49 protein-coding genes (2 of these 49 cut by a window edge) are annotated in these 57259 nt (G+C 63.6%); 17 read left to right on the top strand and 32 right to left on the bottom strand.

The genetic code is table 11. The features are described 5' to 3' along the window. The 3 genes in view from OGR47_RS03630 to OGR47_RS03640 are tightly spaced (at most 10 nt apart) and all read left to right on the top strand, a layout consistent with a single transcriptional unit that may run on beyond the window. Nucleotides 1-1952, top strand: the 3' portion of a protein-coding gene (locus tag OGR47_RS03630; RefSeq protein ID WP_165051149.1) for a transglycosylase domain-containing protein. 271 nt of this gene lie to the left of the window's left edge; only the last 1952 of its 2223 coding nucleotides appear in the window; its start codon lies beyond the left edge, outside the window; the stop codon is at nucleotides 1950-1952. Between the two features lie 10 nt (nucleotides 1953-1962). Beyond that, complete coding sequence (locus OGR47_RS03635; RefSeq protein WP_253948087.1) at nucleotides 1963-2601, top strand: DUF1214 domain-containing protein; 639 nt, start codon at nucleotides 1963-1965, stop codon at nucleotides 2599-2601. Then, nucleotides 2592-3182, top strand: coding sequence for a DUF1254 domain-containing protein (locus OGR47_RS03640; protein ID WP_165051146.1), 591 nt, complete (start codon nucleotides 2592-2594; stop codon nucleotides 3180-3182). The genes OGR47_RS03635 and OGR47_RS03640 overlap by 10 nt, the downstream gene beginning before the upstream one ends. A gap of 185 nt (nucleotides 3183-3367) precedes the next feature. Here the strand turns inward: OGR47_RS03640 and OGR47_RS03645 are convergent, their stop codons facing one another. The 5 genes from OGR47_RS03645 to OGR47_RS03665 all read right to left on the bottom strand — a co-directional run bounded on the left by OGR47_RS03645 (nucleotide 3368) and on the right by OGR47_RS03665 (nucleotide 7722). Next, on the bottom strand, nucleotides 3368-3766 hold the full coding sequence (locus OGR47_RS03645; RefSeq protein ID WP_165051144.1) for a DUF1178 family protein: 399 nt from the start codon (nucleotides 3764-3766) through the stop codon (nucleotides 3368-3370). After that, on the bottom strand, nucleotides 3763-4032 hold the full coding sequence (gene grxC, locus OGR47_RS03650; RefSeq protein ID WP_165051142.1) for a glutaredoxin 3: 270 nt from the start codon (nucleotides 4030-4032) through the stop codon (nucleotides 3763-3765). Before grxC ends, OGR47_RS03645 begins: the two co-directional genes overlap by 4 nt. 54 nt (nucleotides 4033-4086) lie before the next feature. Continuing rightward, entirely contained in the window at nucleotides 4087-4860 is a 774-nt protein-coding gene (locus OGR47_RS03655; protein ID WP_165051181.1) for a ComF family protein, read from the bottom strand. 178 nt (nucleotides 4861-5038) lie between these two features. Further along, on the bottom strand, nucleotides 5039-6220 hold the full coding sequence (locus tag OGR47_RS03660) for a CobW family GTP-binding protein (protein WP_371824413.1): 1182 nt from the start codon (nucleotides 6218-6220) through the stop codon (nucleotides 5039-5041). After that, nucleotides 6217-7722 (bottom strand): D-alanyl-D-alanine carboxypeptidase family protein, encoded by a 1506-nt coding sequence (locus OGR47_RS03665; RefSeq protein ID WP_165051140.1) that lies wholly within the window; start codon nucleotides 7720-7722, stop codon nucleotides 6217-6219. The genes OGR47_RS03660 and OGR47_RS03665 overlap by 4 nt, the downstream gene beginning before the upstream one ends. Nucleotides 7723-8032: 310 nt before the next feature. Between OGR47_RS03665 and OGR47_RS03670 the strand changes: the two genes are divergently transcribed. From OGR47_RS03670 to OGR47_RS03700, 7 genes are all read left to right on the top strand, one after another. Further along, the gene (locus tag OGR47_RS03670; RefSeq protein ID WP_165051138.1) at nucleotides 8033-8932 is read left to right on the top strand and encodes a LysR family transcriptional regulator; all 900 of its coding nucleotides are present in this window, start codon (nucleotides 8033-8035) and stop codon (nucleotides 8930-8932) included. 129 nt (nucleotides 8933-9061) lie between these two features. Next, nucleotides 9062-9538 (top strand): formate dehydrogenase subunit gamma, encoded by a 477-nt coding sequence (locus OGR47_RS03675; RefSeq protein ID WP_165051135.1) that lies wholly within the window; start codon nucleotides 9062-9064, stop codon nucleotides 9536-9538. Next, entirely contained in the window at nucleotides 9535-11085 is a 1551-nt protein-coding gene (locus tag OGR47_RS03680; RefSeq protein ID WP_165051133.1) for a formate dehydrogenase beta subunit, read from the top strand. The genes OGR47_RS03675 and OGR47_RS03680 overlap by 4 nt, the downstream gene beginning before the upstream one ends. 10 nt (nucleotides 11086-11095) lie before the next feature. Continuing rightward, nucleotides 11096-13975 (top strand): formate dehydrogenase subunit alpha, encoded by a 2880-nt coding sequence (gene fdhF / locus OGR47_RS03685; RefSeq protein ID WP_165051131.1) that lies wholly within the window; start codon nucleotides 11096-11098, stop codon nucleotides 13973-13975. Continuing rightward, nucleotides 13972-14799 carry a formate dehydrogenase accessory sulfurtransferase FdhD gene (gene fdhD / locus OGR47_RS03690; RefSeq protein ID WP_165051129.1) on the top strand — a complete coding sequence of 276 codons (828 nt, stop codon included), beginning with the start codon at nucleotides 13972-13974 and terminating at the stop codon, nucleotides 14797-14799. The genes fdhF and fdhD overlap by 4 nt, the downstream gene beginning before the upstream one ends. Next, on the top strand, nucleotides 14789-15013 hold the full coding sequence (locus tag OGR47_RS03695; RefSeq protein ID WP_165051127.1) for a formate dehydrogenase subunit delta: 225 nt from the start codon (nucleotides 14789-14791) through the stop codon (nucleotides 15011-15013). The genes fdhD and OGR47_RS03695 overlap by 11 nt, the downstream gene beginning before the upstream one ends. 150 nt (nucleotides 15014-15163) lie before the next feature. Then, nucleotides 15164-15673 carry a YchJ family protein gene (locus OGR47_RS03700; protein ID WP_165051124.1) on the top strand — a complete coding sequence of 170 codons (510 nt, stop codon included), beginning with the start codon at nucleotides 15164-15166 and terminating at the stop codon, nucleotides 15671-15673. A gap of 67 nt (nucleotides 15674-15740) precedes the next feature. On the opposite strand, the gene OGR47_RS03705 is transcribed toward OGR47_RS03700, so the two are convergent. The 5 genes from OGR47_RS03705 to rph all read right to left on the bottom strand — a co-directional run bounded on the left by OGR47_RS03705 (nucleotide 15741) and on the right by rph (nucleotide 20123). Continuing rightward, nucleotides 15741-16307, bottom strand: coding sequence for a methylated-DNA--[protein]-cysteine S-methyltransferase (locus OGR47_RS03705; RefSeq protein ID WP_246729647.1), 567 nt, complete (start codon nucleotides 16305-16307; stop codon nucleotides 15741-15743). Continuing rightward, nucleotides 16294-16662, bottom strand: coding sequence for a DUF779 domain-containing protein (locus tag OGR47_RS03710; RefSeq protein WP_165051177.1), 369 nt, complete (start codon nucleotides 16660-16662; stop codon nucleotides 16294-16296). Before OGR47_RS03710 ends, OGR47_RS03705 begins: the two co-directional genes overlap by 14 nt. Nucleotides 16663-16782: 120 nt before the next feature. Then, a complete protein-coding gene (adh, locus tag OGR47_RS03715; protein WP_165051120.1) occupies nucleotides 16783-18300 on the bottom strand; it encodes an aldehyde dehydrogenase in 1518 nt (505 codons plus the stop codon). 298 nt (nucleotides 18301-18598) lie between these two features. Beyond that, nucleotides 18599-19228 carry an RdgB/HAM1 family non-canonical purine NTP pyrophosphatase gene (gene rdgB / locus OGR47_RS03720; RefSeq protein ID WP_165051118.1) on the bottom strand — a complete coding sequence of 210 codons (630 nt, stop codon included), beginning with the start codon at nucleotides 19226-19228 and terminating at the stop codon, nucleotides 18599-18601. Between the two features lie 181 nt (nucleotides 19229-19409). Further along, nucleotides 19410-20123 (bottom strand): ribonuclease PH, encoded by a 714-nt coding sequence (gene rph, locus OGR47_RS03725; protein WP_165051116.1) that lies wholly within the window; start codon nucleotides 20121-20123, stop codon nucleotides 19410-19412. Between the two features lie 161 nt (nucleotides 20124-20284). Between rph and OGR47_RS03730 the strand changes: the two genes are divergently transcribed. Continuing rightward, on the top strand, nucleotides 20285-22363 hold the full coding sequence (locus tag OGR47_RS03730) for an elongation factor G (protein ID WP_165051113.1): 2079 nt from the start codon (nucleotides 20285-20287) through the stop codon (nucleotides 22361-22363). A gap of 3 nt (nucleotides 22364-22366) precedes the next feature. Here OGR47_RS03730 and OGR47_RS03735 read toward each other — a convergent pair whose 3' ends face one another. Together OGR47_RS03735 and OGR47_RS03740 are read right to left on the bottom strand one after the other, a co-directional pair. After that, nucleotides 22367-23659, bottom strand: a complete 1293-nt coding sequence (locus OGR47_RS03735) for an SCP2 sterol-binding domain-containing protein (protein ID WP_165051111.1) — start codon at nucleotides 23657-23659, stop codon at nucleotides 22367-22369. 34 nt (nucleotides 23660-23693) lie between these two features. Then, nucleotides 23694-24170: a MarR family winged helix-turn-helix transcriptional regulator gene (locus OGR47_RS03740; RefSeq protein ID WP_246729646.1), complete on the bottom strand. Its 477-nt coding sequence runs from the start codon at nucleotides 24168-24170 to the stop codon at nucleotides 23694-23696. 118 nt (nucleotides 24171-24288) lie between these two features. Between OGR47_RS03740 and OGR47_RS03745 the strand changes: the two genes are divergently transcribed. Then, on the top strand, nucleotides 24289-24495 hold the full coding sequence (locus tag OGR47_RS03745) for a hypothetical protein (protein WP_165051109.1): 207 nt from the start codon (nucleotides 24289-24291) through the stop codon (nucleotides 24493-24495). A 230-nt stretch (nucleotides 24496-24725) separates the two neighbouring features. On the opposite strand, the gene OGR47_RS03750 is transcribed toward OGR47_RS03745, so the two are convergent. Beyond that, entirely contained in the window at nucleotides 24726-26003 is a 1278-nt protein-coding gene (locus OGR47_RS03750; protein ID WP_165051107.1) for a DUF2235 domain-containing protein, read from the bottom strand. A 151-nt stretch (nucleotides 26004-26154) separates the two neighbouring features. On the opposite strand from OGR47_RS03750, the gene OGR47_RS03755 reads away from it, so the two are divergent. Next, nucleotides 26155-27162 (top strand): sulfate ABC transporter substrate-binding protein, encoded by a 1008-nt coding sequence (locus OGR47_RS03755; protein ID WP_165051105.1) that lies wholly within the window; start codon nucleotides 26155-26157, stop codon nucleotides 27160-27162. A gap of 58 nt (nucleotides 27163-27220) precedes the next feature. Here the strand turns inward: OGR47_RS03755 and OGR47_RS03760 are convergent, their stop codons facing one another. From OGR47_RS03760 to OGR47_RS03770, 3 genes are all read right to left on the bottom strand, one after another. Further along, nucleotides 27221-28258 carry a lysylphosphatidylglycerol synthase transmembrane domain-containing protein gene (locus tag OGR47_RS03760; protein WP_165051102.1) on the bottom strand — a complete coding sequence of 346 codons (1038 nt, stop codon included), beginning with the start codon at nucleotides 28256-28258 and terminating at the stop codon, nucleotides 27221-27223. A 111-nt stretch (nucleotides 28259-28369) separates the two neighbouring features. Continuing rightward, a complete protein-coding gene (phbB, locus tag OGR47_RS03765; RefSeq protein WP_165051100.1) occupies nucleotides 28370-29095 on the bottom strand; it encodes an acetoacetyl-CoA reductase in 726 nt (241 codons plus the stop codon). 118 nt (nucleotides 29096-29213) lie between these two features. Beyond that, nucleotides 29214-30389, bottom strand: coding sequence for an acetyl-CoA C-acetyltransferase (locus OGR47_RS03770; protein WP_165051098.1), 1176 nt, complete (start codon nucleotides 30387-30389; stop codon nucleotides 29214-29216). A gap of 245 nt (nucleotides 30390-30634) precedes the next feature. Between OGR47_RS03770 and phaR the strand changes: the two genes are divergently transcribed. After that, entirely contained in the window at nucleotides 30635-31264 is a 630-nt protein-coding gene (gene phaR, locus OGR47_RS03775) for a polyhydroxyalkanoate synthesis repressor PhaR (protein WP_165051096.1), read from the top strand. 106 nt (nucleotides 31265-31370) lie between these two features. Beyond that, complete coding sequence (locus tag OGR47_RS03780; protein WP_165051094.1) at nucleotides 31371-32402, top strand: GGDEF domain-containing protein; 1032 nt, start codon at nucleotides 31371-31373, stop codon at nucleotides 32400-32402. A gap of 273 nt (nucleotides 32403-32675) precedes the next feature. On the opposite strand, the gene ychF is transcribed toward OGR47_RS03780, so the two are convergent. Further along, nucleotides 32676-33773, bottom strand: a complete 1098-nt coding sequence (ychF, locus tag OGR47_RS03785; RefSeq protein WP_165051091.1) for a redox-regulated ATPase YchF — start codon at nucleotides 33771-33773, stop codon at nucleotides 32676-32678. 120 nt (nucleotides 33774-33893) lie between these two features. Next, a complete protein-coding gene (locus OGR47_RS03790) occupies nucleotides 33894-35618 on the bottom strand; it encodes a di-heme-cytochrome C peroxidase (protein WP_206527430.1) in 1725 nt (574 codons plus the stop codon). 234 nt (nucleotides 35619-35852) lie between these two features. Between OGR47_RS03790 and OGR47_RS03795 the strand changes: the two genes are divergently transcribed. Next, a complete protein-coding gene (locus OGR47_RS03795; RefSeq protein ID WP_165051087.1) occupies nucleotides 35853-37223 on the top strand; it encodes a L,D-transpeptidase family protein in 1371 nt (456 codons plus the stop codon). Between the two features lie 396 nt (nucleotides 37224-37619). Here OGR47_RS03795 and OGR47_RS03800 read toward each other — a convergent pair whose 3' ends face one another. The 9 genes from OGR47_RS03800 to OGR47_RS03840 form a co-directional block, all read right to left on the bottom strand. Next, on the bottom strand, nucleotides 37620-38060 hold the full coding sequence (locus OGR47_RS03800) for a GNAT family N-acetyltransferase (RefSeq protein ID WP_165051085.1): 441 nt from the start codon (nucleotides 38058-38060) through the stop codon (nucleotides 37620-37622). After that, complete coding sequence (locus OGR47_RS03805; RefSeq protein ID WP_246729645.1) at nucleotides 38057-38833, bottom strand: ABC transporter permease; 777 nt, start codon at nucleotides 38831-38833, stop codon at nucleotides 38057-38059. Before OGR47_RS03805 ends, OGR47_RS03800 begins: the two co-directional genes overlap by 4 nt. Further along, entirely contained in the window at nucleotides 38830-39591 is a 762-nt protein-coding gene (locus OGR47_RS03810) for an ABC transporter ATP-binding protein (protein WP_165051083.1), read from the bottom strand. The genes OGR47_RS03805 and OGR47_RS03810 overlap by 4 nt, the downstream gene beginning before the upstream one ends. Nucleotides 39592-39741: 150 nt before the next feature. Next, entirely contained in the window at nucleotides 39742-40731 is a 990-nt protein-coding gene (locus OGR47_RS03815; RefSeq protein WP_165051080.1) for an ABC transporter substrate-binding protein, read from the bottom strand. A gap of 48 nt (nucleotides 40732-40779) precedes the next feature. After that, the gene (locus OGR47_RS03820) at nucleotides 40780-42114 is read right to left on the bottom strand and encodes a TldD/PmbA family protein (protein ID WP_165051078.1); all 1335 of its coding nucleotides are present in this window, start codon (nucleotides 42112-42114) and stop codon (nucleotides 40780-40782) included. Nucleotides 42115-42117: 3 nt separating this feature from the next. Next, nucleotides 42118-43659, bottom strand: coding sequence for a TldD/PmbA family protein (locus tag OGR47_RS03825; RefSeq protein ID WP_165051076.1), 1542 nt, complete (start codon nucleotides 43657-43659; stop codon nucleotides 42118-42120). Nucleotides 43660-43677: 18 nt separating this feature from the next. Next, nucleotides 43678-44424, bottom strand: coding sequence for an RluA family pseudouridine synthase (locus OGR47_RS03830; RefSeq protein ID WP_165051074.1), 747 nt, complete (start codon nucleotides 44422-44424; stop codon nucleotides 43678-43680). A 24-nt stretch (nucleotides 44425-44448) separates the two neighbouring features. After that, nucleotides 44449-45240 (bottom strand): SGNH/GDSL hydrolase family protein, encoded by a 792-nt coding sequence (locus tag OGR47_RS03835; protein WP_165051072.1) that lies wholly within the window; start codon nucleotides 45238-45240, stop codon nucleotides 44449-44451. A 118-nt stretch (nucleotides 45241-45358) separates the two neighbouring features. Continuing rightward, nucleotides 45359-46384 (bottom strand): acyltransferase family protein, encoded by a 1026-nt coding sequence (locus OGR47_RS03840; protein ID WP_165051069.1) that lies wholly within the window; start codon nucleotides 46382-46384, stop codon nucleotides 45359-45361. Nucleotides 46385-46556: 172 nt separating this feature from the next. Between OGR47_RS03840 and OGR47_RS03845 the strand changes: the two genes are divergently transcribed. Further along, nucleotides 46557-47357 carry an enoyl-CoA hydratase gene (locus OGR47_RS03845; protein WP_165051067.1) on the top strand — a complete coding sequence of 267 codons (801 nt, stop codon included), beginning with the start codon at nucleotides 46557-46559 and terminating at the stop codon, nucleotides 47355-47357. Between the two features lie 109 nt (nucleotides 47358-47466). Here the strand turns inward: OGR47_RS03845 and OGR47_RS03850 are convergent, their stop codons facing one another. The 5 genes from OGR47_RS03850 to rplJ all read right to left on the bottom strand — a co-directional run. Beyond that, nucleotides 47467-47961 (bottom strand): AAA family ATPase, encoded by a 495-nt coding sequence (locus OGR47_RS03850; RefSeq protein ID WP_165051065.1) that lies wholly within the window; start codon nucleotides 47959-47961, stop codon nucleotides 47467-47469. A gap of 84 nt (nucleotides 47962-48045) precedes the next feature. Further along, on the bottom strand, nucleotides 48046-52221 hold the full coding sequence (rpoC, locus tag OGR47_RS03855) for a DNA-directed RNA polymerase subunit beta' (protein ID WP_165051063.1): 4176 nt from the start codon (nucleotides 52219-52221) through the stop codon (nucleotides 48046-48048). Between the two features lie 172 nt (nucleotides 52222-52393). Beyond that, nucleotides 52394-56536 carry a DNA-directed RNA polymerase subunit beta gene (gene rpoB, locus OGR47_RS03860; protein ID WP_165051060.1) on the bottom strand — a complete coding sequence of 1381 codons (4143 nt, stop codon included), beginning with the start codon at nucleotides 56534-56536 and terminating at the stop codon, nucleotides 52394-52396. A gap of 156 nt (nucleotides 56537-56692) precedes the next feature. After that, a complete protein-coding gene (rplL, locus tag OGR47_RS03865; protein ID WP_165051058.1) occupies nucleotides 56693-57067 on the bottom strand; it encodes a 50S ribosomal protein L7/L12 in 375 nt (124 codons plus the stop codon). Nucleotides 57068-57112: 45 nt separating this feature from the next. Next, nucleotides 57113-57259, bottom strand: the 3' portion of a protein-coding gene (gene rplJ, locus OGR47_RS03870) for a 50S ribosomal protein L10 (RefSeq protein WP_165051056.1). Its footprint extends 369 nt past the window's final position; the window shows 147 of its 516 coding nt (coding positions 370-516); its start codon lies off the right edge, out of view; the stop codon is at nucleotides 57113-57115.

Genomic DNA, 57259 nt, shown 5'->3' on the forward strand with positions numbered 1-57259 from the left:
GCGACTGGCTGAAGCAGACCGATCTCGCCGTCACCTTCCTGGACCGCTACGGCAATGAAGTCGGCCAGCGCGGCATCAAGCACGACGACGCCGTGCCGCTCGAGGAATATCCCGACTATCTCATCAAGGCCGTGCTCGCGACGGAGGATCGCCGCTTCTACGAGCATTTCGGCATAGACGTGATCGGCACGGCGCGCGCGCTGACGGTCAATGCGCGCTCCTCCGGCGTGGTGCAGGGCGGCTCCTCCATCACGCAGCAGCTCGCAAAGAATCTCTTTCTCTCCAACGAGCGCACATTCACCCGCAAGATCAACGAGGCCTTTCTCGCCTTGTGGCTGGAGCACCACCTCACCAAGCGCGAGATCCTCAAGCTTTACCTCGATCGCGTCTATATGGGCGGCGGCGCTTTCGGCATTCAGGCGGCGGCGGAGTTTTACTTCGGCAAGTCGGTCAAGGACGTCACGCTCGCGGAGGCGGCGATGCTCGCCGGCCTGTTCAAGGCCCCGACAAAATACGCCCCGCACAATAATCTTCCCGCGGCCCGCGCACGCGCCAATGACGTGCTCAACAATCTGGTCGACGCTGGCTTCATGACCGAGAGCCAGGTCATCGCGGCGCAAAAGAGCCCGGCCACGCCCGTTGATCGCCAGCGGCAGGATAGTCCCGACTGGTATCTCGACTTTGCCTATGGCGAGATTCGCAAGCTCGCTTCCGCCGGCAAGCTTGGCGAAAATCGCGTGCTCGCGGTTCGCACGGCGCTCGATTCGAATGTGCAAAAGCGCGCGGACGAGGTCATCGAGAAAAATCTACGCGAGCAAGGCCGCTCTTATCATGTCAAGCAGGCGGCGATGGTCGTGATGGAGCCGGACGGCGCCGTGCGCGCCATTATCGGCGGCCGCGACTACGGCGCGAGCCAGTTCAATCGCGCCACCGACGGCTCGCGTCAGCCGGGCTCTTCATTCAAGCCTTATGTCTATCTCACGGCGCTGATGACGGGTCGCTTCAAGCCCACGACCATCGTCACCGACCGGCCGACCTGCATCGGCAATTACTGCGTTCACAACTATAGCGGCGGCTACGCCGGCTCGCTGCCGCTCTATATGGCGCTGGCGAAATCGCTTAATACCGTCGCAATCCAGCTCTCGCAGGCGATCGGCAACGGAGACTCGCGCGTCGGCCGCGCCAAGATTATCGAGACTTGCCGCAAGCTCGGCATCACGACGCCGCTCGAGGACACGCCATCCCTGCCGGTCGGTCAGAGCGACGTCATCCTCATCGAACATTCCTCCGCCTACGCCGCCTTCGTGAACGGCGGCAAGCGCGTCATTCCTTTCGCCGCCGTCGAAATCCGCAATCGCCAAGGGGATCTGCTCTATCGCCGCGACCGTGACGCGCCGCCGCAAAAGCAGGTATTGCCTTACGAGAAAGTCGTGGACCTGGCCGGCATGATGAAGAAGGTGGTGGAAGAGGGCACTGGCAAACGGGCGCAGCTTGGCGAGGGCATCGACGTCATCGGCAAAACCGGCACGACCAATGGTTATAAGGACGCTTGGTTCTGTGGCTATTCCGGCACGATGGGCGGTTGCGTCTGGTATGGCAACGACGACAATGAGCCCATGAACAACATGACCGGCGGCACGCTGCCGGCCGGCACCTGGCACGACGTCATGGCCTATGCGCATCAGGGCGTGGCGCTCAAGCCCATCGTCGGGCTGACGCCGCAAGCCAAACCGGAGGCCGCCACAGTCAGCGCGAACGGCGCGAAGCCGCTGGAGCTCGGCGGCGCCCCGCAACGGCCGGCGACCCTCTCCAAGGGCGCTGCGCAGGCCCTGGAATCGATCGAGAAGAAGGCGCGGAGCGCGACGGCGGGCAAGCAGAGCTCGCTTTACGCGCCGGCGACGATCGCGCAGACGCGCGGGCACGACTTCCCCACGGTCGGCGCCGTCGAATAGCGAGGGCCAAGTGTTGCTGCACGTGGAACGGCAAGTAAGACGCCCAGCGAAACGCCGCGCGATCGACCGCCCTTATGCAAAATATTTCCAGGCGGCTACGGTCATGATGGTCGGGCTCGCGCTCGGGCTGCTGGCGACGATCGTTTCGCTCAATTCCGGCCATGGCTTCAACGCGCTGCGGGCCGGCCCGTGGACAGCCTGGCCCTCCGTGGGCGGCGGCAATGCCGATCCTTACGCCCGCGCCGTGGTCGCGCGTTCGGGAGAAGCGCCACTCGGACGCGACCAGGGCTTGGCCTTCATCGCCACGGCGGATTCGACCGGCGCGCCGCTCGACGGCGCATGCGAATATGCCGTGGCCGATCCGCTGCCGCCGGCGCGTTTCTGGACGCTTTCGCTTGCGACGCCGACCGGCGGGCTCATCGATAATCCGACGGGTCGCTACGGCTTTTCGTCCGTCGATATCTTGCGGCGTGAGGGCGGCGGCCTCGAGGTCGTGATCGCCCGCAACGCCCGCGCCGGCAATTGGTTGTCGCCAGGAGAGGCGCGTAAATTCGTGCTCATGCTGCGGCTCTATGATACCCCGCTGGACGTCGAAGCCCGGCCCGATCCCAACAACTTTCCTGCAATCGTGAAGCTGAAGTGCGCCTAGCTCTCCCCGACCGCTTTTTCGATTATTTGCCCTGGGCCGCAGCCACGCTGCTCGTCGCAGGCATCGTGCATATCGTTTCCGTGCTGCTGATGCCGACGCTCGCGCCGCGCGACGCCTATGCGCGCACGCTCGCGGCTGTCGGGGACGCGCCGACGGGGCTCGTCGCCCTGCCGCCCATGGCCCCGGACGCCGAGCCTTTGCCCTTCGAAGACCCGGCCTTCGCCGAGGGGGTCTGCGTCTATGACTTGTCCAAAGGAATGCTGCGGGTGACGGCGCCGGCGGATGGTGAGGATTATCTGGCGCTCTCTTTCCACGCCCGCGGCAGCCGCATCTATCACGCCATCACCGACCGCGCGGCGATCAAGGGCAAGATCGATATCGTGATCGGAGACGAGAGGCAGATGGACGCTTTACAAAGCGCCAGCGACGAAGCGCCGCAGCAGGAGGTGCGTCTCACCGCGCCGTCGAAGCGCGGCTTTGTGCTGGTGCGCTCTCTGGCGAAGCGCCCATCCGATATGGCGCGCGCGCGCGAGCGGCTTGCCTCGGTGATCTGCGAGCGCGTTGATCCGCCGAAGGATTAGCGGCGCGTCCAGTGGCGCGCGTTGCACGCGTGCGATTGGTTTGGTTGTCATTCCCGGCGCTCGCAAAGTGAGCGATCGAGAATCAATAGCAAAACCAGTGTGTTGTGGCTATGGATTCCCGGTCGGGATTTCAGCCCGCCGGGAATGACTTGGCCCGGCGAGAGCTATTCAAACGTTCAACGGCGTCAGTTGTCTTGCGGCAAATCCGGCAGCGGTAGAATCTCGATCCCCTCTTCGAGCAGCGCCTTGGCCTCCTCGAAGGTGGCGCGACCCCGGATCGGGCGGCGCTCCGCATCGCCCTCTTCGATGGCGCGGGCCTCGTCAGGGAAACGGTCGCCGACATCCTCCGTCCCCGCGACGGCTTGCTCCCGCAATTCCTTGATCATCTGGCGCAGGCGAGCGGGGGCGTCTTCACGCCGGCTTCGCGCTACATGCGGCGCCATCACGCCGCGCGTGACTTTCTCCGAAGCGCAGAAAGGGCAGGAGACGAGATGCCGTTCGGCCTGTTTCTCGAAGGTTTCGCTGTCGCGAAACCAACCGTCAAATCGGTGCCCTTCGTCGCAAACGAGCGTGTAACGGATCATTCTTTCGCTCCTGCGGCGAGGAGAGGATCAAGTCCGCCCTCGCTGTCGAGCGCATAGAGGTCGTCGCAGCCGCCGATATGTTTGTCGCCGATGAAAATCTGCGGGACGGAGGTGCGGCCGTTGGCGCGTTCGCTCATCGCCCGACGGCCGGCGGGATCTCCAGCGACGCTGATTTCCTCGAACGCCGCGCCCTTCTGAGTCAGCAGCCGCTTGGCCGCGATGCAATAGGGGCAGGTCGGGGTCGTGTAGATTTCGATACGCGCCATTTTGGGGGAAGGCCTGGACCTATGGTTTCGTTGGCCCCGCTTATAGCCCTGATGTCACGCGCTTGTCACCGCCCGCGCAAAGACGACCAAATCGACCTGCTCGGCGCCGGCTTTGATCAGCGCGCGGGCGGCGGCGTTGGCGGTGGCGCCGGTGGTGAGCACGTCGTCGACGAGCACGATTTTGGCGCCCTCGATCAGGACGGCGCGCTCGGGATCGACGCGGAAGGCGCCAGATAGGTTCACCGCGCGTTGGGCGCGGGAGAGGCCGACTTGCGGCGCGGTCGCCTTCACGCGCAACAGCGCTTGCGTCTCCACCGACGCGCCGCATTCGCGGGAAATAGCCCGCGCCAGCTCAGCCGATTGATTGAAGCGCCGCGCGGCGAGGCGCAGGCGGTGGAGCGGGATGGGAACGAGCAGATCGGCGTCGGCGAGAAGATCGGCGCCGGCGCGCGCCATCCAGCGGCCCATCGGAGAGGCGAGCTCCAGCCGATCGTAATATTTGAGGCGATGCGCGAGCGAGCGCGCCTTGTCGCTGTCGTAGCGCGCAACCGCGCGGGCGCGACGGAAGACGGGTGGGTTGGCGGCGGCCTCCGGCGAGATAAGCCCAGGCTGATCGAGATCGAGGGCGAAGGGCGTGCCGAGCCGCTCACAGAAAGGCCGCTCGATGAAGGCGATCTCGCGCCAACACGCCGCGCATAGCGCCCCGTGTTCCGCGACCGCCTTGCGGCAGACGAGGCAGGAGGGCGGATAGACGAGGTTGAGCAGCGCGGCGCCGGCGCGGCGGGCGGCTGTGGTTAGGTGGTCAAGCGGGAGGCGATCGAACGGCATCTTGGGAGTATGGCGCAAGACCCTCTCCCTGTCCCTCCCTCGCTATAGGGCGTCTGGAAGACGCCCGCCTTTCGACGGGCTATGCGCGGGAGAGGGGACGCTCGCGATCAGCGTTGTTGATGCAGGCGGCAATCTGCTCCCTCTCCCGCGTTAGCGGGGGAGGGTTGGGGAGGGGGCCTCAGCCCAATAACCCACCCTTCGCCGGCGCCAGAGGATTATTGGTCAGAGCCTCGGCGTCGGGCGTATCTACTGCCGGCCGATGAATCAGCGCCGCATAAAGCCCCTCGACGAATTTGCGGTCGAGATCCTTCACGATGAAGACGATGCGCGTGCGCCGGTCGTCGTCCGGCCAAGCCTCCAGCCGGTGCGGCGGGTGGAAGACATGCTGCACGCCATGGATGACGACGGGACGTTCCGGCTCATCAGATAACGCGACGATCCCCTTCACCCGCAACAGGCGCGGCCCGTGCGTATGGCGCAGCAGGTCGATGAAAATGTCGAAGGACGGGGGCGTGAAGGGCTCGTCGCCCGTCAGGCAAAACGCCTGGATGTGCGCGTCGTGCCGATTAATGTCGTGATGGCCGTGGTCGTGGTGATGATGCGCGTGGCCGTGATCGTGATGGTGGCCATGCTCATGCGCGTCCTCCACCGCCTCGGCGTTCAGCCAGTCGCGCACGCGCGGCGTCTTGGTCGCAGGGTCGTAGAGGCCGCAGTCGAGCAAAGCGGCCGGCGTCGCCTCGTCCGCGTCGAGGATGCGGGCGCCCGGGTTCAGCGCCGCCAACCGGGCCTTCAGGCTTGCCGCCTTTGCGGCGCCCTCGGGCAGGTCCGTCTTCGTCACGACCAGACGGTCCGCGACGGCGGCCTGCTTCACCGCCTCTTCATGCGCGTCGAGCGTCGCTTCGCCATTCGCCGCGTCGATCACGGTCACAACCCCGTCGAGCCGGAAGCGCAGCACGAGATAGGGGTGGTTCATGATCGTGTGGAGGATGGGGGCCGGATCGGCGAGGCCCGTCGTCTCCAGCACGACGCGCCGGAACGGCTTGATCCGCCCGTTATCGAGCCGCCGCAGCAAATGCTCGAGCGTGTTCACGAGATCGCCGCGGATCGTGCAGCAGATGCAGCCCGAACTCATCATGACCATGTCGCCCTCGACCCTCTCGATGAAGAGATGATCGAGGCCGATCTCGCCGAACTCGTTGATGAGGACGAGCGTGTCGGAAAGCTCCGGCGCGGCGAGCAGGCGGTTGAGCAAAGTCGTTTTGCCGGCGCCGAGAAAGCCGGTCAGCACGGTCAATGGAATCGGCGGCGGCGGCCGGCGGGCTGCGGCCTTTTGGCTGTCGCTCACGGCGTCGTCACTCACTGAACTTTGCCGTGCGGCTTGGCCCCCGCGTGGACTTTGCCTTGCGTCTTCGCCTTTTCGGCGGCGGGCTTCTCAGCAGTTTTCTCTGCGGGCTTGGCGGCGAGCTTCGTCGGCGCAGCCTTCTCCGCCTGCGCCTTGCCGTTCTTGGCCGCGTGTTTAGCCGATTTGCCCTTCGCGGGCTTGTCGTTGGAGGCGGCCTTGTCTTCCTTGATGATGTCCGCGACAGGCGCCGTTGCGACGGCGTGGGCGTGAGCGCCGTGTCTGGCGGCTTTGCTCTTGCCCTTGCGCATCGCGACGGCGTCGGGCGCGGCGCGGCTGATCGGCGAGGCTTCCCCGCCCGTGGGCTCGACATTGGCGTAGGCGGCGAGATCGGGCTGCTCGCCAATCGGTGCGCCGGGCGCGCGGGCGCGGGCCACCGGGCCGGCATAGCCCGGCGTGCGTCCGACAAAGACCGGCACAGGCTCAAAATGCGGACGCGGCAGGCGGGCGATGTCCTTCACGCTGATATGCTGCTGGCCGACGCCGACCGCGTCGAGCAGCGGAATGCCCGTCGGCGCGGAGCCGACCGGAATGCTCATATCCTCGACTTCGTTCATGAATTCGGCGGTGGCTGCGCCGCGGTGATGGCAGACGCTGTCGCGCATGTCGGGCGCCGCCGTGGGGCCGGCGCTGGGCAATGACGCGAGCGAGCCGATCGAGCCGCCCGTCTGGAAGGCGCGGTCGAGCAGCGCCGCCGCCTTGGCCGTGCGCGCCGAGGCGGAAGGCGCACCGAGCACGACCGCAATGAGCCGCTGGCCGCCATGGGTGGCCGAGGCGACGAGATTGAAGCCGGCGGGGCAGGTGAAGCCCGTCTTCATGCCGTCGGCGCCGGGGTAGCGGCCGAGCAGGCCGTTATGGGTGGGGTGCACGCTGGCGCCGAGCTTCATGGCGCCGATGTTCCAAAGGTTCGAATATTCGGGAAACTGCACGTAAAGGGCGCGGCCGAGAATGGCGAGGTCGCGCGCCGAGGTGACCTGGCGCGTGTCCGGCAGCCCGTTGGGATTGACCCACATCGATTGCGTCATGCCGAGCTTTTGCGAGGCGGCGTTCATGTCCTCGGCGAAGGCCTCGACCGAGCCTGATACGCCTTCCGCAATGGTGACGGCGATGTCATTCGCCGATTTCACCATCAGCATGATGAGCGCATTCTGCAGCGTCACCTCGGAGCCGGGCCTAAAGCCCATCTTGGACGGCGCCATGCGCGTTGCGCGCGGCGACACCATCAAGGGCGTGTCCATGGTCATGCGTCCGGCGCGCACGGCGTCTAACGCGACATAGGCGGTCATCAGCTTGGTCAGTGAGGCCGGGTACCAGGAGGCTGTCGCCTGGTCCTGAGCGAGAACCGAGCCGGACGCCACGTCGATGACGAGCGAGGGAGTGGCTTGCGCAGCCGGGGCTGCGAGAGCGACGGCAAGGCATGATGCAAATGCCCCGAGACGGGAAATTCCCTTTATCTTGGCCATTGGCAAACGTCTCCCGTTGTCGCCGCTCGTAGGAGCGCTGCAAAAAACATACAGACCTTTCGAGACGGTTCAAATATGGGCAAATTGTGACAGGCGCCAGTCAAAGCTTTGCAAGCGCGAGTTGCACGCCCGCTTATCCACGGACTCGGAGCGACTCATTTTCTCTCGATTTCGCGGGCGTTTGCGTCGCCGGTATGGTATGGCACGGCCAGCGCGAGGCAGAGGCGCCTGGGGGAGCCGCCGCCCGAGTCGTCGGGCATGCCGCGATTGAACCCAAGGGACGGCGCCATCGGCGCCGACACGCTCCGAAGTGATCGACAAACTCGAATTTCTCATCGCGGTGGCCAGCGAGAAAAGCTTCTCTCGCGCGGCGGAGATTTGCGGCGTCACCCAGCCCACGCTCTCCGCCGGCGTCAAGCAGCTCGAGGACTCGCTCGGCGTGCTGCTGGTCAACCGCTCGTCCCGCTTCCATGGGCTGACGGCCGAGGGCGAGCGGGTGCTGGAATGGGCCAAGCGCATCGTGGGCGACGCCCGCGCCATGCGCCAGGAGGTCCGCACGCTGCGCGAAGGTCTGAGCGGGCAGCTCAAGATCGCCGTCATTCCCACGGCGGAGGGAATCGTCTCGGCGCTGACCACGCCCTATCGCGCCAAGCATCCGCATGTGCGCTTCAAGGTGATCTCGGCGTCGTCCACCGAGGTGCTCGCTATGCTCGACAATCTCGAGATCGACGCGGGCATCACCTATCTCGACAATGAACCGCTTGGCCGTGTCAGAACCGTGCCGCTTTGTTCGGAACGTTACCGGCTGCTGACAGCCGAGGGAAATCCGCTAAGCGACCGCGATCGCGTCACCTGGGCCGAGGTCGGCCGCATCGATTTGTGCCTGTTGACCCCCGACATGCAGAACCGCCGCATTGTCGAGCGGTTGCTCGGCGCGGGCGGCGCCGAGCTCGCGCCGATTCTCGAGTCGAACTCGGTTATTCTGCTCTACGACCATGTGAAGTCGGGCCGCTGGGCGACGATCATGCCTGAAAAGCTAGCGAAAACAATGGGAACGCAGCCGCCGTTGCGGTCCATCCCGATTGTCGAGCCTGAGGCGGGCCATGAGATCGGGCTCGTTGCGCCGCTGCGCGATCCGGTCATTCCGCTTGTTGGCGCGCTCGTTGCTGAGGCAAAAGCGCTCGCCGAAAGCGGCAGTCTGGCCGATTGATAGGCAAGCCCTATGGCGCGACGGCCGGGACGGTATTGATCGGCGCCGGGAATTCCGGCAGTGTCACCGGAATAATATAAATGAAGGGCGCCTTGTCTCGAAGGTCGACGCCCCAAAGCGAGGGAAGAAATGGCTGGCGCTGCTCAGTATAGCGACGAGCGGGCGCGGGAGATCATTGCGGCCCATATGGGCCTCGAAGGACCTGCACTGCCCATATTGCATGCGCTTCAGGCAGAATTCGGCTATGTGCCGGATTCTGCGGTGAAGGAAATGGCGACGGCGCTGAACATCAGCCGCGCCGAAATGCATGGCGTCGTTACCTTCTATCACGACTTCCACAGCGCCCCGCACGGCCGTCACACGCTGAAAATCTGCCGCGCCGAATCATGCCAGTCGATGGGCGCCGAGAAGCAGGCCAACGACTTTCTCGCCCGCCAAAAGCTCGAATGGCATCAGACGACCCCCGACGGCTCCCTCACGGTCGAGCCGGTTTATTGTCTGGGCCTGTGCGCCCATAGCCCGGCCGCCCTGTACGACGGCGAGCCGATTGGACAGGTCGATGCCGCGACGCTCGACGAGATCGTAGCGGAGGCGAAAGGCGAATGACCAAGATCTACATTCCGCTGGATATGGCCGCCGTGGCGATGGGGGCCGATCGCCTCGCCGCCGCCGTCGCCAAAGAGGCCGCCGCACGCGGCCAGCAAGTCGAGATCGTGAGAAACGGCTCGCGTGGCATGCTCTGGCTCGAGCCCCTGATCGAGGTGGAGACGCCCGCGGGCCGTGTCGGTTATGGCCCCGCCAAGGTGAAGGACGTCGCCTCGCTGTTCGACGCGGGCTTCCTGACCGGCGGCGCGCATGCGCTGAGCATCGGGGTGGTCGAAGAGCACCCCTGGATGAAGCGCCAGAATCGCGTCACCTTCGTGCGCTGCGGCGTGATCGATCCGCTGTCGGTCGCCGACTATGAAGCGCATGACGGTTTCAAGGGTCTGAAGCGCGCTTTCGAGATCGGCTCGGCCGCGATTATCGAGGAAGTCGCCAAGTCCGGCCTGCGCGGCCGCGGCGGCGCGGGCTTCCCGACCGGCATCAAATGGAAAACGGTCGCTGATTGCGCGCCCGGCCAGAAATATGTGGTCGTCAACGCCGACGAAGGCGACTCCGGCACTTTCGCCGACCGCATGATCATGGAAGGCGATCCGCTCTCCCTCATCGAGGGCATGGCCATCTGCGGATATGCGATCGGCGCCTCCAAAGGCTACGTCTATCTGCGCTCGGAATATCCGGTCGTCGCGAAGGTCTTCCAGGCGGCGATCGAGAAGGCGCGCGACGCCGGCTGGCTCGGCCAGAACATCAAGGGCTCAGGCTTCGACTTCGACGTCGAGCTGCGCATCGGGGCCGGCGCCTATGTCTGCGGCGAGGAGACCTCGCTGCTGGAAAGCCTCGAGGGCAAGCGCGGCATCGTGCGGGCCAAGCCGCCGCTGCCGGCCCATGTCGGTCTCTTCGGCAAGCCCACGGTCGTCAACAACGTCCTCTCCATGGCCACCGTGCCGATGATTCTGGAGAAGGGCGCGAAGCATTACGCCGATCTCGGCGTCGGCCGCTCGCGCGGCACCATGCCGTTGCAGATCGCCGGCAATGTGAAATTTGGCGGCCTGTTCGAAACCGACTTCGGCATTCCGCTCGGCACGATCGTCAATGACATCGCCGGCGGCACGCGCACCGGCCGTCCGGTGAAAGCCGTTCAGGTCGGCGGTCCGCTCGGCGCCTATGTGCCTGTGTCGCTTTTCGACCTACCTTTCGACTACGAAGCTTTTGCGGCGAAAGACAGCCTGATCGGCCATGGCGGGCTCGTCGTGTTCGACGACACCATCGACATGCTGTGGATGGCGCGTTTCGGCATGGAGTTCTGCTCGATCGAAAGCTGCGGAAAATGCACGCCTTGCCGTATCGGATCGACTCGCGGCGTCGAGACGATCGATAAAATTCGCAATGGTCAGGATGTCGAGAAGAATATCGAGCTTCTCAAGGACCTCTGCCACACCATGAAGTTTGGCTCATTGTGTGCATTGGGCGGCTTCGCGCCGTATCCCGTCGAGAGCGCTCTACGCCATTTCCCAGAGGACTTCCGCAAGTCGGCCCTTGAAGCCGCTGAGTGAGGTAGCCGCCATGACGCTTATCAAAGAGACAGATTACGGGACGCCAGAGTCCAAATCCGCCAACATGGTCACGCTGACCATCGACGGCAAGAGCGTCACTGTTCCCGAGGGAACCTCGATCATGCGTGCTGCGATGGAGGCCGGGACCGAGATCCCGAAGCTCTGCGCCACGGACAGCATCAAGGCCTTCGGCTCCTGCCGCCTCTGCGTGATCGAGGTCGAGGGCCGCAACGGCACGCCTGCCTCCTGCACCACGCCGGTCGCGCCGGGCATCTCCGTCAAGACCCAGACGCCGCGCCTGTCGGCGATCCGCCGCGGCGTGATGGAGCTCTATATCTCCGACCATCCGCTCGACTGCCTGACCTGCGCCGCCAATGGCGATTGCGAGCTGCAGGACATGGCCGGCGCCGTCGGCTTGCGTGACGTGCGCTATGGCTATGACGGCTCCAACCATGTCTTCGCGCGCAACGATGGCGAAGCCAATTTCAACTGGAAGCCGAAGGACGAGTCGAACCCGTACTTCACCTATGATCCGGCGAAGTGCATCGTCTGTAACCGCTGCGTGCGCGCCTGCGAGGAAGTGCAGGGCACTTTCGCGCTGACGATCTCCGGCCGCGGCTTCGACTCGCGCGTCTCGCCCGGCATGGACGAAGCCTTCATGGAGTCGGAATGCGTCTCCTGCGGCGCTTGCGTCCAGGCCTGCCCGACGGCGACCCTCACCGAAAAGTCGGTCATCGCGATCGGCCAGCCGGAGCATTCCGCCGTCACCACCTGCGCCTATTGCGGCGTGGGCTGCACCTTCAAGGCCGAGATGCGCGGCGAAGAACTCGTGCGCATGGTGCCCTGGAAGGACGGTAAGGCCAATCACGGCCATAGCTGCATCAAGGGCCGCTTCGCTTACGGCTACGCCCATCACGGCGACCGCATTCTCAATCCGATGATCCGCGAGTCGATCGACCAGCCGTGGCAGGTCGTCTCCTGGGACGAGGCTCTGACCTTCGCCGCCGACCGTCTGAAGGCGGTGCAGGCGAAATATGGCAAGGGCTCGGTCGGCGCCATCACCTCCTCGCGCTGCTCGAACGAAGAGACCTATCTCGTTCAGAAGCTCGTGCGCGCCGGCTTCGGCAACAACAACGTCGACACCTGCGCCCGCGTCTGCCATTCGCCGACCGGCTACGGCCTCAACCAGGCCTTCGGCACCTCGGCCGGCACGCAGGATTTCGACTCGGTCGATGAAGCCGACGTCGTTCTCGTTATCGGCGCCAATCCGACCGACGCCCATCCGGTCTTCGGCTCGCGCATGAAGAAGCGCCTGCGTGAGGGCGCCAAGCTGATCGTCATCGATCCGCGCCGCACCGACCTCGTGCGTTCGCCCCACATCAAGGCGGACTTCCACCTGCCGCTCAAGCCCGGCACCAATGTCGCGATGGTCACGGCGCTCGCCCATGTCATCGTGAAGGAAGGGCTCGTCAACGAAGCGTTCGTCCGCGCGCGCTGCGATTGGGACGAGTTCCAGGCCTGGGCCGACTTCGTATCGCTCGACCGCAACAGCCCCGAGGCGTTGGAGTCGGTAATCGGCGTCAACGCCGAGGATATCCGCGGCGCCGCGCGTCTCTATGCGACCGGCGGCAATGCGGCGATCTACTACGGCCTCGGCGTGACGGAGCACTCGCAGGGCTCGACCACCGTCATGGGCATCGCCAATCTCGCCATGGCGACCGGCAATCTCGGCCGTCGCGGCGTCGGCGTGAACCCGCTGCGTGGCCAGAACAATGTGCAGGGCTCCTGCGACATGGGCTCGTTCCCCCACGAGCTGCCGGGCTATCAGCACATTTCGGGCGAAGCGGCGCGCGCCGCTTTCGAGGCGGACTGGGGCGTCAAGCTCGACCCCGAGCCCGGCCTGCGCATCCCCAACATGTTCGACGCGGCGGTCGAGGGCCGGTTCAAGGGCCTCTATCTGCAGGGCGAGGATATTCTGCAGTCCGATCCCGATACGCGCCATGTGTCGGCGGCTCTCGCCAATATGGAAATCGTGATCGTGCAGGACCTGTTCCTGGTCGAATCCGCCCATTACGCGCATGTGTTCCTGCCGGGCTGCTCCTTCCTCGAGAAGGACGGCACCTTCACCAACGCCGAGCGCCGCATTCAGCGCATCCGCAAGGTGATGAGCCCGAAGAACGGCTATGGCGATTGGGAGATCACCCAGAACCTCGCCAATAAGCTCGGCCTGGGGTGGAACTATACCCACCCGTCCGAGATCATGGACGAGATCGCGCGGCTGACGCCCTCCTTCCGCAATGTCTCCTATGAGATGCTGGAAGAGGTCGGCTCTGTGCAGTGGCCGTGCAACGACGCGTCGCCGGAAGGCATGCCAATCATGCACATTGAGGGCTTCGCGCGCGGCAAGGGCAAATTCGTCATCACCGAATATGTGCCGACCGACGAGAAGGTTGGGCCGCGCTTCCCGCTGCTGCTGACGACGGGCCGCATCCTGTCGCAGTACAACGTCGGCGCGCAGACCCGCCGCACCGAAAACAGCCAATGGCATCCTGAGGACGTTCTCGAAATCCATCCGCATGATGCGGAGGATCGCGGCGTTGTCGAAGGCGATTGGGTGAAAGTTGCGAGCCGCGCCGGCGAGACGACGCTGCGCGTCAAGATCACCGATCGCGTGGCGCCGGGCGTGGTCTATACGACCTTCCATCATCCGCTCTGCAACACCAATGTCGTGACCACCGATAATTCGGACTGGGCCACGAACTGCCCTGAATACAAAGTGACGGCCGTGCAGATCTCCAAGAGCAACGGCCCCACCGAGTTCCAGGAGAAGTATCGCGAGCTGTCCGAGTCCGCTCGGCGGATTGCGAGCACGATCGACGCGGCGGAATGACCGAGACGCCGTCGGCCACTCTTCGGGTAGAATGCCTGGCGCGCCGTCACGATGTGACGGCGCGTTCTTCACGCGTGATCCCTGAAGAAACGCCGATCGCTTTTACCTATGGCGGCTCAACCCACGCGGTGATGATGGCGACTCCCGCCGATCTCGAAGATTTTGCGGTCGGCTTCGCCATCACCGAGGGGCTCATAGACGCGCCCGATGACGCCGGCGACGTCGAAATCCTCGCTTCGGACGCTGGCATCGAGCTACGCACATGGCTCGGCGGCGGCCGGCAGGACGCCTATGCGGCGCGCAAGCGCTCCATGGCGGGGCCAACGGGCTGCGGGCTGTGCGGCATCGAGAGCCTGGAGGCGGCGACGCGCGCGCTGCCGGCGCTCGACAATGCGCTCACGGTCCAAGCCGAAGGATTGATCGCGGCGATGGACCGGCTGCCCGGCGCGCAGACGATCAACCAGGAAACGCGCGCGGTTCACGCCGCGGCTTTCTGGAACCCCGCGTCGAACGCGCTGGTCGTGCGCGAGGATGTTGGACGCCACAATGCGCTCGACAAGCTCGCCGGCGCGCTAGCGCGCCAGGGCCTCGCCGCGTCGCAGGGCGTGGTTTTGATGACGAGCCGCGTCTCCGTCGAGCTCGTGCAAAAGGCCGCCCGCATCGGCGCGCCGATCATCGCGGCGGTGTCGGTGCCGACGGCCTTGGCTGTTCGCAGCGCCGAAAAATGCGGTATGACGCTCGTGGCCGTGATGCGGGGCCGCGACTTCGAAATCTTCACCCATCCAGGACGCATCGTCGAACAGGTTTCCGCACATGTCGCATGATTCAGTTGAGAAGCTCGTGAAAATGGCCAATCAGATCGGCTCCTTCTTCGGCGCGCAGAAGATCGGCGCCGCCGCCGGCATGGCCGAGCATTTGCGCAAGTTCTGGGCCCCCCATATGCGCGAAACGATCTTCGAACATGTGAATCATGGCGGCGCAGGCCTCGAGCCGATCGCGATCGAAGCGGTCAAGCTTCTCCAGGCCGAAAAGAAGTAAAACGAGCTGTCGCGACGAAGGAGCAGCGGCGCCGGCGATGTCGGGCCGCTCTTTTCGTATTTGCGCCACCCAAGGCGGAAAGCGATGGACTGGCCCCGCGCCGTCCCTTAGCTCTTCGCCCGACAAACAAAAGAATCGAACGAGCCCAGCATGAACGACGCAATCTGCCCCTGCCGCGTAACCGACGCCGACAAGCGCGCCTATGCGGATTGCTGCAAGCCCTATCTCGAAGACGGCAAGTCGCCGCCGACGGCCGAAGCGCTGATGCGCTCGCGCTACACGGCGTTCACCCGCGCTGACATCGATTATCTCGAGCAGACGCTCGCGCCCGGCACGCGCGACGATTTCGACCGCAAGGCGATCACCCATTGGTCCAAGCAATCGCAATGGCTCGGCCTTGAAGTGCTCTCGACCGAAGCGGACGGGGAGAATGACGACAGCGGCTATGTCGAATTCGTCGCGAGCTTCACGATCGAGGGACAGCGCTACGACCATCGCGAGCGCTCGCTCTTCAAGAAGGTCGACGGCCGCTGGTATTTCCAGGAAGAGGCCAATCGCAAGAACGAGCCGATCGTGAAGGGCAAGCAGCCCGGCCGCAATGATCCGTGCCCCTGCGGCTCAGGCAAGAAATACAAGAAGTGCTGCGGCGCCGCGGCGTAACTCGCCTAACGGCGGCTGCTACACTCGCTTTGGCGAGCGATCGGGCAACAAGAGTAAGCGCGGCTGATCACGCGACATGGCGGGGGAGGAGCGCCTTCTCCCGCGCCAGCAGCGCGCGCTTGCGGTCGGCTCCCCAGTGGTAGCCGGACAGGGCGCCGTCGCTGCGCAGCACGCGGTGGCAGGGAACGGCGACCGCCACAGGATTCGCGGCAATGGCGCTGCCGACCGCGCGCGTGGCTTTCGGCGACCCGATGCGCCGTGCGATTTCCGCGTAACTCGTCGTCTGGCCCGGCGGGATCGCGCGCAACGCCGTCCAGACGCGCTTCTGGAAGTCCGTGCCGCGTGCGTCGATGGGAAAGCCAACGTGAATGTCGGGCGTTTCGATCATCGCTATCGCTGCGCCGACGAGCGCGCCGCCGTCCGCATCCTCGATGAGCAAGGCCTTTTTGAAACGCCTGCGCAGGTCTTCGCGCAGAGCCTCGGCGTCATCTCCGAGCAATATGGCGCAGACGCCTTTCTCGCTCACCGCGATCAACGCCAGGCCAAGGCTGCATCTCCTCAGCGCATAATGGATCGTCTCTTCGCCACGCATCGGAACTTCAGGCGGCGTCACATGCGGGCTATGTGTTTTCATCGAAGGCCCTAAGCTCCTCATCAGAGAACAGCCTCGAACGGGTCAGAAATCGCAGGCCTGTTCCGTTGTCGAGGGAGAACATGCCGCCCTGGCCCGGCACAATATCGATGACGAGCTGGGTGTGTTTCCAATAATCGAATTGCCCGAGGCCCATATAAAAAGGCGCGCCGCCGATCTCCCCGAGCTTAACATCATTATCGCCAACCAGGAACTCGCCCTGCGGATAGCACATGGGCGCCGAGCCGTCGCAGCAGCCGCCGGATTGATGGAACAGGATGGGGCCGTGCGCGCGGCACAGGCGTTCGATGAGGTCGAGCGCGGTTTCAGTTGCGACGACTCTTTGGGGCTGGTTCATTCTGTTCAAGACCCCCTCCCCAGCCCTCCCCCGCTTTCGCGGGAGAGGGAGTAAATCGTGGCCTTCATAAGCAACGCCGATCGCGAGCGTCCCCTCTCCCGCGAAGCGGGGGAGGGAGCCTCAGAAGAACCCGAGCTTCTTCGGGCTGTAGCTCACCAGCATGTTTTTCGTCTGCTGATAGTGATCGAGCATCATCTTGTGGTTCTCGCGCCCGATGCCCGATTGCTTGTAGCCGCCAAAGGCCGCGTGCGCCGGATAGGCGTGATAGCAATTGGTCCAGACACGGCCGGCCTGGATCGCGCGGCCGAAGCGGTAGCAGCGGTTGATGTCGCGGCTCCATACGCCGGCGCCAAGGCCATAGAGCGTGTCATTGGCGATATGCAGCGCTTCGTCATCGTCTTTGAAGGTCGTCACCGACACCACGGGACCGAAGATTTCCTCCTGGAAGACGCGCATGCGGTTATGGCCGTGCAGCACGGTCGGCTTCACATAGTAACCGCCGGCAAGATCGCCCTCGAGCTTGTTGCGCTCGCCGCCTGCGAGCACCTTGGCGCCCTCCTGTTTGCCGATGTCGATATAGCTCAGGATTTTCTCGAGCTGCTCGGAAGAGGCCTGCGCGCCGATCATCGTCTCGGGGTCGAGCGGATTGCCTTGCTTGATGGCGCCTACGCGCGCGAGCGCGCGCTCCATGAAGCGGTCATAGATCTTCTCGTGCACCAGCGCGCGGCTCGGGCAGGTGCAGACCTCGCCCTGGTTGAGCGCGAACATCACGAAGCCTTCGATGGCCTTGTCGAAGAAGTCGTCGTCCTCGCGCGCGACATCCTCGAAGAAGACGTTGGGCGACTTGCCGCCGAGCTCCAAGGTCACCGGGATCAGCGACTGACTGGCGTATTGCATGATCAGCCGGCCTGTCGTCGTCTCGCCGGTGAAAGCGATCTTGGCGATGCGGTTGGAGGAGGCGAGCGGCTTGCCGGCCTCCAGGCCAAAGCCGTTGACGATGTTCAGCACGCCCTTTGGCAGCAGGTCGCCGACGACCTCCGCCCAGACGAGAATGCTCGCGGGCGTCTGCTCGGCCGGCTTGATGATGACGCAATTGCCGGCGGCGAGCGCAGGCGCGAGCTTCCACGCCGCCATGAGCAAGGGGAAGTTCCAGGGGATGATCTGGCCGACGACGCCGAGCGGCTCGTGGAAGTGATAGGCCACGGTGTCGTGGTCGATTTCGGAAATGCCGCCTTCCTGCGCGCGCACGGCGCCTGCGAAATAGCGGAAGTGGTCGATCGCGAGCGGAATGTCGGCCGCCATGGTCTCGCGGATCGGCTTGCCATTGTCCCAGGTCTCGGCGGTCGCGAGGAGCGCGAGGTTCTCCTCCATGCGGTCCGCTACCTTGTTGAGAATGCGCGCGCGCTCAGCCGGGCTTGTCCGGCCCCATGCGTCCTTTGCGGCATGGGCGGCGTCCAGCGCGGCGTCGATGTCGTCCTTGTCCGAGCGGGCGATCTCACAGACCTTCTGGCCTGTGATTGGGGAAATATTATCGAAGATGCGGCCGGACTTGGCGTCCGCCCATTCGCCGTTGATGAAATTGCCGTAGCGCGCCTTGAAGGGCGGCTTCGCGGCGGCGAAAGCCTCGTGCTTGGTCATTGACGGCCTTCCCTTGGGTTTCCAGCGTCGTGCGCCTTGGCGGCGCGTCTTTACCGTTGGAAGATAGTAAGGCACAGCTGCGCAACAAGAGAAAGGCGGCCAGGAAGCTTGATCCTGTGTAATTGCGACGCGGCTTTTTAAGGCGTTCTACAGTCGCAGGCGAAAGCGTCGGCCTGCCGGGAAGATCTCCGCCGTCATTGCGAGGAGCGTAGCGACGAAGCAATCCAGAGCCGCCACTGCTGCCTCAGGATTGCTTCGCTTCGCTCGCAATGACGGGTAAGCTCCGGCCAATAAAAGACTAATCCAAACACGCCTTCGCCATGGCTTGAAACGCCCGCGCCCGATGCGAGAGCGCGCGCGAGCCGTCGCCGGGCAGGGCGTGCTTCTCGGCCGACATCATCTCGCCGAAGGTCTTGTCGAGCTCGTCGGGCTTGAAGATCGGATCATAGCCGAAGCCCTTGTCGCCTTTGGGCGGGAAGACAAGCACGCCATCTACGCGGCCCTCGAATTCCTCTATATGCCCGTCGGGCCAGACCACCGCGAGCGCGCAGGTGAAGTTGGCGCGATAGGGGGGCGTCGCGCCGCGCTCGTCGAGCTTTTGGCGCACGAGCTGGCAAGCCGCCTTGAAGTCCCGGTCTTCGCCAGCCCAGCGGGCTGAATAGATTCCCGGCGCGCCGTCGAGGGCGTCGACGCAAAGGCCGGAATCATCGGCAAAGGCGGGGAGGCCGGAGGCCATCGCGGCGGAGCGCGCCTTCAACGCCGCATTGCCGCGGAAGGTCGTCTCCGTCTCTTCCGGCTCAGGAAGGCCGAGATCGCCCGCTGAAACGGCGTCGACGCCATGCGGGGCCAGCAGCTGCTGAAGCTCCCAGAGCTTGCCGGGATTGTGCGTTGCGATGACGAGCTTGCCGTGGATTTTTCGGTGGGTCATGTGCGTCAGCATTTCTTTTGCGGAAGAGCCCCCTCCCTGTCCCTCCCGCGCCATAGGGCGTCTGGAAGACGCCCGTCTCTCGACGGGCTGTGGCGGGAGAGGGGACGCTCAAGATCAGCGTTCTGGATGAAGGCGACGTTCTGCCCCCTCTCCCGCGAAGCGGGGAGGGTTTGGGAGGGGGTTACGCCAGCGCCGCCTTTTGCAGCGCAACAAGCTCCGCGACGCCTTTTTGCGCGAGCGCCAGCATGGCGGAAAGCTCGTCTTGCGAAAACACCGCAACTTCCGCCGTCGCTTGAATTTCGACGAGGCCGCCCGAGCCGGTAACGACGAAATTGGCGTCGGTCTGCGCGGTGGAATCTTCCGCGTAATCCAGATCGAGCACTGGCGCGCCATTGAAGATGCCGCAGGAGACCGCCGCCACATGGTCGCGCAGCGGATTCTCCTTGATGATGGAGCGCGAGCGCATCCATTCGAAACAATCGCGCAGCGCGATCCAGGCGCCGGTGATCGACGCGGTGCGCGTGCCGCCATCGGCCTGGATCACGTCGCAGTCGAGCATGATCTGACGTTCGCCCATCGCGGGAAGATTGGTCACGGCGCGCAGCGAGCGACCGATGAGGCGCTGGATTTCCTGCGTGCGGCCCGAGAGCTTGCCCGCCGAGGATTCACGGCGCGTGCGCGTATGCGTGGCGCGCGGCAGCATTGAATATTCCGCCGTAACCCAGCCGCGGCCCTGTCCGCGCAGCCATTGCGGCGGCTTGTCTTCGAGCGACGCATTGCACAAGACCTGCGTATTGCCGAATTTCACGAGGCATGAGCCTTCGGCGTAGCGGGTGACGCCGCGCTCGAAACTCACCAGGCGCATCTCGTCTGGCGCGCGCTTGCTGGGACGCATGAAGGCTCCTTTTCGTTCTCAAGATTAGAGCGCTTCTAACGCGCTTTGGCTTGCGTTGGAAGCGCCTGCGGCGTTCATCTCACTTGCGCTAATAGAGACATGGTGGGACCATCCCGCAACGGGGCCGGTTCAAAAGGCTCCGATGCAAAAGGGAGGATAGAATGGGCGACACCTTCTCCCACGAAGCGAGAGCGCGGGGCTCCCGGCTGATCGCGCTGGCCGGTCCCTTCCAAAGCGGCAAGACCACGCTGCTCGAAGCAATTCTCGCTTCCACCAAGACAATCGCAAAGCAAGGCTCGGTTGCAGACGGTTCGAGCGTGGGCGACGCCAGTCCCGAGGCGCGGGCGCATAAGATGAGCGTCGAGGCGAATTTCGCCACCATCGACTATATGGGCGATCGCTACAATTTCATCGATCTTCCCGGTTCCATCGAATTCGCGCATGAGGCGCGCAACATTCTTGCCGCCGTCGACGCGGCTGTCGTTGTCTGCGAAGCGGATGAGCGCAAGATCGCGGCGTTGCAATTGACGCTGCGTCAGCTCGAGGAGTTGGGGGTTCCGCATCTCCTGTTTCTCAACAAGATCGACGCGGCGACGATCGACATGCGTGAGGCGTTGACCATCCTGCAGCCCGCGTCGCGCGCGCCTTTGCTGTTGCGCCAAATCCCGATCTGGAGCAACGGCGTCGCCGTCGGCTTCATCGATCTCGCTCTCGAGCGCGCTTACGTCTATCGCGAACATGCGCCGTCCGAAGTGATCGAAATACCGCAGGGCGAGGCGGTGCTGGAGAAAGAGGCGCGCTATTCCATGCTGGAGCGACTCGCCGATTACGATGACGCCCTCATGGAGGAGTTGATCACCGACATTGAACCGCCGCGCGATCAGGTCTTCGACGATCTGACGAAAGAATTGCGCGCCGGGCTGGTGGCCCCGGTCTTCATTGGCTCGGCCGAGCGCGGCGCGGGCGTCACACGGCTGCTGAAGGCATTGCGGCACGAGGCGCCGGGCGTCCCGGAGACGCGGGCGCGGCTCGGCGTCGCGGAGAATGGCCCGCCGATGGCGCGCGTCCTTCGCACCACGCATACGTCGCATGGCGGCAAGCTGTCGATCGCGCGCGTGTTGCGCGGCGCATTGGCGGACGGGCAGACGGTTCTCAGCGCGCAGGGCGAGGATCGCATCTCCGGCATGTCGCGTTTCACGGGCGCCGCTCTCACCAAGACGAGCGACGTCAAAGAGGGCGACGTCGTCGCGCTCGGCCGGCTCGAACATGCGCAGACCGGCGACACTGTGGTCGCCGATGGGAAGGCGGACCTCGCCAAGCTCGACACGCGCGCGCGCGTCCCCGATCCCGTGCATGCGCTGGCGCTCGTCGTGAAGGACCGCAAGGACGAAATGCGCCTGACGGCCGCGATGGCCAAACTCGTCGAGGAAGATCCCTCCCTCGTCTTCGTGCATGATCAGGAGATGTCGCAGATCAAGCTCTATGGCCAGGGCGAGATGCATCTGCGCGTCGCCTTGGAGCGGCTGCAATCGCGTTTTGGCGTTACAGTCGACGTGTCGAAGCCGAGCGTGGCCTATCGCGAGACGATCCGTCACAAGGTGACGGTGCGGGGGCGGCACAAGAAGCAATCCGGCGGCCACGGCCAGTTCGGGGACGTCGTGCTGGAAGTCGCGCCGCGCGAGCGCGGGGAGGGCTTCGCCTTCGCCGAGCGCGTGCATGGCGGCGCGGTGCCCAGGCAATATTTCTCTTCCGTCGAAGCGGGGTGCCAGGACGCGCTGATCCATGGGCCGCTCGGCTTTCCCGTGGTCGATGTCGAAGCCGTGCTGACCGATGGGTCGTACCATACGGTCGATTCATCCGACATGGCGTTCCGCACGGCGGCGCGCATCGGCATGAGCGAGGCCTTGGGAAAGGCCGAGCCGATCCTGCTCGAGCCCGTCCTCGCCGTCGATATCTTCGTGCCGAGCGAGGCCATGTCGCGCGCGACCGGACTCGTGTCGGCGCGGCGCGGGCAGATCATCGGCTTCGGCCCGCGCGAGGGTTGGACCGGATGGGACAAGCTCGAGGCGCTGATCCCCGAGGCGGAGATGGACAATCTCATCGTCGAGCTGCGCTCGGCGACGGCGGGCGCCGGCTATTTCCAGTCGCGCTTCGATCATCTGGCGGAAGTCGTCGGCAGGCAGGCGCGCGATATTGTCGCCGCGCATTCCAGTCAGCCGGCGCGGATGGCGGTGGGGTAGCGATCAGCCGGGAAAGCACTTGCCGAAGGCCATGAGCAATCTTGGGTCGCCGCGCAGTTTGATGCGGCGACTCAGCAGCGCCCATGGCAGGCTCGTTTCCTTGCGCAGGAAGCGTATCCAGGTCTCGCTGTCAGCAGTGACGGCGAGGTCCGGCTGCCCGACGAGGCCGTTTTCTACCGACAATCTCTTATCCGCAATGACGACAGTCGCCTGACGGCGCCGCGCGCCCGTGAAAGAGAAATGATAGACGGCGCCGAGCCCCTCAGATTTGTTGCGCTGAAACGCGTTACGAAGGCTGGCTAAAAAATTATCGACATTCGTCAGTCGTATCGACGCTCCGACATGTTTGATCCGCTTATGCGGAAAGCGCCGCGCGACATAATCCTCAGCGTCCGATCCTCGCCGCACATAAATGGTCTCGACCTTTTCCTTCAGCGGATCGAGGACGGCGCTCAGGAAATTCTTCTTGTCGTCCCGATAGGCGCCGATGACGTCTTCGCCCGCGGGGCAGACGGCCAGGCAATAAGCCGCTTTGTAGTTTGGCCCATAGGCAAGGCTTTGCCACATCGAGACTGTCTCGGCGTCGTCGAATTTCTCTCGATAGGCGCGCGCGTTTTTGGCGTCGGCGATGGTTTCGACGAAGTCCGTGAACCCGCCCATGAATTCGCGGTAGTTATGCGTGTAGCAGGCTGAAAAATCGAAATGGCCGTCAGGCGCGATGGCGCCGGTGGGGCAGGCTGCGATGCATAGCTTGCATTCGAGACAGGGATTGTAATCGATCGGCATGCAATCATGCGCGACGTCCATGTCGATCACGACGGTTCCGAGCAGAATAAAATTGCCGAACTTCGGGTGAATCACATTACGGTGGATTCCCATGCGTCCAAGGCCTGCTGCGACGGCGACGGGCTTATGGGCGACGACCCACATTTTGCCGGGCCATCTTTCGGCTTCCATTGGAAAGGCAAGCGGCGGATAGGCGGCGCGTCGCCCGAGTCCTTCGAGAGTTTCCACGATCGTGCGCGCGATCTCGTCGCACTCGTGGCCCGCATGATGGAATTCGATATTCGCCAGCGAGCGCGCCGGGCTGCGAATGTTTTCTCGATTCATCTTCACGACGAAAGAAATGAGCGTGCGCGCGAAGGGGAATGCGGCGAGGATGTCGGCGCGCTGATCGTCGAGGGCGGCGTTGTCGATCGCGACCAAGCCGCAGTCGTCAGCGCCGGCCGCGAGGGCGATCTTGCGTAGCTCGTGCGAGTCGAGCATCGGGGGAACGACATTCGCGAACGCATTCATGGCATATACCCCTTTTTACGTAAAATGACGCGGGTCAGTCTCGCTCTCCGAGGTCGGCGCTTACATTTATTAGTTCCCGCAATTCGGAGAGCAAATTTTGCAGCCGCTCGGCGCCGAATTGTTTTTCGACGGCGTCCTGAGCCTCGCGCCAATGCGGCATGGCGTTGGCGAGTGTCGACTCGCCGAAGGGCGTCAGCGCCACTTTGCGCGTGCGCCGATCCTCGCCGGGCTTCACCTTCACAAGCCCGCGCTTCTGCATAACAGCGAGGTTCCGGGCGAGCGCGCTGCGGTCCATCACAAAGGCGTCCGCCAGCTTGCTCACCGTGGCGCCGCCGGTCAGCGCGCAGGCGACGAGCAAGGAATATTGCGTCGGCTCCAACCCCGTCTTGGCCATGAACTGCCCGTAGAGCCTCGTCACGGCGCGGCTGGCGCGGCGCACATTGGCGGCGGCGCAGCTTTGCGCGCAGGCTCTAACGTCGGCGGGGTTGAAGTCGGTCATATAAACAAGCATATGCCCCTTTATGGAGTTTCGTCAATGTGCGCGCGGGCACAGCGCCCTATGTGCGCCTGGGAGATGATCTCAGGGTCGCGCGGCCGGCCGGCGCGCTTACAACTATCGGAGCGTCGTCATGCGCTTGTTTGTCGTCTTTACGGCGGTCATTTTCGCCAGCGCCTTGGGTTTCTTCACGAATACGGAGAGTTCGGCGGAGCGTTCGCTGACAAAGCAAGAAGCGCAAACGGAAGAGGCGAGCGTGCGCTGCGCCAAGAAGATTGCGGTCGGCCCCCGCGGGACCGAGACGGCTTGTCTGATGCAAAAGCACAAGGGGCGCGCGTAAGGCTGGGGGCAGCGTTCCAGCGGTGGAGGGTGGCAGGGGGACGGTTCACGGTCACCCGTCTGGAATGACCTAAGGGAGTCACACATCTCGGGGGCCGCCGCGCTTGTCCAAGACAAGCCCGGGCATTAGGAGGGCGACGACATGAAAATGTGTGCATGCGGTAGCTGGAATGATAAGGAGCCGAGAGAGGCGGCCCATGCCGAGCAAGGGCCGCCTAGCCCCTTTTCTTTTTAAGCTTGTGCGTCCTCGACAGCCGGCGCGCCGGCGGGCGCCTTGTCGCGCGCCAGATTGAGCGGCCAGTAGTTCGTGTCCTTTGCGAGCTTTTCGCGTGTGCAATCCGAGAGATCGATCTCGAAGTCGTTTTTCATCGGGAATTGGTCGATGCTCGCCGCGAGCGCCGGGGAGTGGTCGATCTGGCGAATGAAGTCGCCGTTCGCCTGCACGCGATCAATAAGCTGCGCTTCGTTCTTGCGAATAATCTTCAGCAGCGCTTTCGGCCAGTAGACGTAGATCTTCGTCGTCCACTGATACCAAATTGTCTGCGAATTATGGAGCGCGGCCAGCGGATCGGGGTGAAAGGCGCGCGATTGAACGTCGCTGTAATCCCGCACGCTCAGGCCATGCGCCTTGGCCTTGTCGACCATCCACTTCAGCGCACAATCGGAGAGGCTCGAGTCCTCATAGCCGCCGCCGACGTCCGAGTGCACGCCCGGGAACCAGGCTTCCTCATAGTTGAACGTCGATCTGTCGCCAGTCGCGTGCAAATCGGCGGCTTCCTGTTTGCGTCTGAGCGTCAATTCCATGCGCGTTGGACGGAAGGGCCAGCGCTTTTCGTCGATCGAGGCGGCGTGATAGGCGTTGAGAATGATCGGGCTGATCTTGGTGTCGTGGAATTGCGTGGGAAAGAACTGGTTGAGCAGCCATCCCATTACGACGCCGAAAGGCGCGCCGAGAGCGCCGACCGTGTCCCAAACGCCGAGGAATTTGATCTCCTCCCCGCCATTCGTATAGGCGTTTCGAAAATCCTTCGACGCTTGGCTGTCCGGATGCCATTGCGGGTCGGCGCTTCGGTAATGGCTGAAGGCCTCGTCGACCAGATGCAAATACTCGCGCTGGAGAATGCCGACGTTATAGATCATGCCCGCGAGGCTGCGGACCGTATAGGCGCCGCGGCTGAAGCCGAAGAGGAAAATCTCGTCGCCGGGCGCGTAATTGCTGACGAGAAAGCGGTAGGCGTCCTTGATATTGTCGGAGATGCCGTAACCGAAGCCGCCGCCGGTGATGCGCTCGTCCCAGCGCGTGCCGACGCCACGGACATAATAAGCGACCTGTGGGCAGCCGTTTCCGTCATCGATGCGCGTCAATTCGAAGAGACGCAGCACGTTGGTGGGGCAGGGCTGGCCGTTCTGGCTTTTCTGGTCTTCCTTGTTCCAGGTGCCGTCACAGAAGACCACGAGCCTCTTGCAATCTCGCTGGCCGGCCGACCTGCTTGGCGGGACGTCGCTCATAAATCACCTTCGATGAAAGAAACGCCGCAACAGGGTTTTATCTGACAGTTTGGGACATCGCGCAATGCGTGTCGGATTGCCGGGCTGCGAGGCGGTTGACTAGTAGGCTATATTGTCTATTGATTTAATCTTCTATTTCTCGGAGTCAGGCATGCGCCATCTTCCGTTCTCAAAGCTCGCTTGCATCCTTCTCGCCGGTTTGTTCGCGGCCCCGGCCCTCGCGGGGCAGACCCTGCTCAATGTGTCCTACGACCCCACGCGTGAGCTGTATAAGGCGGTCAACAAATCCTTTGCCGAGGAATGGGAGAAAAAAACCGGAGAGGAGATTTCCCTCCAGAGTTCGCATGGCGGATCGGGCGCACAGGCACGTTCGGTGATCGACGGGCTCCCCGCCGATGTGGTGACCTTGGCGCTCGCCAATGACATCGACGCCATCGCTTCGAAAACGGGAAAAATCCCTGCCGACTGGCAGAAGCGGCTGCCAAATAATTCTGCTCCCTACACGTCGACCATCGTTCTGCTGGTGCGAAAGGGTAATCCGAAGGGGATCAAGGATTGGGACGGGCTCGCCAAGCCTGGCGTCGTCGTCGTCGCGCCCAATCCCAAGACCGGCGGCGGCGCGCGCTGGAATTTCCTTGCCGCCTGGGCCTATGGGCTGAAGGCCTTCAAGGGCGACGAGGCGAAGACGCAGGCGTTCCTGAAGGCGATCTACGCCAATGCTCCCGTGCTCGACACCGGCGCGCGGGGCTCGACGGTCACCTTTGCCCAGCGCGGCATCGGCGACGTGCTGATCGCTTGGGAGAACGAAGCTTTTCTCGCCTTGCAGGAGTTCGGCTCGGACAAATTCGAGATCGTCACGCCCTCGATTTCCATCCTGGCAGAACCCGCCGTCTCGCTCGTGGACGGCAATGTCGACGCCAAGGGAACACGCAAGCCGGCGGAAGCCTTCCTCGCTTTTCTCTTCGAGCCGGCGACGCAGGCGACAATCGCGAAATACGGCTATCGCCCTGCCTATCCGCAGCATGCCGCCAAAGAGGATTTGCGGCGCTTCGCCAAGATCGACCTCGTTACCATCGACAAGCAATTCGGCGGCTGGCCGGCGGCGCAGAAGAAGTTCTTTGCAGATGGCGGGGTGTTCGACGAGATTCAGAAACGGTGATGCGCCCGGGCGTAGCGCTCAAAGCTGCGCCAGCGCCCTCACGAAGCCGATGCGCCGATCAACGGGGCGAAGCTTTGCGGCCTCTCACGCTGTCGGCTGGCTTCTTTCCGAAAAAGCGCGGAAATCCGGCGACCAGAAAGGCGAAGGCGATCGCCGTATGGGGCGCGGTGATCGAGAGGTGATAGGCCAGCGCCGCCGAGATCGCTTTTTCCGCCGACACCCCATGCGCCGTCGTCAGATAGGCGACGATGCCCGCCTCGAACACGCCAAGCCCCGCGGGGCTGGCGGGGACAGCGATCGCCAGTGCGCCGATCGCGAGCAGCGTCATGGCGGAAAGCACGCCAAAGTCGATCTCGGGAAAGATCGTCCTGAAGAGGACCAGGACCAGACAGACATTCATGGTCCAGATCAGCGCGGTGCAAAGCGCAGCTCGTGGGACGCTTTGATGTGCGAGCAGCGTTTCCGCCTGTCGCACGAAAGACTCGAGCCGCGTGCTTTTCAGTATTTTCCATTCCGACGGTCGCAAGACGCCCGTCTTCGGCCGAAACCGCGCGAGCAGTAAAATGCTCGGGACGAGGATCAGGGCGAGTGCAAGAGGCGTCGATGGCGGGACGTCGACAAACGGCGACTGCGTGCTGGCGACAATGAGGGCAAGCGCGACGACCGCCAAGAGATCATAGAGCTTCTCGATCACGACCGCGGCGCCGAGGCTACCGAGCGGAAAGCCAAAATATGCCCCGCCCACATAGATCTTCGCGGCTTCCCCGACCCGGAAGGGGATCAGGCTGTTCAGCGTGAAGCCGACATTCGCGATGAGAAAACAGGGAAGCGGTTTTGTCTGCAATATCGCGGCGAGCCGCAATCCATAAAGCGTCAGAACCGCCGCGTTCATGGCCATTGCGACGAGAATGGCGTGCACCGGCGTTTGCCGCAGTTGGTCCAGCACATTCCGGTAGCTCACCTTATCGCTGAGCCAATAAGCGACATAAATGAAAAGGCATGCGTTTAGCGTAAGCGCAATATGCCGGCCGTGTCCGGCGAAGAGTTTCGTCGATCGCGCGAGCATATTGCTTTGCGGCGATAGCGCCGGGGGCATGCTGATTGCCTCTCGGAAGGGCGGTTGAGTAGTTACGAGTGGCTCAGATGGACGCCAAAAAAATGGCCGGCGCAAGGGCCGGCCATATCGATCACTCGGCAACCGCGCGGCTTACGCCATATACTGGCCGCCGTTGACGGTCAGCGTCGAGCCGGTGATGAAGCCGGCGTCATCCGCGGCCAGGAACACGACAGCGCGGGCGATCTCCTCCGGCTCGCCGAGGCGGCCGACGGCGATATAGGGGATGATGTGCTTGTCGAGCACGTCCTGCGGCACGGCCTTCACCATGTCGGTGCCGATATAGCCCGGCGCGATGGCGTTGACGGTGATGCCCTTGGAGGCGCTCTCCTGCGCCAGCGCCTTCACGAAGCCGATGTCGCCGGCCTTGGAGGCCGAGTAGTTCGTCTGGCCGGCCTGGCCCTTCTGGCCATTGATCGACGAGATGACGATGATGCGGCCGAAACCACGGTCGCGCATGCCGTTGATGACCGGGCGCGTGACGTTGAAGAGCGAGTTCAGGTTGGTGTTGATCACCGCCTGCCACTGCGCGAGCTCCATCTTGTGGAACAGGCGGTCCTTGGTGATGCCGGCGTTGTTGACGAGGATCTCGACCGGGCCGAGGTCCTTCTCGATGGCGGCGACGCCGGCCGCGCAAGCGTCGTAATCGGACACGTCGAACTTATAGACCGGAATGCCGGTCTCGGCCTTGAACTTGTTGGCGGCCTCGTCATTGCCGGCATAGGTGGCGGCAACATTGTAACCAGCGGCCTTCAGCGCCTTCGAAATCGCCTCGCCGATGCCGCGCGTGCCGCCCGTGACAACTGCAACTCTCGCCATTTTGGATGTCTCCCTTGGTTTCGTCTCAAAAGAAAAGCCGGCGCCGGACCGCGAACCCTAAGGGCTCGCTCGTCGACGGCGCCGGAAAAATGCTCGCCGGTAGGCGCGTGGTTCGCTCTTAGCGCTCCACGGTCAGGGCGATGCCCATGCCGCCGCCGATGCACAGCGTCGCGAGGCCCTTCTTGGCGTTGCGGCGGCCCATCTCATGCAGCAGGGTGATGAGAACGCGCGCGCCCGAAGCGCCGATCGGATGGCCGATGGCGATGGCGCCGCCATTGACGTTCACGATGTCCGTGTTCCAGCCCATGTCCTTGTTGACGGCGAGGGCCTGAGCGGCGAAGGCCTCATTGGCCTCGACGAGATCGAGGTCGGAGACCTTCCAGCCGGCCTTCTCCAGCGCCTTGCGCGAGGCCGGGATCGGGCCCGAGCCCATCTCCGACGGATCGACGCCGGCGGTCGCCCAGGAGGCGATGCGGGCGAGCGGGGTGAGGCCGCGCTTGGCCGCCTCGGCCGCGCTCATCACGACGAGCGCCGCGCCGCCGTCATTGATGCCGGAGGCGTTGGCCGCCGTCACCGTGCCGTCCTTGATGAAGGCCGGACGCAGCTTGGAGACGCCTTCGAGCGTCACGCCGTGCTTGACATATTCGTCGGCGTCGACCGTCACGTCGCCCTTGCGGGTCGAGATCGTGAAGGGGACGATCTCGTCCTTGAACTTGCCGGCCTTCTGGGCGGCTTCGGCCTTGTTCTGCGAGGCGACGGCGAAAGCGTCCTGCTCCTCGCGGGTGATCTGCCACTTCTTGGCGACGTTCTCGGCGGTGATGCCCATGTGGTAGTTGTTGAAGGCGTCGGTGAGGCCGTCCATGATCATCGTGTCGATGAACTTCATGTCGCCCATCTTGGTGCCGGCGCGCAGATGCGCGGCGTGGGCCGAGAGCGACATGGACTCCTGGCCGCCGGCGACGATGATCTGGGCGTCGCCCGCCTGGATCTGCTGGGCGGCGAGCGCGACGGCGCGCAGGCCCGAGCCGCAGACCTGATTGACGGTGAAAGCGGTCTTGGAGTCCGGAACGCCGGCCTTGATGGCCGTCTGGCGGGCCGGGTTCTGGCCCTGGGCGGCGGTCAGCACCTGGCCGAGGATGACTTCGTCGACCACGCCGGCTTCGAGCTTGGCGCGCTCCAGGGCGGCTTTGACAGCAGCGGCGCCGAGCTCGTGGGCCGGAACCGTCGCAAAGGCTCCGTTGAACGATCCGACGGCGGTGCGCGCCGCGGAAACGATCACGATATCGGTCGTCATTTCTGTCTCCCTTTCAAAGATAGGTTGGGCTCTCGAGCCCCTGAGCGCCCAGCCGGGGCGGTCTTGGTTGAGCATTTCGCGCTTGCGTTCGTCAAGCCGTGGCCCGTTTTGCACGGAATTAGCCGCGAGCGAAAGCTGTCCATGAGGAAAATATTGCCGCAGGCGCCAAAATGCGCTTATCGTCAAGCGGCTGGGCTTGACCGTTTTTCAGGCAGCCCGCCGGCGAGGGGAGCGGTGTCAGGCGTATGGCGAACGAGAAGAAACCGACCGTAATCAAGAAATACGCCAACCGTCGGCTCTATGACACGGGGACGAGCACTTACGTTACGCTGGAGGATCTCGCCACGATGGTCAAGCGCGGCGAGGATTTCGTCGTTTGCGACGCCAAGAGCGGCGAGGACATCACCCGGCCGGTTCTGACCCAGATCATCTTCGAGCAGGAGGGCAAGGACGGCCAGAGCCTGCTGCCGATCGCCTTCTTGCGTCAGCTCATCCGCTTCTACGGCGACAGCATGCAGATGCTGGTGCCGAGCTATCTCGAGTTCTCGATCGACAAGCTCACCAAGGAACAGCAAAAATTCCGCGACCAATTCTCCTCCGCGCTGCCGCCGGGCCCCTTCACTGAGCCCACCCGGCAGGCCTTCCAGGCGATGGAGGAGCAGGCGCGCAAGAACATGGCCGTGTTCCGGCAGGCGCTTACCATGTTCAACCCCTTTGGCTTGCCGGCCGAAAACATTTCGAGCGGGGCGTCGTCCTCGATCGACGGGCACGAAGCCTCGGCCGCTGCAGGCAAGGAGGCGGGCGACGTCGCCGAGCTGAAACGGCAACTCGACGAGCTCAATAAGCGTATCGATAATCTCTCCAAACCCGGCTGATGATTTACACCTCATAGCCGACTGGATACGAATTTTAAGGGACTTTGCCTTTCAATAGGCGCTCAGGTTGCGCTGGCGGATAGCGCGCTTTGGGCGTTTTGAGAGCATGGGCCACATTATCGATACGGTTGCGACCCTTACCGATCACCGGGATAGGAACGCGCTCGTAGACACATTGTTATCGGTGTTTCACGGTCTGCTGGGCGCTTCCCGGCTGACTCTTTGGAATATTGTCGACCGGAAGGGATCGGTGTGGATACGCCGGCGGGCGGATTTCGGATCGCCGCGCGGCGAAGAGATCGAAGCTCCCGCGCCCCAGCCCAGCAATATGCTTATCCCCCTCGAGACGTGCGGCGCCTTGCGCGATTGTTTCAATTCGAAAGAGCCATCGTGCGGCGCGGCGGGCCCGGCGGGCGGGGTGCGCTACGTCTTTCCCGTCATGGATGGGCAGGAAGTGATCGACCTGCTGGAGGTCACGCGTTCTTCGCCCCTCAGTCACGAACAGCAGCGCATGATCACGGGGATGCTGCGCATCTACCGCAACCATCTGGGCATATTGGACTACGGAGACTGCGACGAGCTCACGGGGCTGCGCAACCGGCGAACCTTCCACGACAGCTTCGCAAGGCTCGGCAGTTGCGCCGGCTGCCAGGAAAAATGCAACAACGTGCGCACGCCTTGCGCGCGCTACCCCTATCTTGCGGTCGTCGACATCGACCATTTCAAGCGCGTCAACGACTCCTTCGGCCATCCGTTCGGGGACGAGGTTTTGGTTCTCTTCGCGGGTTTGCTGCGGGAGTGCTTCAGCGATCACGACCGCTTGTTCAGATTTGGCGGGGAAGAGTTTCTGGTCATTCTTGACCACGCGACAATGGATGAGGCCTTTGGCGCGCTCGAGAATTTCAGAAACAGGATCGAGGTATTCCGTTTTCCGCAGGTCGGGCCGATAACGGCCAGCGTCGGCTATACGCGGGTGACCGGCGGGGATACTGGCGCAAGCGCCTTCGGCCGCGCCGATGCGGCGCTTTATGTCGCCAAGCAAAGCGGGCGGAATCAGATCCGCTCGCATGAGATGCTGGTGGCTGACGGGCTGATACAGGGCAAGATCGCCGTCGGCCAGGACGTCGAGCTGTTTTGAGCCAGGGACCGCGAGCCTGCAGGCGCGCATCGTTTGTTGACAAACCTCCGAGGCGGCCTCGTCCTTCGAGACGCGAGCTTCGCTCGCTCCTCAGGAAGAGGCCTAAGTGTTTGACGAAGTTTCAGAGGCTCCTCATGCTGAGGAGCCTGCGCAGCAGGCGTCTCGAAGCACGAGGGGCGTCATCGCCACTTTGTCAACAGTCTGCGCGCGCCTTCAGGCGCGCATTTGTCCAGCGAGCCGGAAGGCTCGCGGTCCAGGGTCCTCCGCCGGTCGTTACGTATTGAACCGGAAGTGCATCACGTCGCCGTCGGCGACGACATAGTCCTTGCCTTCCAGCCGCAGCCTTCCCGCATCGCGCGCGCCCGCTTCGCCCTTGTAGGCGACGTAATCGTCATAGGCGATGGTTTCGGCGCGGATGAAGCCCTTCTCGAAATCGGTGTGGATCACGCCTGCGGCCTGTGGCGCGCGCGTGCCTTTTTCGATGGTCCAGGCGCGGGCCTCCTTCGGGCCGACGGTAAAATAGGTGATGAGATGCAACAGGTCGTAACCGGCGCGGATGACGCGATTGAGGCCGGGCTCCGTGAGGCCGACCGCCTCTAGAAAGTCCTTCTGCTCCTCGATGGGCATCACCGCGATCTCGCTCTCGATCTTGGCGGAGACGACGACCGAGGCGGCGCCTTCCTCGGCGGCGCGGGCGGCAACCTTGGCGGAATTGGCGTTGCCTTCGGCGGCTGAGGTTTCCTCCACATTGCAGACATAGAGAACGGGCTTCGATGACAGGAGCCCAAGCCCGTTGAAGTTTACGCGCTCTTCCTCGGCGACCTTCGCCATGCGGGCCGGCTTGCCGTCGCGCAGCAGAACCAGGCAGCGGTTCATGAGGTCGAGAAGCTCCTTGGACTCCTTGTCGCCGCCCTTGGCCTTCTTCTCCAGCGGGACGACGCGCTTCTCGAGACTTTCGAGGTCAGCGAGCATCAGCTCGGTTTCGATCGTTTCTATGTCGCGGATCGGATCGACGCCGCCTTCGACATGGGTCACGTCGCCGTCCTCGAAGCAGCGCACGACATGGGCGATGGCGTCGCATTCGCGGATATTGGCGAGAAACTGATTGCCCAGCCCTTCGCCTTTGGAGGCGCCACGCACGAGGCCCGCGATATCGACGAAGGTCAGCCGCGTGGGAATGATCTGCTTGGAGCCGGCCACCCTGGTGAGTTCTTCCAGGCGCGGGTCGGGCACCGCCACTTCGCCGACATTCGGCTCGATGGTGCAGAAGGGGTAATTTGCGGCCTGCGCCGCCGCCGTCTGGGTCAGCGCGTTGAAAAGGGTCGATTTGCCGACATTCGGCAGACCGACGATGCCGCATTTAAAGCCCATAGCCGTCCCGTTCGATTGGTGAATGTTTCGTTGGCGGGCGGTATGGGGGGCGCCGGCGCAAAAGGCAAGGGGCGCCGAAGCGCCCCTGCTATTTGTCTTTATTCCCGCGACGGGCTGTCGTCAGAGGCTCTTCAAATATTCGAGGAGCGCCTTCTTCTCCTCGGGCGCCAGTTTCGTCCCGAACTCATGGCCGCAGCGGCTGTTGCCCGAGTCGCGCTTGGAGCAGTCGTCCGCCGTATAGGTCGAGTTCAGACCCGGCTGATCCTTGGCCAGACCGACATTCTCGATATCGTAGTTCACGCCGACCTTGAAGGAAGCCGGGCGCTCGGCAGCCGGTTTCAGCAGATCGGCGAGCGTCGGCACCGAGCCGTTGTGCAGATAGGGCGCGACAGCCCAAATGCCCTTCATCACGCGCGATTCATATTTGATGGGGGCCGCTGTTTCGGGCTTCGCGTAAAGGTTCTTCAGAGCCGATTTGATCTGGCTGTTAATCGCCGCCTGCAGCTGCTGCGGCGATCTCGAATCCCGCTGGATGCAGGCGTCGACGATCGGCTTGAAGACGTCCAGGCCGAAATGCAGCGGCGCCTCCAGGATCGAGCCGATCACGGACACGCCGAGAATGGAGAAAATCTTGTCCCTGGGCTTCAACGGCGTGTCTGCGCCGGGAACCAGCGGGATGAACGCCCCTTCCAGCACGCCCGTATCGGCTTCTCGCGCGAGGATTTTATATTCGCGCGAATCCGTTTCGACGTCCTGAAGCGGCGTCGCCCAGGTATTGGGATTGCAGAGACGCGGCTCTCCCGCCGTCTCGGCGTGGCAGCCGCTCGCGCAATCCTTTTCGTAGATCGCTTTGCCTCGCGTGACGAGATCAGGGTCGAGCTTCCAGGGCCATTTCGGCGGGTCGATTTTCTTGAGCAGGAATTCGAGCTGCTGCAAGCCGGCGAAGTTAAGCGAGGACTCGTTGAGAAAATCGACGATGTTCAGATCCGGCAGAATCTTCGAGGGGCGATAGACGCCGAACACGCCGTAAACCTCGCCGACATTCCTCGCGAGGCCGAGAATGTCATCGCCGTTCTTCGCGAATCCAGGCCATTGGGTGATGTCCTGGATGGGCGCATTCCAAACGAAGGGATAGCGCACGGGCGCGTCGGCGCGCGCGATATTCTCTTCGATGATCCGCAGCGGCGGGTGGCCGATATCGAGGCCCGCAACGCGGTTGAAGATCATCGAGACCGCATCGGCGCGGCCGACGCCCCAGCCGGGTGTCGGAAGCGCGCGCGTCATCAGCGTGTGATAGGGCTTGAACCATGCCTCGACGTCGTCATGCAGTTGCTTATGCGCATGCGGGCTCTGCGAACCGACAGCTTTTGCGAATTCGTCGAAGGCGGCTTGATCGGTAAGGATTTTCTCGACTGCCTTGTCGAGATCCGTCAGGAAAGACTGGAAATCGGATAGCGCCGGCCCGCCGTCGATGCGCCAGGAGGCGCCCTGGACGTTGATTTGACGAACGTGGCAGCCGGAGCATGTCATGCTCAGCGTCCTGACGCCGCTTTCCGAGGCGGTCAGGAACCCGACGGGCAGGCCTGGCGTCGGGCTTTCAGGATTGGGCAGATAGCCGTAGCGGGCCATGCTGTCGTCGAGGAAGCCCGTGCCGTCGGTGCGCTTCAAGGCTTTGAACCAAGCGAAGGGAATGATTCGCGCGCCCTGGTCCCGCGTATAAAAGTCGTTACGGTTCGCCTGGGTCCATTGGCTCCCTTGGTTCGCGTAAGTCACTTCCGCTGCGGATGGAAAAGCGCTTGCCAGGGTTATGAGCGATGCGGCACCGAGTGTGGCGACTGACGACATAAATCTTTCGTATTTTGACATGTTTTCTCCCCCAAATGAATCAGAATGAATATTTTGCGGGAGAAGAGCACGAAATATGCCTTTCATCAACTGGAGTTGCATTGCGCAACCCATGCTCCGCGACAAGATTGCGTCGAATTGAGTTGACCCCTGCCGCCTCGCGGTTGAAAAACCGGTAAAAATGTTCATGGCGCGCCCCGGCGGAGCAGGGGGCGCGAGAGAGACGGCGAGCGGATGGCGACGAGCAGGATGACGAAATGCGCGCGGTTGATCGGCGCGGGCCTTATCGCGGGCGCATGGATCGAGGCGGCGCCGGTGTTGGGGCAAAGCGCGCCGTCGGTCGCCGCTCCGGCCTCTCCCGCTCCAGCGCCGGCCCCCGCCGCTGCGCCCCCCGCTCTTCCAGTTCCGGCGACTCCGGCTGCGCCCGTCGATCAGGCTGCGCCGGCTCCCGCGGTTGAAGCCAGCGCGCCGGCGCTAAAGCCGAAACCCAAGCCTCGTCCGCCGGCGCCGCCGCGCGAGATGGCGCTCTCCGACGATCCGACCCCGGTGCTTCAGCCGGAGACTTTCTTCACCACCTCCAAGGCCTCTGAGCGTTACGCCCACATTGTCGATCTCGGGGGCTGGCCGATGGTGGGCGTAAGCTTGCGCGCCGGCGCGAAGGGCCCGGCGGTCGCCACCCTGCGCCGGCGTCTCGCGGCGGAGGACGACACGCTCGCCGACACGCGCAAGCAGAGCTGGGACAACGAGCTCACAGCGGCCGTGAAGCGTTTTCAGTATCGCATGGGTCTGAAGCAGACCGGCGTCGTCGCCGGCGCCACGTTGCGCGCGCTCGACGTGCCCGCGACCGTGCGCTTCCGCCAGCTCGCCTCCAGCGCGCAGCGGCTCGCGGGCGTCGATTTCCCCTTTGGTCCGCGTTACATCGTGGTCAATATTCCCTCGACGGCAGTCGACGCCGTTGAGAACGACCGCGTGGTGCGCCGCTATGCGGCGATTGTCGGCGATCCCGAGCACCACTCGCCGGAAGTGCAGGCGAAGGTCGTCGCGGTCAACATCAATCCGACCTGGACCGTGCCGGTCTCGATCATCAAGAACGAGATCGCGCCGCATATGCTGAAGGACCCCAGCTATCTCACCCGACAGCGCATTCGCGTGCTGAACAACAAGGGCGAGCAGGTCGATCCGCGCTCGATCAATTGGGCGAGCGAGCGCGCGGTTAATTATACGCTGCGACAGGATTCCGGCGTGGGCAATTCGCTGGGCTCGATCCGCATTTCTATGCCCAATGCGCATTCGGTCTATATGCACGACACGCCGTCGCGCAATCTCTTCGCCAATGATTATCGCTTCCTCTCGCATGGCTGCGTGCGCGTGCAGGGCGTCATTGATCTCGCGAGTTGGATTCTCGACGGCGCCAATGGACCGCAGATGAGCAAGGACGACATCAACGCAAAGATTGCGAGCGGCGAGCGCGAGGAAGTGAAGCTCGTCCATGCCGTGCCGGTGGTGTGGGTCTATATGACCGGCTGGGCTTCGGCGGACGGCACGGTGCATTTCCGGGATGATGTGTATCATCTCGATGAGGTGGGCGGCGACGCGGGGCTGTAGGAGCTGCTCTGCCCCTCCTGTCCCTCCCCCGCTTGTCGCGGGAGAGGGGACGCTCATGATCGGCATACTCAATGGAAGCCCGGACCTGCCCCCTCTCCCGCGAAGCGGGGGAGGGTTGGGGAGGGGGCTCTTATACCATTTCCGTTTGAGTAGCTCGCTTGGGGCTTGGTCATTCCCGGCGGGCTGAGAGCCCGAGGGGGAATCCAGAGCCACAATAGCGCTGATTTTGCTCAGAGCCCGTCATTGCGAGCGAAGCGAAGCAATCCAGGGCAGCGATGTGGCCCTGGATTGCTTCGTCGGCTCCGCCTCCTCGCAATGACGGCGGTGATTCCTGTGTGTCCGAACTGCGCGAGCGTCGGGGATGACAGCGCTGCGAATATGCTCGGAAGCCCGCTGCTACAGCGTCAAGCGGTAGCGCACGAAATCGTCGGCTCCGACGAATTTATCATAGAGCCGACGAGCGGGCGCGTTGTCTGTTCGTGTATGCCAGTAGATGCGTGACCACCCCTGCGCGCGCCCCAGATCAATCAGATCCTGGACCAACGCCTGTCCCACGCCGCCGCCGCGCAGGCTGGGATCGACGAATAAATCTTCGAGATAGCAGCTTGACGTCATTGTCCAGGTGCTTTCGTGAAGCACGGAAATGGTAAAGCCAGCGATCCGTCCGTCGGTCTCGGCGATGCGTCCGATCAAAGGTGAGGTCGGATCGAAAAGCCGGCGTAAAGTATGCTCCGTCACATCGGCGGGCACGGTCGATTCATAGAAGTCGTTATAGCCAGCCCAGAGCCTGCGCCAGTCTTCGGCGTCGGACGCACGAATGTCTCTGACAATCGTCATTCACCGCGTTCCCTTGCGCTCTCGTGCCAGCCGCGCAGCAGGTAATGCGACAGCGTCGCCAGCGCGCCATAGATCGCAAGTCCCGCAGCCGAGATCAGCGCCAACGCCGCAAACATGCGCGGAATATCGAGCCGAAAGCCCGCTTCGACGATGCGATAGGCGAGGCCCGAGCCTTGGCCCGAGGCGCCCGCCGCAAGCTCTGCGACAATGGCGCCGATCAGCGACAGTCCGCCGCCGATGCGCAGCCCCGTGAGGAATTGCGGCAGCGCTGCGGGCAATCGCAGATAGATGAGCTTCTGCCATGGCGAGGCGTGATAAAGTTCGAAGAGGTCTTGCAGCGCGTGATCCACCGAAGCGAGGCCCAGCGCCGTATTGGAGAGAATGGGAAAGAAGGCGACGAGAAAGGCGCAGACGAGCACGGCGTTATCCGGCTGCAGATAGACGAGCAGCAGCGGCGCAATGGCGACGATGGGCGTCACTTGCAGCACGATGGCAAAAGGCAGCAGCGCGCGCTCGAGCCACTTCGATTGCGCGAGGAGAAGCGCGAGCGCCACGCCGCTCGACGTGGCGATGAGAAGCGCTTTCAGCGTCACGCCCAATGTGACGAGGAGCGAGGAAAAGAGCAGCTCCCGATCCTCGATCAGCCTGTCGAGAATTGCGCTCGGCGCCGGCAGAACATAGGGCGGAATGTCCCGCCACATCACGATCCATTCCCACGCGCCAAGCGCTGCGGCGCAGACGGCGAGGGGGATGATTATATCGGAAAGTTTCACGCTTCTTCCCTCATCGCGTGGCCGAGCGCGCGCGAGGCGCGACGCGAGATTTGGGCGAATGTGTCGCTCATCCTGAAATCGGCGTTGCGCTCGATTGCAGGGTCGACGTCGATCTCATCGACGATCTTTCCAAAGGGCGTCGACATCACAATGATGCGCGTCGAGAGAAAGGCGCTTTCGAAAATGGAGTGCGTAACGAACACGATCGTGGCGCCGAGATCCTTCTTCAAGGCGACGAGATCGTCGTTGAGCTTGAAGCGCGTGACTTCGTCGAGCGCCGCGAAGGGCTCGTCCATCAGAATGAGCGCGGGCTCGGTGACGAGCGCGCGGGCGATGGCGCAGCGCATCTTCATGCCGCCGGAAAGCTCGCGCGGCAGCGCATCGGCGAAATCGGCGAGGCCGACGCGCGAAAGCGCCTCCATCACGCGCTCTTGTGACGCCGCGGGGCTTTTGCCTGCGAGCCGCAACGGCAGATAGACATTGTCGAAGGCGCTCGCCCAGGGCAGCAGCGTCGGCTCCTGAAAGACGACGCTGAGCTTTTTACGCGTGCGCGGATAGGTCCAGGAGATGACGCCTTCGCTCGGTTGCGTGAGACCCGCGATGAGGCGCAGCACCGTGGATTTGCCGCAGCCGGAAGGACCGAGCAAAGTGAGTGTTTCGCCTTGATAGATGTCGAGATCGAAACCCGAGAGCGCGGTGACGCCATTGGGGAAGGTTTTGGCGACGTTTTGAAGGGAGAGGAAGGGATCATTTCCCATGAAGCCCCCTCCCCAACCCTCCCCCGCTTCGCGGGAGAGGGGGCAGATTGTGGCCTTCATCAGCAAAGCGGATCGTGAGTGTTCCCTCTCCCGCTTTAGCGGGGGAGGGACAGGGAGGGGGTAAAACGGGCGCGATAACGAATGCATCCATCACCGCCGCAGCTCCATCCCGACCTTCTTGCCGATAAAGCGCAGCGTGTAGCCCTTCTTGTAATCGAGGTCCGCGGGCACGACCCCCGCCTTGGCCATTTTGTCGAAGAAGCTCTTCATGCGCGCGTCGGTCATGGCGCCGACGCCAATCGTCAGAGAGTCGCCTGAATCCACAATGCCGCGCTCTTTCATTTTGGCGAGCGAAAAGGCGATTTGACCGTCGGTCATCTCGGGGTTGTCGCGCTTGATGGCGGCGTTGGCGGCGGCGTTGTCGCCATAGACATAGTTGTACCAGCCGATGATGGAGGCGTCGACGAAGCGCTGCACGAGGTCGGCTTTCTGCTCGATCGTTTCCGTGCGCGTCTCGATCGTGGTCGAATAGCCGTCATAGCCAATGTCCGACAGCATAAAAACATTGGGCTTGAAACCGGCCCGCATTTCGATCGCATAGGGCTCGGAGGTCACAAGACCTTCCTGAATGGCCTTCTTGTCCGCGATGAAAGGCGCCGAATTGAAGCCATAGGGCTTCACTTTCTCGTCTTTGAAGCCATAGGCCTGTTTCAGCCATTGCCACACCGATGCGCGCATGTCGCTGGCGATGAAGGCGGTCGCCTTCGGCAAATCCTCGAAACGGTCGAGCCCGACGCCCGGATGCGACATGAAGATCACGGGGTCGATCTGAAACATACTGGCGACGGTGACGATCGGCACTTGTTGCGCAACGGATTCGAACATCTGGATCGTATTGGCGCCCATGGCGAAATCGACGCGACCCGAGGCGAGCAGCAGCCGCGCATTGATCTGCGGCCCGCCTTGCTGGATCGTCACATCGAGCCCGTAGCGCGCGTAAGTGCCGTCGGCTACGGCCTGATAAAAGCCGCCATGCTCGGCCTGGGCGCGCCAATTGGTGGCGAAGGTCACCTTGTCGAGGGCGTGCGCCGGCAGGGCGAAGAGGATCGTCAGAATCGCAATAAAGAGACGAGGAAACATCTGCTGCTGCGCTCCGTTGAGGCGCACCCAGCATATATCAAACCCGCCTCAGACGCCGCTGGATTTGGACGAGAAGTGGAACTTCTCCGCCAGCAGAGGCGGGGCCGCCGCTGCGCCGCCGCCCCCCGCCGCGCGCCAAGTCCGCTCGGTTTTGCCCAGCGCGACGATCTTGCCGAAGAGCTCCCCCAACCGCTGGTTGAAGCGCATGTTGCGCACCGGCGCGCTCACGTGGCCATTCTCGATGAGGAAATTGCCGTCGCGGGTGAGGCCGGTGAGTAGCAGGCTCTTTCGATCGACCATATTCTCGTACCAGAAGCGCGTGACGAGCACGCCGCGCTTCACGGAACGGATCATGTCGTCGAGCGAGGCGTCGCCGCCTTCGACGACGAAATTGGCCGCGAAAGGAATGGCCTCCGCATTGGTCTTCTGCGCCCATGCGCGCGAGCGATAGAGCCCGCTCACGACGCCCTTGTCGATGAAGGCGCGGGCGCGATGCGGGACGCCTTCCCAGCCGACGCCGCCCTCCGGCGCAAGCGGATCGGCGGGATCGACGCGGATCGTCAGCTTCTCGTCGAAGAGCTTTTCGCCGATCTTCGTCCCGCCGCCCGCCCGCGCATAAAAGCTGCGGCCTTCGTCGGCGGCGCGCGCGTCCATGGCGCTCATCACCCAGAAGGCGAGCTCCGCGACGGCCGCGGGCTCGAGGATCACTGTGTAATCGCCGGGCTCGAGATCAACGGGCTCTACGTCTTGCGCCGCCTTCGCGCAGGCGCGCCGCGCAATGCTGTCCGCGTCGAGGCGCGCACTGAGGAACTCATGCGCGCCGGCCCAGCCCGACCATGTGCCCGTCTTGTTGCGCGCCGTGGCCGAAAGGTCGATCTCGCTCCAGCGCTCATAGGCGAAGAGCCCGTTGCTCGTCGCGAGCGCGGAGAAGCGCCGCGCGCCGGTCGCGCAGCCGAAAGTATGGACGCCTCTGCTCGCGCCTTCCGCGATGACGCGCGCCGCTTGCGCCGCGAGCGCGTCGAGGCGAAAGCCCGATGCGTCTTCGTCATAGCGCGCCGAGGCGTCGTAATTCTGCGGGCCGAGCGGGGCGACATAGTCGGGATCGACCGGCAACACGCGCGCGATCTCCTCAGAGCGCACGCGCGCGGCGTCGAGCGCATCATCGTCGAGGCGCGTCGTGGTGACCGCGCCGACGCGCCGGCCGATATGCGAGGAGATGCGCAGGCGCGCTTTCGAGGTCGTGATATTGGTCGTCGCGCCGCCGCGCGCGAAGCGCAGGCTGTTGTCCTCGCCGCCGTCGATCTTCACCACGCAGGCGTCGGCGCTGGATCGCGCGATGATCTTCTCGCTGATGGCTTTGGCGTCGTCGGAAGAAAGCAACATGCGTTACGCGCCGGGGCTCGTGTTTAGCACCCGCACATTGCGGAAGCGCGCGGGCGGGCTGCCATGCGAGACGGGCGCCACCTGCACGGGCTCCGCCTTGCCGCAGGTGAAGGTGCCGTCGAGATGATAGGCGCTCGCGTCGCCGAGCCCGTCGAGCGAATTCCAGAAAGGAATCGTGCGGCCCTGATAGGCGACGTCGCGCAGCATCTCGCCGAGCCTGCCGTTCTTGATCTCATAGAAGAGCTGGCCGCCGAACTGGAAATTGTCGCGCTGCTGGTCGATGCTCCAACTTCCGGCGCCGACGATATAGACGCCGCTCTCGACGCCGCTCACGAGGTCGTCGAGCGCGCATTTTTCAGGGTTCGGCGCGAGCGAGATATTCGGCATGCGCTGGATCGGGAAAGATGTCGGATCATCCGCATAAGCGCAGCCATTCGAGGCGGAAAGGCCGATATGATGCGCTTGCCCTAACGCCATCTGGAAGTTCTTCAGCACGCCCTTCTCGACGATCTTGAATTCGGCTGAAGTCGCCGGCGCGCCGTCGTCGTCATAGCCGATGGTCGCGAGCGCGCCGGGCTGCGAACGGTCGGCGACGATGGTCATCAGCTCCGAGCCGAGACGAAGGTTGCCGAGCATCGCCGGCCTGATGAAGCTGGTGCCGGCGAAATTCGCCTCCCATCCCAGCACGCGGTCGAGCTCGGTGGAATGGCCCACGGTCTCGTGGATCGTGAGCCAGAGATTGGTCGGGTCTATGACAAGGTCGTAATCGCTGGCGACGACGGGTTTCGCTGCGAGCTTGGCGCGCGCCTCGCGACCGGCTCGCGCGGCTTCATCGAGCAGGCCGGCGCCCGTCACATATTCCCAGCCGGCGCCGCGCGCCGGGGCGAGGCTTTCGCGCGAGGCCATGCGGTCGGTGTCGCGATCGACGGCGGTGGCGGTGAAGGAGGGATGGACGCGCGTGCGCGTCTGCCGGATGCGCGCACCGAGACTATTGGCGAAGAGGCGCTCCTCGCGCGCGATGGAGAGCGAGGCCGAGCAGAAATCCGCGCCATTGTCGCGCGCCGCGGCGCAGATCGACAAAAGAAGGTCGGATTTCTCCCGCGTCGAGACAGAGAAAGGATCGACGCCCATGGGCATGATCCACTCGGCCTCATGCGCCGGGAGCTGTTCCAGCTCGATTGCGCGCGGCTGGATCGCCCGCATGGCGCGGGCGTTGTCCAAGGCGCGTTCGACGCCTTCCCGAACGCTCGCCGCGTCGAGGCGGCGCGCGCCATAGAAGCCCCAGGAGCCGTCGAGCAGCACGCGCAGGCCGAAGCCGCGCAACGTGCGCTCGTCGAAATGTTCGAGCCGGTCATCCTCGGCTCGCACATATTCTTGCAGTGTTTCGCCGAGGCGGATGTCCGCATAGCGCGCGCCGCCGCGCTTGGCGCCGTCCAGCGCAAGATCGGCGAGGCCGTCGAGCAAGGCGCGGTCCAGCGTAAAGTGGTCGCCGCTGGCTGTTGCGCGCTCCGGCGCGTCCCTCACAGGCGCATATGTCGGGGCCACTTCAGCTTCCCTCTGAGTTCATTCGACTAAGTTGGGCGTTTCCGGCTGGTTTAGCAAATCTGGCGCCATTGCGGCGCAAGCGTCACTGTCATTCCGCCAGCCACAAGCGGCCATGGCCTCCAGCATATGCGCCGGCGCCGGAGCCTCGGCGCACACGGGCTCCTTGCTGTCCTGCATGGGGATCGCGATCGCTCGCGCGTGCAGATGCAGCGGCGGCGCCCCTTCGCGCCGTCCGCTCCCATAGATGGGGTCGCCCAGGATCGGCCAGCCCATGGCCTGCGCATGGACGCGGATTTGGTGCGTGCGGCCGGTATGCGGCGTAAACTCGATGAAGGACAAGCCCGCCTCCGGCGCCCGGCCGAGCACGCGCCAGCTCGTGCGCGAGGGCAACCCCATGGGGTCCGGCTGCATCCACCAGCCGCGCGCGGCGTCGAGCCGGCCGAGCGCAAGGTCGATCTCGCCTGCGTCGCCTTCCGGCACGCCTTCCACCACGGCCCAATAGGTTTTGGAGATGCGGCCGGTCTTGAAGAGCTTGCCGAGCCGGTCGAGCGCCTTGCGATGGCGCCCGAGCACGAGGCAGCCGGAGGTGTCCTTATCCAGCCGATGGGCGAGCGCCGGAGCGCGCGGCAGGCCGAAGCGCAGTTGGTCGAAGGCGTCCTCGAGGCTCGGCCCCCCCTTGGGGCCGCGATGCACTGGAACGCCCGCGGGCTTGTCGATAACGAGCATCAGCCCGTCCCGGTGGAGGAGTCGTGAGAGTAGATCCATGTGCGGCTTATATCAAAGCGGCTTCTATCTGCGCGGATTCTCATTGGGCGCGAGCGTAATGGCCGCGCCGATGAACCTGCCGTATCTGTGATAGGTCTCGTCGGTCAGATGCACGCCGTCGAGCGTGTAATTATCCTCGTGCCCCTCGAATTTGTCGATGAAATTATCGAATTCGATGATGTGCAGCTGAGGATGGTCGCGCCATAGCGCGACGCGATAAACATCGTTGACCTGATAATCGCATCCGTCGTGGAGGCAGCGCAATACATTGCGCTTCATCAGGCTGAAGAGATTCGGCGGCTTGAACCAGCGTTCGTTCACGCGGGGGATCGAGATAATCTCGACATCCCCGGCGTCGGAAAAATAATCCACGAGCTTCTCGGTGAACTCCACATAGGCGGAGGCGCCGATATGCTGGATCGCGTCATTGACGCCGGTCATCAGAATGACCTTATCCGGCGCATTGCCCTCAGAGAGTGAATAGAGCCTGAATTTCGGGAATTTCTCGCGCAGCTCCGAGTAGAGAAGGCGGGAGTTGCGGCCATTGAAGCCAATGCTACAGGCCCGCACGCCCCTGCCGCCGAGGCGGTTCGAGACGGTCTCGGGCAGGTCCGGGAAAATCTTGCCGTCAGAAGCCCAGGATTCTCCGACGACGAGAATCCGGTAATCATTGGCGCCGGCGTTGGCGAGGGAGCAGGCGACCGTTGGCTCGTCGCCCCGCTTGAGGCTCAGCAGGCCCAGGCCGGTGGCCACGGCGAGGACGAAAAACGCTCGCCGCAGATTTGGCAGCAGAACGGCAAATCCTTGATTCGCCAAAGCGAGGCCCCTCCGCTGCGGCATGGCGCCACAGCGGGCCGGAAGCTATCAGCTTCGCGCGCCGGCCGCTATATCGAGGAGAGCTTAGGCGGCTGCAAAAGCCTCTGCGGGATGGCGATCACGCCGCCGCCGCCGCTTGCGCCGCCCCCATCCGCTCGACCGAGATGTGTCGGCCGGAGACCCAGGCCGCGCGCAATTTCCCGATCGGACGGTCGATCAGACGCCAGATGAGATAGGAGCCGGCGAGAATGATGGCGATCGCCTCGGCGGAGAGCAGGAGGCGATCCATATAGGAGCCTTCGCCCGTTCCAATCGCGCCGATCACCGACCAATGCAGCAGGTAGAAGATATAGGACATGTCGCCAACCATGCGGTCGGTCGCGCCGGACGCCTGCTGCGTGGTGTAGATGGCCCAGGGCGTCATCATCACGGCGATGAAGAGATTGGCCTTGCTGCTGAAGGCGACCGCCGCCGTCTGTGTCGCGTCGAGATTCGTTACGAAGACCAAGCCATAGGCGAAAAGCAGCGCGAAGCTCGCGGCAAGCGAAGCATAGGCGAGGCGACGCGAGGGCCTGAGGTCATGGGTCGCCGCCGCGACGCCGATGCCGAAGAAGTATAGGAAGGGCAGGACAGTCGACGAGCCGCCGAGCTTGGGCGCAAAAAGTGAGAGCGCCACGCAGCCGAGCACGGCATAGAGGTTGCGCGAGATAAGGAAAATGACGAGCGGCGCGACGAGATAGAACTGGACTTCCATATCGAGCGACCAACCCGGCACATTCGCCTGATAGGACAGCGAATTATATCCGAGGATCATCACATTGGAGAAAAGCTGGTGCATCAGCCGGCCGGCGTCGTCGGGCGCGCCGCCGCGCCACCATAGCAGCGCCCAGGCGATGGCCGAGCAGAGCGCAAAGACCGGCGTGACGCGCCACACGCGCGAGACGAGAAAGGTGAAGTAGGACCAGTTGGTCTGCGAATAGGTCTTCGCCCACATGGTCGCGACCCAATAACCGCTGAGCACGAAGAAGATCAGCACGGCCGACATGCCGAGGTTGAACTTGGTCGTGTGATGCAGAAAGACCGAGAAAGCCAGCGCCATTCTCAGCGCGCCAGGGGCGGCGAATTTATCCGTTGTGACCGACATTGCTGCTCCAAGGCGCGCCGGGATCGAAGCCACCACCTTTACGCGCTTGTTGCGCCGCAGCGGTGTGGCAAGAGGTCGCAAAAAGGCTCGGGCGCCTGTGGCGTGGGGTCGCAGGCTGCAGCCTAAATGCTTGTGTATTTGCGCCGCAAACCAAGTCCTGTACTACTCGGGTATGGCCATTACCTCTCCCACACCCAAGCTCCGCGTCGAACTCGCCCATGGCGTCGCGCGGCTCCTCATCGACAATGGATCAAAGCGCAACGCCTTCGATCTCCAAATGTGGCGCGCGCTGCCAGCGCTGATGGCGGCGGTGGACGCGGAAGCCGAAGCCCGCGTCGTCGTGCTGTCCGGAGCGTCGGGCCTACCCTTCTGTTCCGGCGCTGACATTTCGGAATTTTCCACAGTGCGTGCGACGAGCGGCGGCGGCCGCGCCTATGAGCAGGCCAATGTCGAGGCTTTCGACGCCATCTCGTCCTGTTCCAAGCCGACTGTCGCCGCGATCAGCGGCTTCTGCATGGGCGGAGGCATGGGGCTAGCCTCGGCCTGTGATCTCCGCGTGGCGCGGGAGGGGACGGTTTTCGGCATTCCGGCAGGGCGCCTCGGCGTCGGCTATCCGCCGTCGGCCATGCGCTATGTGGTGACGGCGGTGGGCGCGCAGCGCGCCATGGAGATGTTCTTCACCGCCCGCCGCCTCACGGCGACAGAAGCGCTCGACGCCGGTTTTCTGTGTCGCCTTCTGGATCAGGAAACCTTCGAAGGGGCGGTCGACGAACTCGCCGAGACGATCGCAGCCAACGCACCTCTGACCCTGCGCGCCGCCAAGGCCGCAATCCGCGCCGCCGCGCAATTGCCGAATGCGTCGACGCCCGACCAATGCGAGGCGCTCGCCGCGCAATGTTTCGACAGCGCGGATTACATGGAGGGCAGGGCGGCGTTCCTGGAAAAGCGCGCGCCGAAGTTCACGGGAAAATAAGCACACTCGTTATTGCGAGGAGCGCAGCGACGAAGCAGTCCAGGGCAGCCGATGCGGCTCCTGGTTTGCTTCGATGTGCTCGCAATGACATCGGCTGGCCTCGAGCGGCTCAATCCTCGGAATGGACGACGACGTTAAAGCCTTCTTCCCTGGCCGGAGGCACAAAATATCCGGTAATCCTGTCGAACTCTTCGTCCGTTACTTGGAATTCATGCTCACGATCGGCGTTGCGCTTCTGGAGGCGCGCCCGGCAGGTTGCGTCTGATATTTTTAGGTAGTGAAGCTGATGTGCAGCGCCCGCGTTTTCGAAGAGGCCGCGCATCCATTTTCGGTTCGCGACAGTGTTGGCGGGGAAGTCCAGCACAACGGAAAGGCCGGCGCGCAACAAATCCTCGACATGCTCGCCCATGGCCGCGCGGAGCCGAGCAGAATAGCGCACGTAGTCCTCGACGGTCCTGAGCTCCTGCTCGAACAGACGCGCCATCCACCTGTCCTCGCTGATCAGCACCGCTTGTGGGGACACGGCGAGACGCCGGCAGAGAGTGGACTTTCCTGCGGCGATCTTGCCGCAAACCAGATGAAGCGTCGGTTCCTGGTCGGCCATGATCGCCACCGTCGGGAGAAAGAATAGGTGAAAAAAAGGCCGCCCGTTTCGGGGCGGCCTATGTTTCTTACGCGCTGAGAGCCGTCACTCCGCCGGCGGCAGGGCCGGGGCGGGTTCAACGCCTTCCGCGCGCTGGGTGATGATGAGCTCGTCACGCCCGCCGGCGATGCCGCGGTATTTGGCCATCGCGGCGCCGGTGCCGGCCGGGATGAGACGGCCGACGATGACGTTCTCCTTGAGGCCGACGAGCGGATCGATCTTGCCGTTGACGGCGGCCTCGGTGAGGACGCGCGTCGTCTCCTGGAAGGAGGCGGCGGAGAAGAAGGACCGCGTCTGCAGCGAGGCCTTGGTGATGCCGAGCAGCACCGGCGTGCCGTTCGCGGGCTTGCCGCCGTTCTCGATCGCCTTGGCGTTCGCCTCTTCGAGCTCCAGCTTGTCGACCTGCTCGCCTTCGAGGAAGCCGGTGTCGCCCGGATCGACGATGTCGATCTTCTGCAGCATCTGACGGACAATCACTTCGATGTGCTTGTCGTTGATGTTCACGCCCTGCAGACGATAGACCTCCTGGATCTCATTGACGAGGTAAGCGGCAAGCTCCTCCACGCCCTTGATCGCCAGAATGTCGTGCGGCGCCGGATTACCGTCGACGATATAGTCGCCCTTCTCGACGACGTCGCCGTCCTGAAGGTGAATATGCTTGCCCTTCGGGATCAGATATTCGACCGGCTCCGCGCCTTCTTCCGAAGGCACGATGGAGAGACGCTGCTTGTTCTTGTAGTCCTTACCGAACTGCACAGTGCCGGAGATTTCCGCGATGATCGCGTGATCTTTCGGACGGCGCGCTTCGAAGAGCTCGGCGACGCGCGGCAGACCGCCGGTGATGTCGCGGGTCTTGGCGCTCTCCACCGAAATACGCGCGACAATATCGCCGGCTTTCACCGTGCCGCCGGGCTCGACCGCGATGATCGAGTCGACGGGCAGCAGATAGCGGGCGTCGCCGCCGCGTTGCAGCTTGGCGACCTTGCCGTCCGGGCCCTTGATGACGATCGAGGGCTTGAGGCTCGCCGAACGCAGGTTGAGGCGATAGTCCATGACCATGCGCTTGGCGATGCCGGTCGACTCGTCGACCGTTTCCGCCAACGACTGGCCTTCGACGAGATCCTCGAACCCGATGGCGCCGTCCACCTCGGAGATGATGGGACGGGTGTAGGGGTCCCATTCCGCGAGGCGCTGGCCGCGCTTCACCTGATCGCCGTCGTCGACCTTCAAGCGCGCGCCGTATTGAATACGGTTGACTGCGCGCTCGGTTCCGTCGGGACCGAGGATCACCACGGCGACGTTGCGCGCCATGACGATCAGATCGCCGTCGGAGTTGCGGGCCACGTGACGGTTGCGGATGTGGACCGTGCCCTCGAAGTTCGACTCCATGAAGGACTGGTCAGCAAGCTGCGCCGCGCCGCCGATGTGGAAGGTGCGCATGGTGAGCTGCGTGCCCGGCTCGCCGATCGATTGCGCCGCGATGACGCCGACGGCCTCGCCCATATTGACGGGCGTGCCGCGCGCAAGGTCGCGACCATAGCATTTGGCGCAGACGCCGTTCTTGGCCTCGCAGGTGAGGACCGAACGGATCTTGACTTCCTGAATGCCCGCCTTCGTGACCGGATCGAGATGCCATTCCTGGATCATCTCGCCCGCGGGCACGATCACCGTCCCGTCCTGCGCCTTCAAATCCTCCGCGGCCGTGCGGCCGAGGATGCGCGACGCAAGCGAGGCGACGATCTGGCCGGCGTCGATGATCGCCCGCATGCGGATGCCGCCCGTGGAGCCGCAGTCCGTGGAGGAGATGATCGAGTCCTGCGCGACGTCGACGAGACGGCGGGTGAGGTAGCCCGAGTTCGCGGTCTTCAACGCCGTATCCGCAAGGCCCTTGCGGGCGCCGTGGGTGGAGTTGAAGTATTCGAGAACCGTCAAGCCTTCCTTGAAGTTCGAGATGATCGGCGTCTCGATGATCTCGCCCGAGGGCTTGGCCATCAGGCCGCGCATGGCGGCGAGCTGGCGCATCTGCGTCGGCGAACCGCGCGCGCCCGAGTGCGACATCATATAGATCGAGTTGATGGGCATGTCGCGCCCCGCATCGTCCTTCCGGACGGCGGAGATGCGCTGCATCATCTCCTCGGCGAGCTTCTCCGAGCATTTCGCCCAGGCGTCGACGACCTTGTTGTACTTTTCACCCTGAGTAATGAGGCCGTCGTTGTACTGCTGCTCATATTCCTTGGCGGCGGCGCGCGTCTCGCCGACGATGCGCTCCTTCGTCTCCGGCACGACCATGTCGTCCTTGCCGAAGGAGATGCCCGCCTTGAAGGCTTCGCGGAAGCCCATCGCCATGATGCGGTCGCAGAAAATGACCGTCTCCTTCTGACCGCAGTTGCGGTAGACGGTGTCGATCATGTTCGAGATTTCCTTCTTGGTCATCAGCTTGTTGACGACGTCGAAGGGGATCTTGTTGTGCTTGGGCATCAGCTGGCCGAGCATCATGCGGCCTGGCGTCGTTTCGAAAATTTTCGCAACGCGATTGCCCGCGGCGTCATAGGTCCAGCCGCGGCCTTTGATCTTGCTGTGCAACGTGATCGCCTTGGCCGCGAGCGCATGCTCGATCTCGCCCTGATTGGCGAAGCACATGCCCTGGCCCGGCTCGCCGTCGCGCTCCTGCGTCAGATAATAGAGGCCGAGAACGATGTCCTGCGACGGCACGATGATCGGCTGACCATTGGCCGGATGAAGGATGTTGTTCGTCGACATCATCAGCACGCGCGCTTCGAGCTGCGCTTCGAGCGACAGCGGCACGTGCACGGCCATCTGGTCGCCGTCGAAGTCGGCGTTGAAGGCCGCGCAGACGAGCGGATGCAGCTGGATCGCCTTGCCCTCGATCAGCACCGGCTCGAAGGCCTGAATGCCGAGACGGTGCAGCGTCGGCGCGCGGTTGAGCAGCACCGGATGCTCGCGAATGACTTCGTCGAGGATGTCCCAAACCTCGGGCTTTTCCTTCTCGACGAGCTTCTTCGCCTGCTTGACGGTCGCCGAATAACCCTTCGCGTCGAGGCGCGAATAGATGAAGGGCTTGAAGAGCTCGAGCGCCATCTTCTTGGGCAGGCCGCATTGATGCAGCTTCAGCTCTGGACCCACGACGATGACGGAGCGGCCGGAGTAGTCGACGCGCTTGCCGAGCAGGTTCTGGCGGAAGCGGCCCTGCTTGCCCTTCAGCATGTCGGCGAGCGACTTCAGCGGACGCTTATTGGCGCCCGTGATGACGCGGCCGCGGCGGCCGTTGTCGAACAGCGCGTCCACAGCCTCCTGCAGCATGCGCTTTTCGTTGCGGATGATGATGTCCGGCGCGCGCAGCTCGATCAGCCGCTTCAGGCGGTTGTTGCGGTTGATGACGCGGCGGTAGAGATCGTTGAGGTCGGACGTCGCGAAGCGGCCGCCGTCGAGCGGCACGAGCGGACGCAGATCCGGCGGGATGACCGGGATCTCTTTCAGGATCATCCATTCCGGGCGGTTGCCCGACTGGGTGAAGGCCTCGATGATCTTCAGGCGCTTGGCGAGCTTCTTGGGCTTGAGCTCGGTCTTCGCCTCGGCGATCTCCTGACGCAGGCTGGCGGCGATGCCTTCGAGATCCATCGACTCGAGCAGGCGGCGGATTGCCTCCGCGCCGATCATGGCCGTGAAGTGATCCTGGCCATATTCGTCCTGCGCGGTCAGATATTCCTCCTCCGACAGGAGCTGGCGCTCCTTGAGCGGCGTGAGGCCGGCGTCGATGACGATATAGGACTCGAAGTAGAGGATGCGCTCGAGGTCCTTCAGCGTCATGTCGAGCAGAAGGCCGATGCGCGAGGGCAGCGACTTCAGGAACCAGATATGCGCGACGGGCGCCGCGAGCGAGATATGGCCCATGCGGTCGCGCCGCACGCGCGCGAGCGTCACTTCGACGCCGCACTTCTCGCAGATGACGCCCTTGTACTTCATGCGCTTGTACTTGCCGCACAAGCACTCGTAATCCTTGATCGGCCCGAAGATGCGGGCGCAGAACAGGCCGTCGCGCTCGGGCTTGAAGGTGCGGTAGTTGATCGTCTCGGGCTTTTTGATTTCGCCGAAGGACCAGGAGAGAATCTTCTCCGGGCTCGCGATCGAAATCTGAATCTGGTCGAAGGCCTGCGTCGCCACGACCGGATTGAAGAGATTCATGACCTCTTGCTGATTCATGGTCTTCTCCTGGGACGCCGGGGCGGCGAAACCGCGCGACCCGCGTCGTAAAATCTCAAACTGAGGCTACTGTCGTCATTGCGAGGAGCGGTGCGACGAAGCAATCCAGAGCCGTGTTGGCCGCTCTGGATTGCTTCGCTTCGCTCGCAATGACGGGTGAGAGTCGCACGGACTACTCCGCAGCCTCCGCGGCGGTCGGCGGCGCGAGCTCTTCATCCTCGGGGGTCGCGTTGGTGAGCTCGACATTGAGCGCCAGCGAACGCATTTCCTTGATGAGCACGTTGAAGCTCTCCGGAATGCCCGATTCGAAGGTGTCGTCGCCGCGAACGATCGATTCGTAGACCTTTGTGCGGCCCGCGACGTCGTCCGATTTCACCGTCAGCATTTCCTGCAACGTATAGGCGGCGCCATAGGCTTCGAGCGCCCAGACCTCCATTTCGCCGAAACGCTGGCCGCCGAACTGCGCCTTGCCGCCCAGCGGCTGCTGGGTGACGAGCGAGTAAGGCCCGATCGAGCGCGCATGGATCTTGTCGTCGACCAGGTGGTGGAGCTTCAGCATATAGATGTAGCCCACGGTCACCTTACGGTCGAAGGGTTCGCCGGTCCGCCCATCGAAGAGCGTCACCTGACCCGAGGTCTGGTGGCCCGCCTTGATCAGCATGTCGACGATGTCCTTCTCGCGCGCGCCGTCGAATACCGGCGTCGCGATCGGCACGCCGCGGCGGAGATCCTTCGCGGTCTCCAGCAGCACGCTTTCGTCGAGGGTGTCGATCTCCTCGTCCTTGCCATAGACGTCGGTCAGCGCGTCGCGCAGAACGCTCGCGTCCTTCGACTTCATATAAGCGTCGACGGCGCGGCCCACCTGCTTGCCGAGACCGGCGCAGGCCCAGCCCAGATGCGTCTCCAGGATCTGGCCGACGTTCATGCGCGATGGCACGCCCAGCGGGTTGAGCACGATATCGACAGGCGTGCCGTCCTCGAGGAAGGGCATGTCCTCCTGCGGCACGATGCGCGAGACGACGCCCTTGTTGCCGTGGCGGCCAGCCATCTTGTCGCCGGGCTGAATCTTGCGCTTCACCGCGACGAAGACCTTGACCATCTTCATCACGCCGGGCGGCAGCTCGTCGCCGCGCTGCAGCTTTTCGACCTTGTCGAGGAAGCGATTTTCGAGGCCCTTCTTCGATTCGTCGTATTGCTTGCGGACGGCTTCGATCGAGGCCATCAGCGCGTCGTCCTCGATGACGAAGGTCCACCACTGCGAGCGGGGATATTCGTCGAGGATCGCCTGCGTGAGCGCCTGATCCTTCTTGAAGCTCTTCGGGCCGGCGATCGCGTTCTTGCCGATGAGCGTCTCGGCGAGACGCGCATAGGTGTTGCGGTCGAGGATGGCGAGCTCGTCGTCGCGGTCCTTGGCGAGACGTTCGATCTCCTCGCGCTCGATCGCCTGGGCGCGCTCGTCCTTCTCGACGCCGTGGCGGTTGAAGACGCGCACTTCGACGATCGTGCCCTGCACGCCCGGCGGCACGCGCAGGGAGGTGTCGCGAACGTCCGAAGCCTTCTCGCCGAAGATGGCGCGCAGCAGTTTTTCTTCCGGCGTCATCGGGCTTTCGCCCTTTGGCGTGATCTTGCCGACGAGAATGTCGCCCGCCTGCACCTCGGCGCCGATATAGACAATGCCCGCTTCGTCGAGATTCTTCAGCGTCTCCTCCGAGACGTTGGGAATATCGCGGGTGATTTCCTCGGGGCCGAGCTTGGTGTCGCGCGCCATCACCTCGAATTCGTCGATATGGATCGAGGTGAAGACGTCCTCCTTCACGATGCGCTCGTTGAGGAGGATTGAGTCTTCGAAGTTGTAGCCGTTCCACGGCATGAAGGCGACGAGCACGTTGCGGCCGAGCGCCAGATCGCCGAGGTCCGTCGAGGGGCCGTCGGCGATGATGTCGCCCTTCTTCACCAGATCGCCGACGCGAACGAGCGGCTTCTGGTTGATGCAGGTCGACTGGTTCGAGCGCTGGAACTTCATCAGTCGGTAGATGTCGACGCCGGGCTTCGCCGGATCGAGGTCTTCCGTCGCGCGGACGACGATACGGGTTGCGTCGATCTGGTCGACGATGCCGGTGCGGCGCGCGGAGATGGCGGCGCCCGAGTCGGCGGCGACCACGGCCTCCATGCCCGTGCCGACGAGCGGCGCGTCGGCCTTCACCAGCGGCACGGCCTGACGCTGCATGTTCGAGCCCATGAGCGCACGGTTGGCGTCGTCGTTCTCGAGGAACGGGATGAGCGCCGCGGCGACCGAGACGAGCTGCTTGGGCGACACGTCCATCGCGTCGACTTTTTCACGCGGGACGAGCATGACGTCACCGGCGTGACGGCACAGCACGAGGTCTTCGAGAAGATTGCCTTCCGCGTCGATCGGCGCATTGGCCTGGGCGACGTGATATTTCGCCTCTTCCATCGCCGAGAGATAGGCGACTTCATTTGTCACCTTGCTGTCGCGCACGCGGCGGTAGGGCGCTTCGATGAAGCCGTATTTGTTCACGCGCGCGAAGGTCGCGAGCGAGTTGATGAGGCCGATGTTCGGACCTTCCGGCGTCTCGATCGGGCAGATGCGGCCGTAATGCGTCGGGTGGACGTCGCGCACTTCGAAGCCGGCGCGCTCGCGCGTCAGGCCGCCCGGACCCAGCGCCGAGAGACGACGCTTATGCGTGATCTCGGAGAGCGGGTTGGTTTGATCCATGAACTGCGAGAGCTGCGAGGAGCCGAAGAACTCGCGCACCGCCGCGGCGGCGGGCTTGGCGTTGATCAGATCCTGCGGCATGACCGTGTCGATGTCGACCGAGGACATGCGCTCCTTGATCGCGCGCTCCATGCGTAGCAGGCCGAGGCGATACTGATTTTCCATCAGCTCGCCGACCGAGCGGACGCGACGGTTGCCGAGATGGTCGATGTCGTCGATTTCGCCGCGACCGTCGCGCAGATCGACGAGCGCCTTCACCACTGCGAGAATGTCCTCGCGGCGCAGCGTGCGCACAGTGTCGGGCGCATCGAGATCGAGGCGCATGTTCATCTTCACGCGGCCGACGGCCGAGAGGTCGTAGCGCTCGGCGTCGAAGAACAGCGAATGGAACATGCCTTCCGCCGTGTCCATCGTCGGCGGCTCGCCGGGGCGCATCACGCGGTAGATGTCGAACAGCGCTTCTTCGCGACTCGAGTTCTTGTCCACCGCGAGCGTGTTGCGGATGTAGGGACCGATGTTGATGTGATCGATGTCGAGAATCGGCAGCTCGTCGAAACCCTTCTCGAGCAGCGTCGGAAGGGTCTTCGCCGTAATTTCGTCGCCAGCTTCGGCGAAGATTTCGCCAGTCGCCGGATCGAAGAGATCCTGCGCAAGATACTGGCCGTAGAGGTCCTCCGCCGAAACGCGGATCGCCTTCACGCCCTTTTCGGCGAGCTGGCGCGCGGCGCGCACGGCGAGCTTCTTGCCGGCTTCGAGAATGACCTGGCCGGTGTCGGCGTCGATCATGTCGGCGACGGCCTTCACGCCCTTTATGCGCTCGGCGTCGAAGGGCATGCGCCAGTTCTCGCCATCGGCGGCGTAGGTGATGGTCTTGTAGAAGGTCGACAGAATTTCTTCGCCGTCGAGGCCGAGGGCGAAGAGCAGTGACGTCACCGGAATCTTACGGCGGCGGTCGATGCGCGCATAGACGATATCCTTGGCGTCGAATTCGATGTCGAGCCAGGAGCCGCGATAGGGAATGATGCGCGCGGCGAACAGCAGCTTGCCAGAGGAGTGGCTCTTGCCCTTGTCGTGGTCAAAGAACACGCCCGGCGAGCGGTGCATCTGCGAGACGATGACGCGCTCGGTGCCGTTGACGACGAAGGTGCCGTTCGACGTCATGAAGGGCATGTCGCCCATGTAGACGTCCTGCTCCTTGATGTCCTTGACGGACTTCGCCTGCGTGTCAGGATCGACGTCGAACACGATCAGGCGCAGCGTCACCTTCAGCGGCGCGGCGAAAGTCATGCCGCGCTGGCGGCATTCGTCGACGTCATATTTCGGCTGCTCGAACTCGTAGCGCACGAATTCGAGCAGAGAAACGCCGGAAAAGTCGGAGATCGGGAAGACGGATTTGAAGACGGATTGAAGGCCTTCGTCGGGGCGGCCGCCCTTGGGTTCGTCGACGAGCAGGAACTGATCGTAGGAGGCCTTCTGCACTTCAATCAGGTTGGGCATCGCCGCGGCTTCCCGGATGTGTCCGAAGAATTTGCGGGTGCGCTTGCGACCGGTGAACTTGCGGGCCGACGTCTGAGCCATGTCGCTTTTCGAGCCTCTTGTGATGGAAAGCGAATAGCGAATAGCGAGTTGCGAATAGACCTATTCGCGCTTCGCCATTCGCTATTCGCCTCGCTTTCGTACCTTCGTCCAAAACCCTCTCCCGCCGGAGCGGGAGAGGGGAAACAGTTAACGAGCTTACTTGAGCTCGACCTTGGCGCCGACCTTCTCGAGGGTCGCCTTGATCTTCTCGGCCTCTTCCTTCGAAGCGCCTTCCTTGACGGGCTTCGGAGCGCCTTCGACGAGATCCTTGGCTTCCTTCAGGCCGAGGCCGGTGATCGCGCGGACCTCCTTGATGACCTCGATCTTCTTGTCGCCGGCCGAAGCCAGGATCACGTTGAACTCGGTCTTCTCTTCAGCGGCCGGAGCGGCGGCGCCGGCCGGAGCAGCGGCGACGGCGACGGCGGCGGCGGCGGAGACGCCCCACTTCTCTTCGAGCAGCTTGGCGAGCTCAGCCGCCTCGAGGACGGTGAGAGCCGAGAGGTCTTCGACGATCTTTTCGAGATTAGCCATTTGTAGCGTCCTTTGAATTTGGTTCGATTTGGTTCTGCGAGCCTCTTAGGCCGCGTCCTTCTTGGCGTAGGCTCCGAACACGCGCGCGAGCTTGGCGGCTGGCGCGGTCGAGAGCTGGGCGATCTTGGTCGCGGGCGCATTGATGAGGCCCACGAGCTTGGCGCGCAGCTCGTCGAGAGACGGCAGGGTCGC

This window comes from Methylocystis sp. MJC1 (genome assembly GCF_026427715.1).
Lineage (GTDB): Bacteria > Pseudomonadota > Alphaproteobacteria > Rhizobiales > Beijerinckiaceae > Methylocystis.

Excerpts from the sequence above, each read along its gene's own strand:
- OGR47_RS03645 (WP_165051144.1), bottom strand. The coding sequence starts at position 3,766 with ATGATCCGTTACACGCTCGTTTGCGACGAAGGGCACCGATTTGACGGT.
- grxC (WP_165051142.1), bottom strand. The coding sequence starts at position 4,032 with ATGGCGCGTATCGAAATCTACACGACCCCGACCTGCCCCTATTGCATC.
- OGR47_RS03655 (WP_165051181.1), bottom strand. The coding sequence starts at position 4,860 with ATGCCGTTCGATCGCCTCCCGCTTGACCACCTAACCACAGCCGCCCGC.
- OGR47_RS03665 (WP_165051140.1), bottom strand. The coding sequence starts at position 7,722 with ATGGCCAAGATAAAGGGAATTTCCCGTCTCGGGGCATTTGCATCATGC.
- OGR47_RS03675 (WP_165051135.1), top strand. The coding sequence starts at position 9,062 with ATGGCTGGCGCTGCTCAGTATAGCGACGAGCGGGCGCGGGAGATCATT.
- OGR47_RS03680 (WP_165051133.1), top strand. The coding sequence starts at position 9,535 with ATGACCAAGATCTACATTCCGCTGGATATGGCCGCCGTGGCGATGGGG.
- fdhF (WP_165051131.1), top strand. The coding sequence starts at position 11,096 with ATGACGCTTATCAAAGAGACAGATTACGGGACGCCAGAGTCCAAATCC.
- fdhD (WP_165051129.1), top strand. The coding sequence starts at position 13,972 with ATGACCGAGACGCCGTCGGCCACTCTTCGGGTAGAATGCCTGGCGCGC.
- OGR47_RS03695 (WP_165051127.1), top strand. The coding sequence starts at position 14,789 with ATGTCGCATGATTCAGTTGAGAAGCTCGTGAAAATGGCCAATCAGATC.
- OGR47_RS03700 (WP_165051124.1), top strand. The coding sequence starts at position 15,164 with ATGAACGACGCAATCTGCCCCTGCCGCGTAACCGACGCCGACAAGCGC.
- OGR47_RS03705 (WP_246729647.1), bottom strand. The coding sequence starts at position 16,307 with ATGAAAACACATAGCCCGCATGTGACGCCGCCTGAAGTTCCGATGCGT.
- OGR47_RS03710 (WP_165051177.1), bottom strand. The coding sequence starts at position 16,662 with ATGAACCAGCCCCAAAGAGTCGTCGCAACTGAAACCGCGCTCGACCTC.
- adh (WP_165051120.1), bottom strand. The coding sequence starts at position 18,300 with ATGACCAAGCACGAGGCTTTCGCCGCCGCGAAGCCGCCCTTCAAGGCG.
- rdgB (WP_165051118.1), bottom strand. The coding sequence starts at position 19,228 with ATGACCCACCGAAAAATCCACGGCAAGCTCGTCATCGCAACGCACAAT.
- rph (WP_165051116.1), bottom strand. The coding sequence starts at position 20,123 with ATGCGTCCCAGCAAGCGCGCGCCAGACGAGATGCGCCTGGTGAGTTTC.
- OGR47_RS03730 (WP_165051113.1), top strand. The coding sequence starts at position 20,285 with ATGGGCGACACCTTCTCCCACGAAGCGAGAGCGCGGGGCTCCCGGCTG.
- OGR47_RS03735 (WP_165051111.1), bottom strand. The coding sequence starts at position 23,659 with ATGAATGCGTTCGCGAATGTCGTTCCCCCGATGCTCGACTCGCACGAG.
- OGR47_RS03740 (WP_246729646.1), bottom strand. The coding sequence starts at position 24,170 with ATGCTTGTTTATATGACCGACTTCAACCCCGCCGACGTTAGAGCCTGC.
- OGR47_RS03745 (WP_165051109.1), top strand. The coding sequence starts at position 24,289 with ATGCGCTTGTTTGTCGTCTTTACGGCGGTCATTTTCGCCAGCGCCTTG.
- OGR47_RS03750 (WP_165051107.1), bottom strand. The coding sequence starts at position 26,003 with ATGAGCGACGTCCCGCCAAGCAGGTCGGCCGGCCAGCGAGATTGCAAG.
- OGR47_RS03755 (WP_165051105.1), top strand. The coding sequence starts at position 26,155 with ATGCGCCATCTTCCGTTCTCAAAGCTCGCTTGCATCCTTCTCGCCGGT.
- OGR47_RS03760 (WP_165051102.1), bottom strand. The coding sequence starts at position 28,258 with ATGCCCCCGGCGCTATCGCCGCAAAGCAATATGCTCGCGCGATCGACG.
- phbB (WP_165051100.1), bottom strand. The coding sequence starts at position 29,095 with ATGGCGAGAGTTGCAGTTGTCACGGGCGGCACGCGCGGCATCGGCGAG.
- OGR47_RS03770 (WP_165051098.1), bottom strand. The coding sequence starts at position 30,389 with ATGACGACCGATATCGTGATCGTTTCCGCGGCGCGCACCGCCGTCGGA.
- phaR (WP_165051096.1), top strand. The coding sequence starts at position 30,635 with ATGGCGAACGAGAAGAAACCGACCGTAATCAAGAAATACGCCAACCGT.
- OGR47_RS03780 (WP_165051094.1), top strand. The coding sequence starts at position 31,371 with ATGGGCCACATTATCGATACGGTTGCGACCCTTACCGATCACCGGGAT.
- ychF (WP_165051091.1), bottom strand. The coding sequence starts at position 33,773 with ATGGGCTTTAAATGCGGCATCGTCGGTCTGCCGAATGTCGGCAAATCG.
- OGR47_RS03790 (WP_206527430.1), bottom strand. The coding sequence starts at position 35,618 with ATGTCGTCAGTCGCCACACTCGGTGCCGCATCGCTCATAACCCTGGCA.
- OGR47_RS03795 (WP_165051087.1), top strand. The coding sequence starts at position 35,853 with ATGGCGACGAGCAGGATGACGAAATGCGCGCGGTTGATCGGCGCGGGC.
- OGR47_RS03800 (WP_165051085.1), bottom strand. The coding sequence starts at position 38,060 with ATGACGATTGTCAGAGACATTCGTGCGTCCGACGCCGAAGACTGGCGC.
- OGR47_RS03810 (WP_165051083.1), bottom strand. The coding sequence starts at position 39,591 with ATGGGAAATGATCCCTTCCTCTCCCTTCAAAACGTCGCCAAAACCTTC.
- OGR47_RS03815 (WP_165051080.1), bottom strand. The coding sequence starts at position 40,731 with ATGTTTCCTCGTCTCTTTATTGCGATTCTGACGATCCTCTTCGCCCTG.
- OGR47_RS03820 (WP_165051078.1), bottom strand. The coding sequence starts at position 42,114 with ATGTTGCTTTCTTCCGACGACGCCAAAGCCATCAGCGAGAAGATCATC.
- OGR47_RS03830 (WP_165051074.1), bottom strand. The coding sequence starts at position 44,424 with ATGGATCTACTCTCACGACTCCTCCACCGGGACGGGCTGATGCTCGTT.
- OGR47_RS03840 (WP_165051069.1), bottom strand. The coding sequence starts at position 46,384 with ATGTCGGTCACAACGGATAAATTCGCCGCCCCTGGCGCGCTGAGAATG.
- OGR47_RS03845 (WP_165051067.1), top strand. The coding sequence starts at position 46,557 with ATGGCCATTACCTCTCCCACACCCAAGCTCCGCGTCGAACTCGCCCAT.
- OGR47_RS03850 (WP_165051065.1), bottom strand. The coding sequence starts at position 47,961 with ATGGCCGACCAGGAACCGACGCTTCATCTGGTTTGCGGCAAGATCGCC.
- rpoC (WP_165051063.1), bottom strand. The coding sequence starts at position 52,221 with ATGAATCAGCAAGAGGTCATGAATCTCTTCAATCCGGTCGTGGCGACG.
- rpoB (WP_165051060.1), bottom strand. The coding sequence starts at position 56,536 with ATGGCTCAGACGTCGGCCCGCAAGTTCACCGGTCGCAAGCGCACCCGC.
- rplL (WP_165051058.1), bottom strand. The coding sequence starts at position 57,067 with ATGGCTAATCTCGAAAAGATCGTCGAAGACCTCTCGGCTCTCACCGTC.